Origin of the sequence: Streptomyces sp. CBMA156, from assembly GCF_014596515.1 — a bacterium.
Taxonomy (GTDB): domain Bacteria; phylum Actinomycetota; class Actinomycetes; order Streptomycetales; family Streptomycetaceae; genus Kitasatospora.
In genome coordinates this window covers 1-50534 of sequence record NZ_MSJQ01000317.1, presented here as the reverse complement: position 1 = coordinate 50534, position 50534 = coordinate 1, and the positions used below count along the sequence as shown (strand labels likewise).

Below are 50534 nucleotides of genomic sequence, written 5' to 3'. Positions count from 1 at the left end.
GGCGGGCTTGGCGACGGCGGCCGGGCTGCCCCCGGCGGCGGTCGCGGCCGGTTCCTCGGCGGTGGCGGTGGCGGTGGCCGGTACGGCACCGGCCTGGGAGGTACCAGGGTCGGCCGGCCCGCACGCGGCGGCGGCCCCGACGAGGACGAGGGTGAGGGTGAGGGCGGCGGGGCCGACGGCCCTGCCTATGGAACTCTTGAGCACGCGGCGTCATGTTACTGACGGGGAATAAGTTTGTCGAAGACAGGCCAAAGATCGGGCAGGGATGGTCCGACCGCAGGTCAGCCCCCAGGTCGGCCCAGGCGCGCCGCCGGCAACGGTGCTCCCTCCAGCACGCCGGCCCCGCCGCCGGACAGCTCCGCGAGGTACCGCGACCGCGCCATCGGCTCGGCGCCCAGGCTCCGTACGTGCGGACCGTCCCACTGGGCGTCGAGCAGCCGCCCGCCCGCCGCGGCGAACCGCGCCCCGAGGTCGGCGACGGCGACCCGGGCGGCATCCGGGCGGCGATGGAACATCGAGTCCAGGCTCAGCACCGGCCCGACCGCGACCCCGAACACCCCGCCGACCAGCTCCTCCCCCTCCCACACCTCCCCGCTGTGCGCCGCCCCCAGCTCGTGCAGCCGCAGCATCGCCGCCGCCAACTCCTCGGTGAGCCATACCGGTTGGCGCCCCTCAGCGCAGGCCTCCAGCACCTGCCCGAAGGCCCGGTCGGCGCTCGTCCACCACGAGGACCGGTTGCGCAGCCGCCGCGCCAGCCGGCTCCCGAGCCGTACGGCGCCGGGGGCGATCACCGGCCGCGGGTCGGGCGACCACCAGGCCAGCGCGTACGGGTCGGCCCCGCCCGGCAGCAGTGCCACCTCGCCCGCCTCGACGGCCTCGCCGTACACCACCTCGTTGTACGCGCTCGCGTAGACGTCCGCCGCCGGCAGTGGGAACAGCCCGTGCCGGTACGCCGCCAGCAGTTCCCCAGCATCGGGCGCCCCGCCCGAACCGCCGGAACCACCTGAACCGCCGGAACCGGGTGAACCGAGCGACCCGCCGAAGGCCACCGGCCCTTCCCCCGGCCCGCGTCGCAGGTCCAACGCGTCCAGGGCGGCGCCGAAGGAGCTCACGACGCCGCCCGCAGGAAGCCCTCGCGCTCCAGCCCGGCCAGGTAGTGGTCGATCAACCCCGCGTCCACCGGCGGAAGTTCGATCCCGCTCCCGGCCAGCGCCGCGTCCGCGTTCGTCCGCTCGAACAGCGGGAACGTCGGCCGGAAGTACATCTCGCTGATCGACAGTTCCGATCCCGGGGCGCGGTCCACGAACAGTGGGACGAACGGTGCGATCGGGTGCGTCGGGTTCCCCGCGGCGAACCGGATCATCCGCTGCACCCAGTCCCCGTACGGCAGTCGGGCGATCCGGTGCCCGCGTGCCCGCAGCCGCCCGGCGAGATCGGCGAGGACGCCGGGCCGCGGGGAGGTGAGATGGTAGGCCTCGCCGGCGGCGGGTGCGTGGGCGGCGATGTGGGCGATGGCCCGGGCGAAGCGGTCGGCCGGGACGAAGTCCAGCAGCAGCTGCACGTCCGGGCTGGTCCCGCTGTCGGCCAGGTAGGCGATCAGCGCGCACAGTTCGGTGCCGGTGTTCATCACCCCGTCCGCCAGGTCCCCGGTGACGTCGTTGGTGCGCAGCACGGTGACCGGCAGCCCGGCGGCCGCCGCGTTGTGCAGCAGCTGCTCGGCGACCCACTTGCTCTCGACGTAGCCGACGCCGAGCCGTTCGGGGTGGGCGAGCGGGGTCCGTTCGGTGACCTTCGGGACGCCGGCCGCGCCGAAGCCGGCCAGCACCGCGAGGGTGGAGAGGTAGTGCACGGGGATGCCCCGGCTGTGCCCGGCGAGCCGGACGACCTCCCGGGTGCCGCCGACGTTGGCCTCCCGCAACTGATGGTACGGGTAGAGGAAGTTGACCTGTCCGCCGAGGTGGTGGATGGCGTCCAGGTGTTCGGCCATCCAGTGGAACCGGCGGTCCGTCAGCCCCAGTCGCGGCCGGGTGAGGTCGCCGGCCAGCGGCACCACCCGCGGGTCGGCGAGGTCGTGCCGCAGGAAGCGCTGCTGCGCGGCCCGCAGCCGTTCCAGCGCGTGCTCCTCGTCGGGCGCGCGGACCAGGCAGTGGATGCGCGCCCCGGTGGTGGCGAGCAGTGTGTGCAACAGGTGGGCGCCGCAGAAGCCGGTGGCGCCGGTGAGCAGGATCTCGGCGGGGTCGGCGCGGGAGGGCGCCGGGCTCCAGGACTGCCGGATGCCCTCGGCGAGCCGGGCCTCCGCGAACCAGTCGACGGCGGCCTCGGGCCGTCCGAGGCCGGCGGGGGCCTGTGCCCGCGACTCCGTACCCGTCTCCGCACTCGACTCGGCACCCGCCTCCGCGCGCGCCTCCTGCAACGCCCCCGCGAAGGCCCGCAGTACGGGTGCGCGCAGCAGCGCCCGGGTGAGCGTCCGCACCTGCCCGACGTCGATGCCGAACATGATCCGGGCCCGGGCCAGCATCTCCATCGCGAGCAGCGAGGTACCGCCGAGCGCGAAGAAGTCGCCGTCCGGGCCGACGTGTTCGACCCCGAGCAGCTCCGCCCACAGCCGCCCGACGGCCTCCTCCACCGCCCCCGCTCCGGACGCCCCGGGTGTCGGGGAGGCCGGTGCCGAGGAAGCGGGCGCCGGGGAAGCGGGTGCCGCCGGACGCACCGGGGCGTGCGGCAGCCGCCGCCGGTCGATCTTCCCGGCGGCCGTGAGCGGCATCGCCTCCAGCGGCACGAACCGCGCCGGCACCAGGTACTCCGGCAGCCGCTCGGCCAGGAAGGCCCGGAGCCCCGCCGCACCGCCGGCCGCCCCGGCGGCGGGCGTGTAGTACGCGGTGAGCGTCCGGGTGCCGTCCGCCGCCTGCCCGTCGGCCGCGACCCTGGCCTGCCGGACGTCCGGGTGGGCGGCCAGGACGGCCTCGATCTCGGCCGGGTCCACCCGGTGCCCGCGCACCTTCACCTGGTCGTCGAAGCGTCCCAGGATCTCCAACTGCCCGTCCGCCCGCCAGCGTCCGGCGTCACCGGTGCGGTACATCCGCTCACCGGGCAGCGGCGCGTACGGGTCGGGCAGGAAGGACTCGGCGGTCAGCCCGGCCTGCCGCCAGTAGCCGCGGGCCAGGCCGGGACCGCCGAGGTGGATCTGCCCCTTCTCCCCGGGCCGGACGGGGCGCAGCCGCGAGTCCAGCACGTGCACCCGCACGCCGGGCAGCGGCCGTCCGATCGGCACCGGCGCGGCGGAGGCGCCGGGGCCCCCGCCCAGCAGCTCCGCCGTGACCACGCAGAGCGTCGAGGTGACGGCCGCCTCGGTGACCCCGTACGCGTTGAGCAGCCGTGCGCCGGGCAGCCGTTCCAGGCAGCGCAGGCAGTCGTCGGCGTGCACCGCGTCCCCGCCGACCACGACCAGCCGCAGGCCCTGCGGCCCGGGGCCGCCGGGCGGGAGCAGGTCGAGCAGGTGGTGCCAGTAGGCGGGGGTGAAGTCGGCGACGGCCAGGCCGAGCCCGGGCAGCCGGCCGGCCAGCTCGGTGGGCGCCCAGGTGCCGCCCGCGCTCCCGCCGCCGCCCAGGACGACCGTCGCGCCCGCGAGCAAGGCGCCGAGCACCTGCTCCAGCGCGGTGTCGGAGCCCAGCGCGGCCAGGTTCAGGACGTGTTCGCCGGGGCGCAGCCGGTAGGCGTGGACGATCCGGTCGAGGGTGAACAGCAGTGCGCGGTGGGTGACCGGCACGCCCTTGGGGCGGCCGGTCGTGCCGGAGGTGTAGATCAGGTAGGCGAGGTCGTCGGGGAGGGCGCCGTCCTGTCCGAGCACGTCCGCGCCGAGAGGCTCCGGCTCGTCCGCGCCGAGAAGCCCCGGCACGTTCGCACCGACAGGCCCCTGCGCGTCCGCGCCGGAGGACCCGGGCGCGGAGACCCGCACCACTCCCGGGAGTTCGTCACCGTCCGCGCCCCCGGTGGGACCCTCCGCGACCGACACCCGCGCCCCGCAGTCCTCGACCAGCCGGGCCAGCCGCCGCCGTGGGTGCGCCGGGTCCAGCGGCAGGAAGGCCCCGCCGGCCTTGAGCACGGCCAGCCAGGCGGTCACCAGCCCCGCCCCGCGCTCCAGGCAGACCGGCACCACCTGTTCGGGGCCGACCCCGTACGCCCGCAGCGCGGCGGCCAACCGGTCGCTGCGCAGGTCGAGTTCGCGGTAGCTCAGGGTGGCGTCCTCGGCGAGGACGGCGACCGCCTCCGGGTCGTGCGCCGCCCGCGCGCGGAACAGTCCGTGCACCGTGTCCGCGAATCCGGCCGCCTCCCGCCGGACGGGGGTGCCGCCGGCGAAGCCCAGCCCGGCCGGGCGCCACGCGCGTTCCACCCACTCCCGGCAGTCGGCCGGGCCGGCCGGCCCGTGGACCTGCTGCCAGCCGGCCGGAACGGTCAGGCCGCCGGGCCAGATCGCATACTGACCGTGGCCGTTGCGGACCACGGCGTGACGCCCGGAGTTCACATCCGTCCGTACGCCCTGTGCGCTGTCTGCTGCGTCGTCCACCGGCTTGACCTCGTGCTGTGACGGCAGAATGCTGGGGAGTGCGACATTTCCGACTATACGCACTCCTGCCTTGTCGAGGACGTCCGGTCGCACCCCCCACCGGACGCCTCGCTGCTGCGCGAAAGCGCCCATCCGCCCCACCGGGCCGGCTCCGTACCCCCCGGCCCGGCCCGCCCTCGCCCGAACTCCCCCGCCCGACCGGTGGGGTGATGTCGCGGAGGAGGTAGCTTCGTTGACTCGCCGGCGACACCGCCTGATGGTCCTTTACCTGCTCTGGATGGTGCTGTTCACCGGCATCTACTACGCGAATCCGGGCCAGCGGATCATCTGGTGGACGGGCATCGGCCTGGGCGGCGTCGTCGCCATCGTGGCCGGCGTCCGGCTCAACCGCCCCGCCCACGCGCGGTTCTGGTACGTGCTGGCGCTCGCCAACCTCAGCTTCACCGTGGGTGAGGTGGTACAGGCCGTCCAGCTGGACATCCTGCACCTGCCCAACCCCTTCCCCTCCGTCGCGGACGGCTTCTACCTCGCCGAGTACGTGCTGTACGCGGTCGGCGTGCTGGGCTTCATCCGCTGGCGCACGGCCCGTCAGGACCTCGCCGGGCTGCTCGACGCCCTCATCCCCACCATCGGGATCGCCCTGCTCGCCTGGATCTACCTGATCCTCCCGTACGCCAGGAACCCGGACCTCGACTGGTTCCAGAAGGCCGTCTCGATCGCCTACCCGCTGGGCGACGTGGTCGTGCTCGCCCTGCTGCTGCGCCTGCTGACCCCGCGCGGCGGCAACTCCCGCTCGCTGCAACTGCTCGCCGTCGGCTCACTCGGCATCCTGGTCTCCGACGTGCTGTACGGGCTGATCCAGCTGCACGGCACCTGGCACATCGGCACGCCGGTCGAACTCGGCTGGGCCGCCTTCTACACCGCCTGGGGCGCGGCCGCGCTGCACCCTTCGATGGTCGAGCTGACCCGGCCGGTGCCCACCCAGCAGCCGGACCTGGGCACCGCCCGGCTGGTGCTGCTCACCCTCGCCTCGCTCATCGCGCCCGCCATCCTGATCATCGAGGCACTGGCCGGCAACACCAGCAACGCGGGCGTGATCGGCGCCTTCTCCGCGCTGCTGTACCTGCTGGTGCTGGCCCGGCTGGCGGTGGTCGTCTCCGCCCGCAGGCAGGCCGTGGCGCGCGAACGGGCGCTGCGCGAGGCGGGCGCCCGGCTGACCGCGGCCGTCACGGTGGAGGAGGTCGCGAACGCCGTCCAGTCCGCCGCCTCCACCCTGATGCCGGCCGAGCCCGGGCACGTCGCCCTGCTCACGGTGGCCGGGGACGGCGTGCTGCACGTCCGGCACGCCGGGCGCGGCGCCGCGCCGCACGCTGCCGGGGACGCCGCGCGCTCCGACGAGGTGCTGGCCCTCGCCGCCGCCAGAAGGACGCTGCTGCTGCCCGTCGCGTCCCTCGGCCTGAGCCCCGGGCGCGACGCCCTGGACCCCGGGCGCGACCTGCCGAGCCCCGGCCGCGACCGCCCGGGCCCCGAGGGCGAGCGGCGCACCCGCCTCGGCGGCATGCCGTACGCCCTGGTCTGCCCGCTGACCCTCGCCGAGCGCCCCTCCGGCGACCCGCTGATCGGCGCGCTGATCGTCACCGGCACCGAGCAGGAGCTGATCAGCCTCTGGGGCTCGCTGGAGATCCTCGCCGCGCAGGCGGCCCTCGCCGTCGAGCGGGTGGTGCTGAGCCAGGAGGTCGCCCGCCGCAACAGCGAGCTGTACTTCCGCACCCTGGTGCAGAACTCCAGCGACGTCATCCTGATCCTCGACGCCGACGACGGCGTGCGCTACGCCTCCCCCTCCGCCGAGACGGTGCTCGGCCACCCCGGCCTGGCGGGCACCCTGCTGACCGACCTCGTCCCGCCCGAGGACAGCCGGGAGGTCGGCAAGGCGCTGGCCCGGATGCGCGGGGCCGCCGACCAGCCCAGGAGCGAGCAGCCCCGCGAGCACTGGCGGCTGCTGCGCCAGGACCACACCCCGATCGAGGCCGAGGTCCGCTTCAACGACCTGCGCGCGGACCCGACCGTCGGCGCCCTGGTGCTCACCCTGCGCGACGTGACCGAGCAGCGGCAGATGGAGCGCGAGCTGACCCACCGGGCCTTCCACGACTCGCTGACCGGCCTGGCCAACCGGGTGCTGTTCCAGGACCGGGTCGGGCACGCGCTCTCCCGGGGCGAGCGCAGCGGGGCCGTCACCGGGGTGCTCTTCATCGACCTGGACGACTTCAAGGTGGTCAACGACACCCAGGGCCACGCGGTCGGCGACGAACTGCTGGTCGCCGTCTCGCTGCGGATCTCCACCGCGCTGCGCGCCTCGGACACCGCCGCCAGGCTCGGCGGCGACGAGTTCGCCGTCCTGGTGGAGGACGCGCGGCGGCCCTCCGACGTGGACACCATCGCGGCCGGCGTGCTGGCGGTGTTCGCCGAACCGTTCCGGCTCAAGGCGGGCGCGGTGCGGGTGACCGCCAGCATCGGCGTGGCGACCACCGAGGACAGCGTGGACGCGGCCGAGCTGCTCACCCACGCCGACCTCGCGCTCTACTCCGCCAAGGCGGCCGGCCGCCGCCAGTGGTGCCACTACCGGCCGGCTCTCCAGACCGGGATGGTGGAGCGGCACGAGCTGAACGAGCACCTGGACTCGGCGATCGCGGAATCGGCCTTCCAGCTGTACTACCAGCCGATCGTCGACCTCCGCTCGGGCGACCTGGTCGCCTTCGAGGCGCTGGTCCGCTGGCCGCACGACCGGCGCGGCATGGTGCTGCCCGACGAGTTCATCGCCCTCGCCGAGGAGAGCGGCCAGATCGTCCCGCTCGGCGCCTGGGTGCTGGAGCGCGCCGCCCAGGAGGTCGCCGCCTGGCACGCCGCGAGCTCGGCGCTCCGCACCGCCGCCGGCCGGCCGCCGCTGCGGGTGAACGTCAACGTCTCGGCCCGCCAGTTCCGCGACGCGGGCTTCGTGGAGGTGGTCCGCCGGGCACTGGCCACCTCCGGCATCGACCCGCACACCCTCGTCCTGGAGCTCACCGAGTCCGTGCTGATGCGCCGCGACGACCGCATCCACGCCGACATGGCCACCCTGTCCGGCCTCGGCGTCGGCATCGCCATCGACGACTTCGGCACCGGCTACTCGTCGCTGTCCTACCTGCGCGAGTTCCCGATCTCACTGCTCAAGATCGACAAGTCCTTCATCGACGGCCTCGGCCACTCGCCCCAGCAGTACGCCCTGGTCGAGGGCATCACCCGGATCGCCGACACCCTCGGCGTCCAGGTCATCGCGGAGGGCATCGAGCACCCGGAGCAGCGGGACCTGCTCGCCGCGATGGGCTGCCCGCTCGGCCAGGGCTACCTCTTCGCCCACCCCATGGACTCGGCGCAGGCGCGCGCCCTGGTCCGCAAGACGGCCTACGAACCCGCCTGAGGGCGGGGCTACTCCTTGCGGAGGGCCCGTGACAGGACGGTGAGCAGCGGGAGCGTGGGCGTCGCGAGGCCCGCCTCGACGGCGCGCACGTCGGCCTCGGGGAGGCCCGAGCGGGCGGCGAGGTCGGGGAGGGCGAGGCCGAGGGCGGTGCGGCGGGCACGGACGGCACGTGCCAGAGCGGCGGCCGGATCGCCGTCGGGGTGGGCGGGGAAGTCCTCGATCAGGGGTCGCGCCAGATCCACCGGATCCTCCTCCTCGGCCTGCGGGGCGCACAGTCTGGCATGCCGCCGAGCGGGCGGCCCCCAAGCGGAGGTCAAGGTTCCTTGACCTCCGCTTGGGGCGCCCACCGGGGTTTCCGGACGCTCAGGAGTCCGTGCGGAGCAGGTCGAGCAGCCCAGGGAAGCGCCGGTCGAGCTCCTCGCGGCGCAGCGTGGCCGCGCGACTGTTGCCCCGGTCGACCTGGCGGATCAGTCCGGCCTCCCGCATCACCCGGAAGTGGTGGGTGAGCGTGGACTTGGAGACCGGGAGGTCGAAGGAGGCGCAGGTGCGCGCCGTTCCCTCGGCCTCCCGCAGCAGGGCGGAGATCACCCCGTAGCGCAGCGGATCGGCGAGCGCGTTGAGCACGGTCCGCAGGTCCATCTCCTCGGTCGAGGGGTGGCCTTCCGGGTCGGGCATCGGATCCTCCATCCTCAGGCGTCCTCAGGTATGGGTTGCATCGTACCTCGGTCGCATGCCACCGTGAGGTTCGATCAAATCCTTACCTGGCCGTCGGGACCGACGGCCGGTCCGAGCCTGGAGTCACGCCCCTTGCGTACGCAGAGCCTGCCCTCCGCCGTACCCGCGACCCGCCCCGCACCACAGCCACAGCCACAGCCACAGCCACAGCACGGGAGCACCCTGACGCTGGTGGCCGTCCTCCTCGCGGTGTTCGTCGTCCCGATGTCCATCTCCGGCACCGCGGTCGCCCTCCCCCGGATCGGCGCCGGCACCCACGCCGGCCTGGCCCCGCTCCAGTGGGTGGTCAACGCCTTCAACGTGGCCTTCGCCTGCTTCACCCTGGTCTGGGGCTCCGTCGCCGACGTCGTCGGCCGGGTCAGGGCCTTCGCGGCCGGCGTCGCCCTCTACGCCCTCGGCTCGCTGGCCGGCGCCGTGGCCCCCGGCGTGCTCTGGCTGGACGCCGCCCGCGCCCTCACCGGCATCGGCGGCGCCGCGATCTTCTCCTGCGGTGCCGCGATCCTCTCCACCGTCTTCGACGGGCCGGCCCGCGCCAGGGCCTTCGCGCTGTTCGGCACCGTCGCCGGCGTCGGCGTCGCCGTCGGCCCGACCCTGTCCGGTGTGCTGGTGCAGGGGCTCGGCTGGCGCTGGGTGTTCGCGGCGCACGCCGTCGCCGTCGCGCTCGTCCTGCCCGCGCTGCCCACGATCTCCCGCACCGTGCCGGCGCTGCCCGCCCCGCCCGCGGGGACGGCCAGGACCGGCCGCGGGCGGATCGACGTCCCCGGCAGCGCGCTGTTCGTGCTCGCCATGGTGCTGCTCACCACCGCCATCGTCCAGGGCTCCCAGTGGGGTTGGGGCAGCGCGGGAGTGCTCGGCCTGTTCCTCGGCGCGGCGCTCGTGCTGGCCGTCTTCGCCGTCGTCGAGCGCCGCACCGCCCACCCGATGCTGGACCTCGGCATGCTGCGCGACCGCCGCTTCGTCGGCCTCTGCCTGGTGCCGGTGGCCGCCTCCTTCGGCTTCGTCACCGTGCTCACCTACCTGCCGAGCTACCTGACCGCCGTCACCGGCCGCGGCACCGGCGCCGCCGGGCTGCTGATGCTGCTGCTCACCGCGCCGGTGCTGGCGCTCCCGATGCTCGCCGCCCGGCTGGTCACCCGCGGCGTGCCCGCGCTCACCCTGATCCGCCTCAGCCTGGTCTGCCTGGTGGCCGGCGATCTCGCCCTCACCCTGCTCTCCCCCTCCGCCACCGTCCTGCTGCTCGCCGCCCCGATGCTGGTCACCGGCGCCGGGATGGGCCTGTCGGCCGGCCTGGTCGACGGGCAGGCCCTGGCACTGGCCGACCCGGCCAAGGCGGGCATGGCGGCGGGCTTCCTCAACACCCTGCGCCTGGGCAGCGAGGCCGTCGCCGTGGCGGTGTACGGCTCCGCGCTGGCCACCGTGCTCGGCGGCCGGATCGCCGACGGCATCGGCGCGCACCCGGGCGCCGCCGGCGGGGCCGATCGGACCGCCGAGGTCACCGATGTCGCCGCGGTCACCGACCGGGCGGCCGGCGGGGACTTCGCGGGCGCCGCCGAACTGTCCGGCGCCACCGACCGGCACGCCTTCACGGACTTCCTCGCGCACGCCTACGACTCGGCCTTCCACTCCGTGCTGTGGGGCCTCGCGGTGGTCGGCGCGGTGCTGTCCGTCGCCATCGCATTCCTGCTGCGCGACGGCGGGCGGCCCCGGCAGACCGGGGCCTGAGCGGCCGGCGGACGGCCCGCCGCAGAGCCGCTGCGGCGGGCCGTCCTGCCTCCCGGGGATCAGCCGAGCGGCAGCTCCACGACAGCCTCACTGCCGGTCTGCGAGCTGACGGTGGTGGTGCTGATGACGGTGGTCGTGTTCGCGTGCGAGTACAGCGGGTCGCGGCTGTTGACGACCAGCGCCAGCCGGTGCCCGGCGGGCAGGTCGTAGGCGGTGGCCTGGAGCTGCCAGCTGACGGCGGTGTTGACGTTCGGGGTCAGGCCGGTGGCGGTGTAGGGCTCGTGGGTGATGATCCGCGCGGTGCCGTCCGGCGCGACGTCGTACAGGTACGCCACCAGCGTGGCGGCGTTGATGCTGTCGCGCACCGTGAGCCGTACGGTGGCGGCGCCCCGGATCCGCCGGGCGACGCCCTCGGAGCCGGTGAGCGGCTCGGTCGACCAGACCAGCAGCCGGGAGCGGTCGAACGCCTCCAGGTCGTAGACCTTGGGGTTGCCGAACCACTCCTTCTGTCCGGTCTTCATGATGGCGTCCACGGCGACGGCCTCGGTGACGGTGCCCGCGGTGAAGTCCCGCGACCACCCGGCGGCCGGCTTGTCGGACAGCGCGCCGTCACCGGAACCGTCGGCGCCCGTGAGGTACCAGGCCTCGCTGCCGGTGGTGACGTCGTCCCAGCTCGCGTGCGCCTCACGCCGCGCCGGGACGGTGATCAGGTTGCTGCCGCCGGGGATGGGGAGGGTCTTGTAGGTGAACATGGACTGGATGTTCACCTCCGGCCAGTCCGCCACCCCGTTGTCGGCGCCGAGCAGGTGGTGGTCCAGCCAGGCGTAGGCCTCCCGCATCGGCACCAGCAGTCCGGGGAACGGCAGGCTGGTCAGGATGCCGGTCAGCCCGGCGCCCTCGGGGGCGCCGTGGTCGCCGAGCCACAGGTTCAGCCGCTTCGGGACGGTCAGCTGCCTGAACGTGTCGACCACCGTGCCGACCGGGAACAGGGTCTCGTGCCAGCTGTTCGAGATGTAGGTCGGGATGCCGCGGGCGTTGGTGAGGTCCACGTACTCCTGCGGGGAACGCTCGGTGCCCCAGGCGACCACGGCGTCCAGGTTCCGGCCGGCGAGGAAGTCCTTGAGGATGCCCTGGGTGTCCTCGTCGAACTTCTCCTCCATCGGGCCGCCGGTGAAGTCGATCAGCAGTTGGACGGCCTCCAGGTGCCGGGTGCCGTTGTCGTAGAGGCTGGTGGCGAGGTTGCCCCAGGTGCTCGCCGCGGCGACGACGGAGACGCGGTCCTGCGGGTCGTGCGCGGCGACCAGCTGGCTGATCCCCGAGCCGTAGGACAGGCCGAGGAAGCCCACCTTGGACGGGGAGAACAACTCCTGTGCGTAGTCGATCACGGCGGAGCCGTCGGCCCAGTCCTTGTCCCCGGCGACGTCGACGAACCCCTCGGAGGTGGACAGCCACCCCGGGATGCCGATGCCGCGCGGGGAGTAGGCCAGCACGTGGTAGCCGCGGCGCGCCAGGGTGAGGTAGGCGAACAGGAACGGCAGCCACCCGTACGGGTTCCAGCCGGCGGGCACGATCACGACCGGGTGCGGGTTGCCGTCGTTCAGCTTGATGGTGAGCGCCGACAGGCGCTTGCCGTCGGGGCCGGCGATCCCGGTGACGTCGACCGAGGTGGCCTGCCGGACGTCGGCCACCAGCTTCGCGAGCTCCTCCGGGAGTTCGACGCCCGGCTCGCCCCGCAGGGCCGCCAGCAGGGCCCTGGCCACGTCGATGACGGCCTGGCTGACGACGGGGCCCGGGCCCCAGATGCCGTTGGCGGCGATGTCGGTGAGCGTCGCGTCGGTGATCGACGCGATCGGCGCTCCACTGTCAGTGGTCATGCGAAACCGCCCTTCCGTAACGGGATACTGACCGCATCCTGATCACCACGGGCAAAAGCAAACTGACCAGTCATCAGATTCACTGGTACGAGTGGCTCCCCCATTCAACTCCTGACACTTTCAGTAGAGTTGTAGTATCCGTGCCCTCACGGACCCGTACGCCCCGGACCGCTTCCCGCACGTCGACGACGGGCACCCCGGCGGCCGGGGCCGCCGCACACCGGATCCACCCCTTCGGGTGAACACCCGCCTCGCCGCCGAGGTGGACCGCCGGGGGATCAGCCTCCTCCCAGCGCCTCGACCGCCGAGCCGACCAGTGCCCGGGCCCGGTCGCCGTACACGGCCGTCGCGGACAACTTCTCGAAGGCGTCCAGGTAGTGGGCGATCTCGCGGGGCCTGGTCACGGTCAGGCTCGCCGTGAGGGTCTCCACCTCGACCCGGCCGCCGTCGTAGACGCTGAACGTCTCCAGCGGCCACACCTCCCGCTCCGCACCGGCCGGGATGACCCCCAGTGAGACGGCGGGCAGCGAGGTCGCGGCCAGCAGGTCCGCGAGCTGCCCGCGCATCGTCCCGGCGTCGCCGACCCGGTGGCGCAGCACCGACTCCTCCATCAGCAGCGCGAACCGCTGCCTGCCCTCCCTGACGATGCGCGACCGCGCGAGCCGGGCGTCGACCGCCTCGGCGACGTCGTCGGGCGTGCCGTGGAAGCGGGTGATGGCGGACAGCAGCGCCGTCGCGTACGCGCGGCTCTGGAGGAATCCGGGGACGAGCGTGGAGCTGTAGACCCGGAATACCTCGGTGCGCTCGAACAGCGGCACGTACGAGTTCTGCAACCGCGTGAGCCCGGTGCGCTGGAGGCGCCGCCACTCCACGTACATCGACTCGGCGGACCGCGTCGCGGCGATGAGGTCGGCGGACTGCTCCTCCGCGCCGCAGAGCCGGCACCAGGTGCGGATGTCCTCGTCGGACGGGGAGGTCAGCGCGTTGATGATCCTGGACGACTTGGAGGGGTGCCAGCCGGCCCGGAGGGCCAGCTCGCGCCCGTTGATTCCGGCGTCGCGGCACAACTCCCGGAGCCGGGAGGCGACTTCCTTCCGGGCCGCTTCCGCGCTGCTGGACGGCATGACTGAGGGCATGGTTCACCTGCCTGGGAGTGTCGGGGTGGACTGCCGGAGAGCCTAGCCACACCCCGGCCCCAGCACCGAGCCGATTGCACCTACGTGCAGAGGAGTTGGGCCCTGGATCGCTGCCGCGCGAGAAGTCGGCCGGTCCGACTCCTCGTGCGGGAGGGCCGGCCGCCGTTTCGTCCGCCCGGCGACGCCGGACGAGCCGCTCGCCACGGGCATGACCTCGGCGCGGGCACGGTGACGATCTCGTTGCGGAATCGGTCTGTCGGCTGCCATCCCCACCCGGCACAATCACCGGTATGACGACCACCACCGGCTCGCCGCCCACGCGCAACACGCCGGTCGCCCTCGCCCGCGGCTTCCTGACAGGCGGCGTGACCGGAGGATCGCTCGCCGCGATGGTCGTCGGCGTCGTCATCGAGAACGCGCCGCTGTTCATCGCCGGGCTGGCCCTTCCCTTCGCCTACGGCGGGCTGCTGTACCTCGCGAGCATGCCGCGAAGGGCCCGGGAGGCGGCCCTCGCGCCGCGGACGGCGCTCGCGATGATCGAGAGCCGGGACGTCCCCCAGAGCGAGATGACCGACCGGCCGGTGCGGTTCGACCTCACCGTCGCGCCGGACGACGGGCCGGCGTTCCGGGTGGAGTTCACCCAGGACATCAACGTCACCGACCTCCCCGACTACCGGCCGGGCGGCATCCTGGTCGTCCGCTACCCGCCGGACAGCCCGGCGAAGGTGCGGATCGTGAAGCGGCCGATTCCCGAGTGGGAGGAGCGGGCCGCCGGCGCGCGGCTCGACTCGGCACCCGAATCGACCAAGCTGAGCGAACCGCCCGACGGCTGTGCCGTCGGCTTCCTCGGGTTCGTCGGGCTGCTGCTCGCCGCGGCGGCCGTGGTCTTCCTGTTCCGCGTGGACCTGTTCGAGGACAAGGCCACCGAGCCGCCGTCCTCGTCGGCGCCGCCCTCGGTCTCCTCGACCTCGTCGACCAGAGTGGTGACGGGAGGGTCCGGCACCGTCGAACTCGGCCCCGGGCAGTCGTTCCTCACCGAGGGCGAACTGCGCTCGGACATCGACGCGGTGACCCGGCACGGTGAGCAGAACCTGGCGACCAACCTCGTCGTGCAGGACCGCCTGCTGCTGGTGACCTTCGCCTCGGACGACGCGAAGGCCCAGGCGTTCCCGGTGTCGGCGCTGCCCTACGAGCGCTTCCCGGCCCTGGTCGAGGAGGCGAGGAGCGGCCTCGGCGGCCAGAGCGCGCAGAACTGGAACATCGTCGTCTCCCGGCTCGGCGGGGCCGTCACCATCGTGGTCAGCGTGACCGGCCCCGAGGGCTCCGCCGTGCTGCAGGCGGACGACCAGGGCCGGGTGCTTCGGCGCACCGCGGCGCACTGACCCCACCGAACGAGGAACGGGCGGCTCATGAGCTGGAGTTGGCACGGAGTTCTGGTCCTGTGCTGCGGGGTGTCCGGCGCCTTGGCGGTGCTCGGGTACGGCCTGTCGCTGGCCGGCCTGACCAAGGCGCAGCGGGCGGTCCGGGTGCCGGGGCGGATCGAGCGGGTGGGCGAGCCCAGGAACGGGGGCTCGCAGAAGGACGGGATAGCGGTGGTCGTCCGCTTCCGGGACCCGTCCAGCGGTGAGGAGCACGTCGTCACCAACGACGGCCAGTGCGGCGACCGGATCACCGCGGCCTGGGTGGGCCGGGAGGTCGGGGTGCGGTACCCGCGGCGGCGCCCGCACGCCTTCCGGTTCGTGGACGACCTCCAGGCGGGCCGGCGCGGGCTCGGCTGGCCGGCCTTCTGGACGGTCCTGGTGTACTGCGGCCTGGTGGCCCTCGCGGCGGTCGACTGGTCCTGGCCGTGGGCGCTGGTCGGGGGCGGCGCGCCGGGGACGTTCCTCGCCGCGTTCTACCTGCCGGGGGACCGGCAGCAGGCGCAGGCCCGTCTCGACAGGCTGACCGCCATGGCGGCGGTGCCCGGTCGCGTCGTCGCCGTCCTCAGGACCGTGGAGACCGACGCGGACGGCGACGTCACGACCAGCCGGACGCCCGTCGTCACCTTCACCACCCACGAGGGGGTGGCCGTCACGGCCCACTACCCCGCGCGCCTGCCGGACGAAGCCGTCACGTACGGGCAGGACCTCGTGATCCACTACACCCCCGAGGATCCGAGCGACTTCACTCCGGACCTCGCGGCCGAGCACCGGGGCGGGAAGAGCGACCTCGGCTGCGCGATCGGGGCACTCGTCGTCATGGCGGGGACGGCCATCGCGGGCGGGGTGCTGCTCTGGCTGTGGCGCTGACGCGCCAACGGCCCGCCGCTGTCGGAGCGGTGGGCCGTTGAGGGGAGATCCGGCCGGTCAGACCTCGGTGGTGGCGGCGAACTTCACGAAGGCCTCCCAGGCGGCGGGCTCGAAGGCCAGCTGCGGGCCGCACTTGTCCTTGGAGTCACGCACGCGGACGGTGCCGGGGGTGTCGGCGACCTCGACACACTGACCGCCCTCGTTGCTGCTGTAGCTGCTCTTGATCCACGCCAGCTTGGTGTTCATCGTTCTCCCAGCATCTTCTCGATCACGGTCAGGGACTCCTCCGGCGTACGGGCCTGGGCCCTGAGAGCGCCGTAGCGTGCGTTCATGATACGGACTTCCTCCGGATCCGTAATCAGCCGACTGCTCTGCTGCGCCTCGATGTAGCCGGTCTGCGACCGCCCCTTGGGGGTGATCAGAGTGAACGGGCCTCCCAGCCCAGCGTGCTCACTCCTACTCAACGGCATGACCTGAATGGCCATCCCTCGCATCCGCCCCACCTTCAGGAGATGACGCAGTTGCTCCTGGTGAACTTCCCAACCACCCAGAGGCCGCAGAAGGACACTCTCGTCGATGACCCAGCTGAAGATCGCACGAGGCCATCCCGTCAGGATTTCCTGACGAGCAATTCTGGACGTTACCCGCTCCTCGATGACCTCTTCGGTCAACAACGGCTGCCTCATCCCGTACAAAGCTCGCGCGTGCGCCTCGGTTTGCAGCAATCCCGGGATGAGCAGAGTGCTGTGCTCATGGATCTCGACCGCCACGGGCTCCAGTTCGACATAGCCCCGGAACCAGGCGGGGTGGCGCACACGGGCCTTGTTCCGCGCCTTCATCACGTCGTCCCTCGCGACAGCCAGCAGTCCGCCCGCGTTGAGCTCCCGGTCCACCGCGACCAGGAGTTCGGGCTGCGGGGTCCGCAGCCCGCGCTCCACCGCGCTGACCAGCTGCTCGCCATAGCCGATGCGTTCGCCGAGTTCCTTCTGCGTCAACCCCTTCTGCTCTCGCAGGAGTTTGATCTGCTTTCCGATCGCACGGAAGAAGTCCGAGACTTCCGCCAGGTCCTCCGGCAGTTCCGTCCGCACGTCGTCGTTGCCCGACCCGTTGCCGCCCGCCGTACCCATCGTGGTCACCCTTCTGTGCTTGAGCCGCACGAAAGCCGTCCGCACTCATACAGGCACTCTCCGTGCTTGCCGAATGCATGGTCAGGGTACTTCCGCGCCGCCACGCTTATCTCCCATGACGACCGAAATCCCCCTCGACAACCCCCAGCCCCACACCACCCTCCTCAACGCCACCCCCAAGGGCGCGGCGATCTGCCGACGCCTGGCGAGGCGTCAACTCACCGACTGGAAGCTGGACTCCACCCACACCGAGCATTTCCACTGCGCCCTGCTGGTCATCGCCGAGCTGGCCGCCAACGCGACCACGCACGGACGCGTTCCGGGGCGCGGGTTCGAGTTTCACCTCTCCCTCACCACCACCGTGCGCCGGGGCACCACCCTCCGCATCGAGATCAGCGACCCCAGGGGCGACAGACTCCCCGTCCTCCCCCTCGTCCACACCCTCAACGCCCAGACCGGACGCGGCCTCACCCTCATCGACGCCCTCTGTCACCGCTGGGGCACCATCCCCCGCCACCCCAACGCCAAGACCGTATGGGCCGAGATCGACCTCCCCGACCCCGCCCCCACCACCGATCCGGCCACCACCCCCGACACCCCCTGAACCCCACCGAACCCACCAGGAGTGGGAAGTCGGCCCCACCGACTCCCCACTCCGTCACCGGTCTACCGGCTGTCGATCCCGAAGGTGCCGTCGAACAGCGCCACGGTCGCGGCCACGTCCGCGACGAACCGGGCGACCTCCTCCTGCGCCTGCCCGACCCGATCCTCCCGGCCCGCCGCCAGGGTGGCCGCCCGGCCGTCGAGTTCGGCCGTCCGCTGCTCCAGCCGCCTCCTGCCCCAGGAGGTGCGGGCCCGGTCGGCCCGGCCCCGCAGCTCGTCGGCCCGGCCGGGCAGTCCCGCCAGCTCGGAGGCCTCGGACAGCGCGGCGTCCACAGCGCCGACGGCAGCCAGTTGGGCCCGGTACAGCGCCGGCCGCACCGGCCCGACCGCCAGCAGGAACGCGTCGCTCCCGAGTCGGTGTCCCTGGGCCCTGGAGTCCCTGGCGATCCGTACGTCCTGCTCGAAGGAGGTGACGTGAGGATTGCGGTCGTCCTCGAACGTCAGCTTCGTCCGCAGGATCCGGCCTGCCAGCTCGACATCGGGCGGAGTGGCGGCGACCGCGTCGGCGACCAGCTGCCAGTTCCGCGATCCGGTCCGCAGGAGGTCGGCGAACGTCCGGACGCAGCTCTCGCCCGCCAGCGCCGCCGGATCGTAGCCCTCCCGCCGTATGCCGGCGATCGCCGATTCCATCATGTCCGCCACCGACATCAAGGCCCTCCAGCCACCGGGATGTGGGAAGCCGACCGAGCCGGCTCCCCCACTCCCCGCGTCCTCCCCCGCGCGAGCGTCAGGGATGCGCGGCGGCCCGGTCGGACTCGCTGCGCAGGACACAGAATTCGTTGCCCTCGGGGTCGGCGAGGATGGCCCAGCCCGCACCGTCGGGCTTCCGGTGATCGGCGACGAGCGTGGCACCGAGGCCGAACAGCCGCTCCACCTCCTCGTCGCGCGAGGTCTCCGGCCGCAGACACAGGTGCACCCGGTTCTTGACCGTCTTGGCCTCGGGCACCTCGTTGAAGTACAGCACCAGGCCGCCCGCCAGCAGCACCTGCGTCTCCCGGTCCCCCGGCCGGCAGTCGGCCTCCAGCGGACGGCCCATCACACCGCTCCAGAACCGCGCCAGCCCATAGGCATCCGCACAGTCGATCGCCACGTTCTGCAACACCGAAACCATGCGTGCGAGTCTTCCCCATCCGCACCTTGCGCACCAAGCCTTCGCCGGGCGGGAACGTGGTTGCCGACACCGGCTCCCCGGCCCGGTACGACGTCCACCTCCTGTTCGCCTGACCTGCGGCGATGCGGCCCGGGTGCAGGCCCTCGCGGACGTGCCTACGGTGGAAGCAGTAGCCCAGAGCATCCGGGAGGTCACGCCATGACTACCGAGAAGAAGGCAGTCCAGCTCAAGGCACGCACGGTAGGCGGCCACGTGGTCGCCAACGCACCGATCAGCGGCGACTTCGAGGCCACCCTGACCGACGCGGACGGCAAGCCGATCGTGGGGCGGCAGGTCACGTTCTACAGCACCGCGAGCGGCCAGCGGGTCGGCTCCGCGACCACCGACCAGAGCGGGATCGCCAAGCTGAACTCCGGCTCCAAGATCCTCGACCCGGTCATCGTCGCCAGCACCCTCACCACGGGCTGCGAAGCCCGGTTCGAGGGCGACGACGAGTACCAGGCCGCCTCCGCCCACGCCGGCACCGCGGTCGGCGTCTAGCCGAACCGTCCATCGGGCACCACCTGTTGGCACCCGGGGAGTGGGAGCCGGTCTGGCCGGCTTCCCACTCCCCGAACGCCCTGCCGGCTCGCGCCGGGGGTGGCCGCCGGGCGCCGGTTCAGGCGGCCGCCGACCGGAGTCCGTGCGGCATGTTCCAGCCCTCGGCGAGCCTCGACGGGTGGACGTTCTGCCCGCCACCGAAGAACTCACAGAACTTCATGATCAGCGGGTCCCAGCCGAGCGGGTCCACGTAGTGCGTCCCGGGGATGACCAACTCCTCCTCCACGTGGGCGCGGAGGACCTCGACCTGGAAGGCGGTGGCGTGCGGCTCGGGAACGCCGAAGGGGTGGGCCGAGACGACCCTGCACTCCAGCTGGACCGGGCACTCCGCCGCCCTGGGAGCCCGGACCAGATCCGACGCCTGCTCGGTCAGCCCGGCCGTCGGGAACTTGTCCGGCTCGTACCGGTAGCCCTGCGCCACCTTGTAGTCCGGTACGGCCGGCTTCCCGGTGGTGAGCGCGATCCGGTCGACGGCGTCGACCATCGCCGACGAGGGCAGGTTGAGCACGCACTCGCCCTCCCGCCGTAGGTTCGCGGTGGTCTGGGCCTTGTTGCCGAGGCCGAGCATGCAGGACTGGCCCAGCCACCACGCCGAGGAGATCGGCGCGAGGTTCGCCGTGCCGTCCTCGTTGAGGGTGCTGACCAGCACCACCGGGGTTCCGAAGTACAGGACCTTGAGCCCGGGGACGACGTGCATGCGCGGTGCCTTTCACGGAGTGCAGAGTGGACCGGCCCGCGATCAGGACCACGAGCCTGCACCGACCCTCGCCGAGCGGGGCCACCGGCACTGGCGGATACACGACGTCACGTTCCGGACAGGCGCGGCGGTCGCCGATGCACGCGTGTCGGGAGTGAGGCGTTCGCCTCACTCCCCTCCTCACGCTGCGGGCGTGACGCCGAGTTCCGCCAGCAGGCCGCGGACGCGCCGCTCGATCTCGTCGCGGATCGGACGCACGGCCTCGACGCCCTGGCCGGCCGGGTCCGTCAACTGCCAGTCCAGGTAGCGCTTTCCGGGGAAGTACGGGCAGGCGTCGCCGCAGCCCATGGTGATCACCACGTCCGAGGCCCGGACCGCCTCGGCGGTGAGGACCTTGGGCGTCTCGGCGGCGAGGTCGATCCCCACCTCTCCCATCGCCAGGACCACGGCCGGGTTGACGGTGCCGGCGGGCGCCGAACCGGCCGAGCGGACCTCGACCCGGTCGCCGCCGAGGTACGCGAGGAAGGCGGCACCCATCTGGGAGCGGCCCGCGTTGTGCACGCAGACGAACAGCACCGACGGCCTGGACGGCATGGACTGCGTGGGCTCGGGCTCAGGCACGGTGTCAGGCACGAACTCAGGCACGGGCGGAACCTCCGGCTTCGGAGGCGGGCTGGGGGAAGTAGCGGCGGGCGGCGAGCGCCACGTGGACGAGGCCGATGAGGACGGGCACCTCGATCAGCGGCCCGACGACTCCGGCGAGGGCCTGCCCGCTGGTCGCGCCGAAGGTGGCGACGGCGACGGCGATGGCCAGTTCGAAGTTGTTGCCCGCGGCGGTGAACGCGAGGGTGGTGGCGCGCGGGTACTCCAGACCCACCGCGCGGCCCAGCGCCAGGGAACCGGCCCACATGACGGCGAAGTAGACCAGCAGCGGCAGCGCGATCCGGGCGACGTCCAGGGGCCGCGCGGTGATCGCCCGGCCCTGGAGGGCGAACAGGACGACGATCGTGAACAGCAGTCCGTACAGCGCGAACGGGCCGATCCGCGGCAGCAGCGCGGTCTCGTACCAGGTGCGGCCGCGCGCCTTCTCGCCCAGGCGGCGGGTGAGGAAGCCGGCAGCGAGCGGGATGCCGAGGAAGATCAGCACGCTGCGGGCGATCTCCCAGACCGAGACGTCGAGCGCCGCCTGCTCCAGGCCCAGCCAGCCGGGCAGCACGGACAGGTAGAACCAGCCCAGCGCGCCGAACGCGACCACCTGGAACACCGAGTTCAGGGCGACGAGGACGGCGGCGGCCTCCCGGTCGCCGCAGGCCAGGTCGTTCCAGATGATCACCATGGCGATGCAGCGGGCGAGGCCGACGATGATCAGCCCGGTGCGGTACTCCGGCAGGTCGGGCAGCAGCAGCCAGGCGAGGGCGAACATCACGGCGGGCCCGACCAGCCAGTTCAGCACCAGCGAGGGGATCAGCAGACGGCGGTCGCGGGTGACGGTGTCGAGGCGGTCGTAACGGACCTTGGCGAGCACCGGGTACATCATCACCAGCAGGCCGAGCGCGATCGGCAGCGAGACGCCGGTGACGGTCACCTTCGCGAGCGCGTCGCCCAGGCCGGGGACGAGCCGGCCGAGGCCGATGCCGAGGGCCATCGCGGCGAGGATCCAGAGGGCCAGGTAGCGGTCGGTGAACGACAGCCGGCGGGCCGCGGGGGCCGGCGGCAGCCCGGCGGCGCTCACGATCCGGCCCCGGCGCGGGCGGGCTCGGCGGAGGTGGGCTCGGCGCAGACCGACTCGGCGGAGGCGGGACCGCCCGTCGGGCGGGTGAGGATGCCCGCGAGACGGTCGGTGGTCGCGGGGACCAGCCGGTAGTACACCCAGGTGCCCCGGCGCTCGGAGTCGATCAGCCCGGCCTGGCGCAGCAGCTTCAGGTGGTGGGAGATCGTCGGCTGGGACAGGTCGAAGGCCGGGGTCAGGTCGCAGACGCACACCTCGCCGCCCGCGCCGGAGGCGATCATCGACAGCAGCCGCAGCCGTACCGGATCGCCCAGCGCCTTGAACAGCGGCGCCAGTTCGGCGGCCTGTGCCTCGTCCAGCGGGGCGCTCAGCAGCCCGGGGCAGCAGCCGTCCCGTCCGACGTCCGCGCCGTCGTCCCGGCCACCGTCCCGGCGGCCGTCCTGACTGTCGCCCTGGCCGAGTACCCGAAGTTCCTGTTTCGACATGCCTCTATGTTGACGAACTTCGATCCAGGGCGCAAGGTTGCATCGAAAGGCATCGATTCAACCTGATGGAGGCCACCGTGCCCCGTGTCCAGCTCGCCCTGCGCGTCGCCGACCTCGAAGGCTCCGTCGCCTTCTACTCCAAGCTCTTCGGCACCGAACCCGCCAAGCGCCGCCCCGGCTACGCCAACTTCGCCATCGCCGAGCCCCCGCTGAAGCTGGTCCTCATCGAGGGCGAGCCGGGCGAGGACACCCGGCTGGACCACCTCGGCGTCGAGGTCGCCTCCACCGAGCAGGTCACCGCCGCCACCACCCGCCTCCGGGACGCCGGCCTCGCCACCTTCGAGGAGAACGACACCTCCTGCTGCTACGCCGTCCAGGACAAGGTCTGGGTGACCGCCCCCGGCAAGGAGCCCTGGGAGGTCTACGTCGTCAAGTCCGACGCCGACACCCTCGGCAAGAGCGCCGACAGCGCCCCCGCCGCCTGCTGCACCGGCGACGCGAGCTGAACCCAGCCGGCATGGGGAGCCGGCCCGCCCGACTTCCCACTCCCAGCCCTCCCGGCTGTTTTCGGCCGGATCCGGCGCCCCGGGAGCGGTGTTCCGGCCTCCCTTCGTGTCCGTCCCCGCACACACTTCCGTCACAACCGATGCTGGGCGCAGCTGACGACACCCGGAGGTGGACGGATGAGGACTAGGCCCAGGACCGCGGTGCGCGCGGTGGCCGCCGCGCTGCTGATCGCCGCGGCGACCGCCCAGGCCACGACCCAGGCACAGGCACAGGCCACCCGGCCCGGCATGCTCGCCGTCACCGACCTCCCCCCGGACTCCCTCACCTGGCAGGGCGGACCGTCGGACGAGCCCGGCTGGAACGCCGAACCCCACTGCCTCTCCGACTGGAACCGCAACGGCCTCCCCGAGGACGGTGTCTGGAGCGCGGAGTTCTTCACCTCCGAGACCGCCGCCGCCTTCGAGAAGGTCATCGTGCTGCCGACCGAGGCCGAGGCCGTCGCCGTCGCCGAGTCCGCCCGGCAGTACTACGCGGGCTGCACGGCCCGGACCCAGGCCTCCTACCCGGGCACCGTGGTGACCGGCCAGGACCACGGCACGGTCGACGTCGAGGAGGGCGCGACGGTCGGCGGCGTGCACCTCCGGAAGGTCCCGGCCTGGGAGGGCTACCGCAACTTCCTGTACGGCGTGGGCCGGGACGGCAACACCGTCGCCATCGTCGAGTGGGAGAGCAACTGGACCCAGCCCGACGTCCCCGCTTTCAAGGAGACCGTCCGCGCCGCCGTGAACAAGCTGTACTGATCCCCGGGGGCCGCGGTGGGGCACGAACGGACGGGCCGTCACCTCCGGTTACGGTGAGCGCCATGACGGACCCGCGCCCCACCTCGGCCTTCCACTCCGCCAACCGCGACCCGGCGGTCACCGCGCGGCTGGTCACCGCGCTGGACGTGCAGGCCGCCAACCCCGGGGTACGGCGGCTGCGCGCCTGGGCGCACGACCGGCTCGCCGCGCGCCCCGGGGAGCGGGCGCTGGACGTCGGCGCGGGCACCGGTTCGGAGACGCAGGTGCTCGCTGCGGCGGTCGCCCCGGAGGGCGACGCGATCGGCATCGAGCCCCACCCCGGCCTGCGGGCCGTCGCCGAGCAGCGCGCCGCCGAGGCCGGCAGCCGGGCCCGGTTCCTGGACGGCGACGCGCTCGCACTACCGCTGCCCGACGGCGAGTCGGACGTGGTCTGGTGCGAACGCGTCCTCCAGCACCTCACCGATCCGGCGAGGGCCGTCGCCGAGATGGCCCGGGTGCTGCGCCCCGGCGGCCGGATCGCCCTGCTGGACACCGACTGGTCCACCTTCGTGCTGCACCCGACGGCCCCGGAGATCCGCCCCGCGCTGGCCACCGTCGTCCAGGGCACCGCCGCCCAGCCCGACGCCGGACGCAGCCTCGCGGGCCGGCTGGTCGAGGCGGGGCTGACCGTCGACCACCTCGGCGGCGACGTCCTGCTGCACGACTCCCACGCGGTCGCCCGCCCGATCGTCCGCGGGCTCGGCGCGGCGGCCGTCGGCCGGGGCCTGATCACCGAGGAGCAGCGCGACCGGCTCTACGCCGGCCTCGACGCGGCCGCCGAGGCCGGGACGTTCCACCTGTCGGTGACGATGTTCGCCGCCGTCGCCCACCGGCCGCGCTGACCCGCCGGCCGCCGGCCCTGACCGCGCCCACGACACCGCCCGGAACGGAGCGGCACCGGACAACACGGGGCCGGTTCACAGGCGCCGCAGCGCCGCCTCGCAGAGCCGGCAGCGCTGCTGCTCCAGCTCGGGCGGGTACCACGGCTCGCCCGGACGGACGGGGCGGTAGTGGGAGTGCTCCATCGGAGCGGTGTCCAGCCCGCACAGGGTCCGCGCCTGCGGGTCCTCCGGGACGTCCGGGTCCTGTCCGGCGACGTGCACGGAGACCACGCCCGGCCCGACACCCTCGGGGCCGAGGGTCTGGTCCGGGGCCAGTTCGAAGAGGACGACGATCGAGGCCACGGTCCCACCGTGGCGGGCGGCGGCCGTCCACGCATTTCGATCTTCACCCGACCCGGGCCGGGCCTGGGCCGCTACGGACGGCAGCGGAGCCCCGGCCCGGCCCAGGATCTTCACGTCGCGAACCTGTCAAATAATGGCCCGCGTGCTCCACGATGGCAGCGCACGCCACCGACGACCGACCGGACCCGAGGAGCCGCACCATGGGCATCGCACGTCGTGATCTTCTCAAGTGGGGCGCGGGCACCGGCGCCGCCTTCGCCTCCGGCCTCACCCTGCCGACCGCCCTGCCGGGCACCGCCCGGGCCGCCGCCGGCGCCGCCACCCCGCGCGGACTGCCGACCGGCGACTGGATGAGCCGGCTGGACGGCGGCCTCTCCCTGCTCGACCTCACCATCCCCGGCACCCACGACTCCTGCTGCGAGAACCCGGCCTACGGCACCGAGTGGTCACACACCCAGAACTGGGGAGTCCCCCAGCAGTTGACCGAGGGCGTCCGCTTCCTCGACATCCGCTGCAACGGCCTCCAGGGCGCGCCCGACGAACTCGGGATCTACCACGCCGACAACTACCAGCACCTCCGGCTCCAGGACGTGCTCGACCAGTGCCGGTCCTTCCTCCGCGCACACCCCGGCGAGACCGTCCTGATGCGCCTGCGCAACGAGCGGGCGGGCGGCCAGGCGCTGGACGACGCCGAGTTCATGCGGCGGGTGAACCACTACCTCGACGGGCTCGGCTACCGCGGCCTGTTCCACTTCCACGGCTGGCCCGCCCTCGCCACCGCCCGGGGCAAGGTCGTCCTGCTCGCCGACTTCGCCAATCCGTGGGGCCTGATCGACTGGTCCAGCGGCGAGAACGCTCACTTCGACACCCAGGACGTCTGGCAGACCGGCGGAATCGACCCGCTGGGGACGAAGGGGCAGTACATCACGGCCCAGTTCGACAAGGCCTTCCGTAACCCCGGCTACCCGAAGATGTTCGTCAACTTCCTCTCCTACGCCGGTGGTTACTGGCCCAAGAGCAGCTCGCAGTCCCTGATGGACCGGACGGTGTACCCCTACCTCAGCGCCCGTACCGAGCAGCGCGCCCGGTTCGGCATCGTGCCGATGGACTTCCCGGACTTCCACGTCAACGTGCTGCGGATGCTGATCGACAAGAACGCCGTGTGAGCGGCGCCGGCCCCTCCCCTGCCCTCCCGCATCCCTCGCACATCAGCCCGGGGATGTACATCCGTGGGCCAATGCCAGGTGACGGAGGATCAACCGGCGGGCCGATGCCGCCGATCCGCCGCCCGTGACAGCGTTCCGCGCATGGACACCACGCCGATCGCACCCCACACCGGACCGACGCGCCGCCGCATGCTGGGCGCCGCCCTCGCGCTGGGCGCCGCCGCGCCGCTGGGCCTCGCCCTCCCCGCCTCGGCCGCTCCCACGCCCTCCGCCGCTCCGTCCTCGTCCACCGCCACGCCTGGACGGCTCACCCTGCCCACGCCCACCGGCCCCTTCCCGGTCGGCATGGTGCCGCTGCACCTGCGCGACGAGTCCCGGCCGGACCCGAACGCCAGGCCCGGACGGTACCGCGAGCTGATGGCCACCGTCTGGTACCCGGCCAGGACCGCCGACGCCGCGTCGTACCCGCTCGCCCCCTGGATGACCGAGGGCGCCCTGAAGGCCTTCCTCGACGACGTCGGATTCCCGCTCCCCCTCTCCCTCGCCCCGCTCACCTCGAGCCACCAGGGCGCCCCCGTCCACCGGTCCGGCCGGCCGCTGCCCGTCGTCCTCTACTCGCACGGCGCGGGCAGCCACCGGGCCGACCACACCATCGTGGTCCAGGAGTTGGCCAGCCACGGCTTCGCCGTCGTCACCGTCGACCACACCCACGACGGCATCACCGAGTTCCCGGACGGGACGGTCGTCACCCGGGACGCCGCCGCCCCGGGGCTGTACCCGCGGGACTACGCCGCCGACCTGCTCTTCCTGCTCGACCGCGTCGTCGACCTCGCCAACGGCCGCAACCCCGACGTCGACGGACGCACCCTCCCGGCCGGTCTGCCCGGCGGCCTGGACGCGCGGAACATCGGCGCCTTCGGCTGGTCCAAGGGCGGCACCGGCACCGCCCTCGCCCTGGTCGCCGACCGACGCATCCGCGCCGGGCTCGCCATCGACGGGCCGATGGCCTCCAACCCCGCCATCACCACCGACATCGACCGGCCCTTCATGATGATGACCGCCGACTTCGCCCGGGCCACCAACCCGTACGCCGAAACCTTCTGGGGCCACCTGCGCGGCTGGCGCCTCGACGTCCAGGCCACCGGCGCCATGCACTCCTCGTACGGCGACAACATGACGCTGATCCCCCAGGCGGGCCGGCTGCTCGGCATGACCGAGGAGCAGATCCGGTCCAAGGTCGGCACCCTCGACCCCCAGCGCGGGATCCGCGTCCAACAGGCCTACCCGCGCGCCTTCTTCGACCTCCACCTGCGGGGCCGGCACTGCGGCGACCTGCTCGACGGACCGTCGCCCGCCTTCCCCGAGGTCGTGTACCACCCGTAGACCCGGTACGGCGCGGGCGGCCGCCACGGGGGTGCGGCCGCCCGCCCCGCCTACCCGTGGCCGGCCAGCACCGTACCCGTCCGGTACAGCTCCACCAGCAACGGCCGCAGCGCCTCCCCGGACGGCGTCAGCCGGTACGAGGTCCGCACCGGGAAGCCCCGCAGCCGCTCCCGCACCACCAACTCCCGCTCCCCCAACGCCTGTAGCCGCTCGGCGAGCACCTTGGAGCTGATCTCCGGCAGCCGCTCGCGCAACTCCCCGTACGAGGCGGGCCCGTGCATCAACTCCCGCAGCACCAGCGTGGTCCACCGACCGGCCACCGCCGCGAGCGCCACCTCCACCGGGCAGTCCGCCTCCGGACGCACCGTACGGCCGCGCCCGTCCGGCACCAGCTCCTCGTCCCAGGCCCGGCCGCCCCGCCCGTCGCTTCCCGTTTGGTGACCCACGCCGGGCCGGTCTTCACTGCTCGCATGACTCACCCCGCCACCCTCCCCCCGACCACCGACCCGGCACAACACCCGGCCGCCTTCGCCGCCGCCTTCAACTCCGGCCGCCCCGAGCTGCTCGCCCGGGTCTACGAACCCGGCGCGCTCTTCGTCCCCACCCCCGGCAGCACCGCCACCGGCCCCGGACTCCACCGCGCCAACGCCGAGTTCCTCGCCCTCGGCCTGCCCATCACCGTCCGCCCCCGGCACACCTACGTGGCCGGCGACATCGCCCTGCTCATCGTCGACTGGGAGATCACCGGCACCACCCCGGCCGGCACCGACCTCCACCTCACCGGCACCGCCACCGACGTCGCCCGCCGCGACCCGGCCGGCCACTGGCACTACGTGATCGACAACCCCTTCGGCACGGCCCGCCCCTGATCCCCTCCCCCCGGCCTCCCCAAAACCGCGGCGGCCGGTCAGGACTTCGTCATCAAGAAGCCCGAACTCTTCAGGAGCCACAGGTCCTTCCCGTTCTCCTCGGCCGTCAGCCAGAACCTGCACGTGCCCCCGTCGTCCTTCTGCCTCGCCTCCACGAAGAACCCGGGACCGACATCATCGAAGAAGGACTTCGTCCGCTGCCCCTCGATCTCCGTCAGCCTCGCCTTGTCCTCCGCCACAACGCTGCACACGTACGCCGGCGCCCGCGCGAACCCCACCCGCCCCTCCGGCAGGAACTCCACGACGCCTTCAATGGGTGGACATCGAGGAGCGGCCCATCCGACGAACAGATGGGCCGCTCCCACCGCTCCCAGAGTGGCCTGCCGATCCTTCGTGGCTCTTCCGCGCCGAGGCCCGGCCCGTCCTCAGACGGGCCGGGCCTCGGCTGCGGATCACATTCGGGTCAACCAGCGAAGAACGACACAAGCGCGCCTATGACCGAACCGGACGAGAGGACGATGAACCCCCACCCCACGACCAGGTGAATGCCGACCGGTCCATCCCCGGAGGACCTCCCGGAGGGCTGCATGAACGACTTCGCAAAACCTCGATAATCCGTCACCATGGCTATCCCAAGAAATAGGGGGATCAAGAAGATCAGAGCAACGAGGGCCTTCACGAGAGCTCCAAATCAGCCACTAGGAAAGGAGTGATTACACGAACCCGACCTGGAGATCATATCAAGAAGGAGCTCCAACACCTACCCCTAGTCGTTCTCGTTCACATAGTCCCACCCATAGTCACTCTTGAATATGTTCGCATGAATTCCGATCAACGGGGGCCCTTGGATCGCCCCCGGCCCCGCCGCCCAACCGAACTGATGGAAGTACTGCCCATTGGGGTTTTTCTCGAGCGAATACGCCCCACCCATCAGTCCGTCTGCATAGGTGACACCCCCGACCGTCTTGGCACTATCCTTCGGCCCGGCCGTATTCCATCCCGCCGAGAAACCGGCGAAAGCGCCGCCACGAAATCGGAAAGGACTCGGCTTGTCCTTGATCGTCGGGACTGTCGCGCCACCAGTCACATACATGGAAACAGTCCCCGCCTGAACAGAGAAGTTCATGCACCCCATTAGGCACATACTGAAACTGACGTACACGTGGTTCCAGGCACTCTTCACGAGCTCGATCGGGTTGGCTTCACCGTGATAGCCCGTGTGCCGATCCTTGTTCTTGTAGTTATCCCGGCTCGCCAACGACTTCTGAAGCCGCTGCATCCCGGGAGAATCGTCGCTGTCGTACCCGAGCGTTCGGCAGAGCTCGTGGCACTTCGCATCCCGCTCCGCCTGCTTGGCACGCGCGTTCCGCTCCGACAGCTGGCGAGCCGCTTCCTTGTTCTGCCGGGCTGCTGCCTCAAGAATGATGTTGGAGTCTTCGCACTGCTGGCGCTGGAACTGCGGACCGCAGTCATCGGGTCTGAGGCCGCTCGCGCAGTTCCCCGTACGAGGGGCCGGGCCATGCATCAACTCCCGCAGCACCAGCGTGGCCCACCGGCCGGCCACCGCCGCGAGCGCCACCTCCACCGGGCACTCCGCCTCCGGACGCACCGTACGGCCGCGCCCGTCCGGCACCAGCTCCTCGTCCCAGACCCGGCCGCCCCGAGCTGTTCGCCCGGGCCTACGAGCCCGGTGCGGTCTTCGTCCCCTTTCCCGGCAACACCACCACCGGCACCGGACTCCACCGCGCCAACACCGAGTTCCTCGCCCGCGGCCCGCCCCTGATCCCCTCCCCCCGGCCTCCCCGGGACCGCGGCGGCCGGTCAGTCGCTCCGCACCTCCGGGTTCACCGTGCAGAAGTAGACCCGGCTGCTCCGCGGGTCGAAGTAGAAGCTCCCCGAGTACCGGGTCAGGGTCACCGACCTGTCGAACGCCTGACTGTTGAGCCATCCGGTCGTGCCGCCCACCTCGGCCGCGAGCTCCTTCGGGACACCGCACTCGATGGCGCTCTCCGCCCACACTCCGCTCGCCGTGATTCCCGCCAGTGTCCCCGGCTCGACGTGTGCCACCCCGTCCAGGCTCACGTCGGTCGGCCCGGGAACCTCCGGCACGGAGTTCAGCGTCAACATCCGGCTGACCCACTTGCTCTCGGACAACGGACCCAGCTTCGGGAATCGGCGCTTCAACGGCTCAAGGTCCGTCCGCACCGCTGCCGGACTCGGAGCGGCAGCGGCCTGCTGACGGTTCTCCGCACGCCCATCCGCTCCGGCCTCCGGGCCGGACGCACAGCCAGAGACGAGCAGCACCGCGGCGGAAGCCATCAGCAGCGCCTGGGGCACAGGTCTCTGATTCACCACCATGTGTTTCATGGGTTCATCATCCTGCATTGTCCTGAACAACAGCCCGGCGAGGAACGGAGCGGCCACCACGGGGGTGCGGCCGCCCTGCGGCCCAGCCCAGCCCGCCCACGACCACCATTCCGTCGGCCAGGCTCCACACCACGATTCGCAGGTCCTTCACCAACACCCCTCTGTCCGATGAATCCCAGAAGAACCGGCGACGGAACGCCGTCTCAGCACGGCACGACGAGGCTCTTCTCCAGGCCGAGGTCGAGAGGCTCCTCGGCCGGCACACCGTCGCGCCGCACCGTCGCGCGGTACTCGCCCTGGAGGTACCTGGGTATGGCCACCGTGTAGACGGTGTGGCGCACGCCCTCGACCTGGATCGAGTAGCCCTTCCGCACCGGGAAGTCCCGGCCCTGGCACGAGAGGTAGTCGACCGTCTCGCCGTTGGACATCAGGACCACCGACCATGCGCCCTTGAACATGCTTGCGCCGACGAAGGTGCCGACGCCGGGCGTCCGCCGCGCGGCGATGTCCGCGAGCGGCACGCAACTGCGGGCCACGACACGGTCCGAGGCCATGCAGATGTCGCCGGTCTGCTCCGCCTGCCAGATCAGCTCCGGCCCGTAGCCGTTGTCGAACCGGACCGGCGTGAACTCGTCACCCGCCGGTGCCGTCCCCTTCTCCTGGGCGGTCCGCAGGATCATCTGCCTGGCGCTCTCCGGGAGCGTCGGCTCGGACAGCACCGTGCCGGCCCCGGCGGCCGCCCCGTCGTCCGCGGAGCCGTTCCCGCCGGGCGGCCCGGTACACGCGCAGGCGCCGAGGAGCAGGCCGGCGAGCACGACCCGAAGCCTCGTGGTGAAGCCGTTCATGATTCCCCCTTGCCTGGACTACTGACGAACGAACGGCTCCTGACCGGCGTCCACTCCGGTCATCCCGAGCTGCTCGCCGTTATTGCCCTTGCCATACTGAAAGTACCTCTCGCACCTCAGGTACCCATCTAGGGAGGCTAGTTGGACTATCGCACCAGTACCGGCGTCCTGCAGCTTCCCGTACTTCCACGTACCAGTGAACTTCACGGCCGTCGGCGAGTTGTCGCCACGGCACATGGCGGGCAACAGGAGAACTTCACCGAGCTTGCCGCCTTCCAGCAGCTGGATCGAGGAGGCGCCCGCCTTCCAGGACCCGATGACGGGCGGGTCTGGCGCCTTCCCCACCGTGCACGAGGCGGCCAGCGGCAGCACGCACACCAGCAGCGCCGGCCCATACCGCCTCGAAAGCCCCGGAGAGCCGATCACCTGTTACCCCCTTTGCCCCGGAGGCCCCGTGGGCCTCATGGGCCCCTGCCGCCGTCCCGGCATTCTGGCAGGCGCGCTCGGCGGCGACCGCACCGCGGCCCCCACCGGACGCATGGGCGTCCGGTGGGGGCCTGGAGGGGCTCAGACGCGCTTGGCCTCGGAGGCGGTAGCGGTCGGGACGGCGGTCGGGACGGTGGTGGGGACGGTGGTCGGGAGGGCCGTGGGGGCGGTGGTGCTGCCGGCGTGGGTGCCCAGGGTGCGTTCGACCTTGGCGACGGCGGTGCGGTACTGCATCGAGGCGGTCTGTTCGTTGCTGCCCTGGCGTTCGAAGTAGCCGAAGAGCATGGCGACCGTGCCGAAGCGTTCGATGCCGACGTAGCCGTTGAGCTGGACGCCGGCCAGGGTGCCGTCGAGGTGGACGGCGGGGGCGTCCTTGCGGTCGCCGAGGGTGACCGGGCTGACGGTGAAGGTCACGGAGTCCTGGGTGCCCGCCTCGAAGGTGATGCTGTGGCAGCTCTTCAGGGCGTCGGTGGCGTTCTTGAAGTCGGCGGTGAGCCGGTCGGAGGACTCGGCGGCGAGGGACTGGGTGACCATCGGGTTGCCGTCCGGGCCGTCGAGTTCGACCGCGGCGTGGGTGACCTGCGGTCCGGTCTGGGTGGCGTGCATGTTGATCAGGGCGCTGAGTGCGGCACAGCCGGTCACCGGGGTCTGGTTCCCGCCCGGACTGGGGCTCTGTGTCACCGAGATCGCGGTGTAGCCGGGGCCGAGGTCGGCCGGGGTCAGCAGGGCCGGCTTCAGCTGGTCGGCGGTGGGCAGGGTCTCGGCGGGTGCGGCCGAGGCCGGCCGGACCGCCGGGCCCAGGGCGACCGCCACGACGGCGGTGGCGGCGGCGAGGACGTGGATGGGCCTGGGAAAGGGCATACGGGGCCCCCGGTCGAGGGTTCGGGCAGGGACGAGGCAACCAGTGTCCCACCGGGGGCCCTGCGCGGCGCGCGGGCGGGGATCTCCGCAGGTCAGATGGATGCGGCCAGTTCGGTGCCCTGCTGGATGGCCCGCTTGGCGTCCAGCTCGGCGGCCACGTCGGCGCCACCGATCAGGTGCACCGGCAGGCCGCGCTCGCGCAGCGCCTCGTACAGGTCGCGGCGCGGCTCCTGGCCGGTGCAGAGCACGACGGTGTCCACGGGGAGCAGTTGGCGCTCGCCGTCGACGGTGAAGTGCAGGCCGGCGTCGTCGATCAGGTCGTAGCTGACGCCGGGGACCATCACCACGCCGCGGTGCTTGAGTTCGGTGCGGTGGATCCAGCCGGTGGTCTTGCCGAGGCCGGCGCCCACCTTGCCGGTCCTGCGCTGGAGCAGGTGGACGCTGCGCGGGGGCTCGGGCCGCTCGGGGGCGCGCAGGCCGCCGCGCTCGCGGTACTCCGGGTCGATGCCCCACTTGGCCTGGAACACCGGCGGGTTGAGGCTGGCCGCGTCGCCCTGGTCGGTGAGGAACCCGGCCACGTCGAAGCCGATGCCGCCCGCGCCGAGGATGGCGACCCGCTTGCCGACCGGCGCGCCGTCGCGCAGCACGTCGAGGTAGCCGAGCACGCTGGGGTGGTCGATTCCGGGGATGTCGGCGGGAGTTCGGGGGGTGACGCCGGTGGCGAGGACGATCTCGTCGTGGCCCTGCCCGGCCAGCTGCTCGGCGGTGACGGTGGCACCGAGTCGCTGGGTGACGGCCAACTCGGCCAGCCGGGTGCGGAAGTAGCGCAGCGTCTCGTCGAACTCCTCCTTGCCGGGGATGCGCCGGGCGATGTCCAGCTGCCCGCCGATCTCCTCGGCGGCGTCGTACAGGGTGACCTGGTGGCCGCGCTCGGCGGCGGAGACGGCGAACGCGAGGCCGGCCGGGCCCGCGCCGACGACGCCGATGTGCTTGCGCGACATCACCGGGCCGAGGACGAGTTCGGTCTCGTGGCAGGCGCGCGGGTTGACCAGGCAGGAGGTGATCCGGAGGCTGAAGGTGTGGTCGAGGCAGGCCTGGTTGCAGCCGATGCAGGTGTTGATGGCCTCGGCGCGGTCGTCGCGGGCCTTGGCCACGAAGTCGGCGTCGGCGAGCAGCGGGCGGGCCATCGAGACCAGGTCGGCGCTGCCCTCGGCGAGCAGGCTCTCGGCGATCTCGGGCGTGTTGATGCGGTTGGTGGCGACCAGCGGGATGCCGACCTTGCCCATCACCTTCCTGGTCACCCAGCCGAAGGCGCCGCGCGGCACCGAGGTGGCGATGGTGGGGATGCGGGCCTCGTGCCAGCCGATGCCGCTGTTGATGACGGTCGCCCCGGCGGCCTCGACGGCCTGGGCGAGCCGTACGACCTCGTCCAGGGTGGAGCCGCCGGGTACCAGGTCGAGCATGGAGAGGCGGTAGACGATGATGAAGTCCTCGCCGACCCGCTCGCGGACCCGGCGGACGATCTCCACCGGGAAGCGCATCCGCCGCTCGTACGGGCCGCCCCACTCGTCCTCGCGGTGGTTGGTCGCGGCGACGATGAACTCGTTGATCAGGTAGCCCTCGGAGCCCATGATCTCGACGCCGTCGTACCCGGCGCGGCGGGCCAGCCCGGCGCAGCGGGCGAAGTCCTCGATGGTCTGCTCGACCTGCCCGGCGGTGAGCTCGTTGGGCACGAAGGGGCTGATCGGGGCCTGGAGCGCGCTGGGGGCGACGAGGTCCCGGTGGTAGGCGTAGCGGCCGAAGTGCAGGATCTGGAGGGCGATCTTCCCGCCGGCGGCGTGCACCGCGTCGGTGACCACCCGGTGCTTGTCCGCCTCCTCCTCGGTGGTCAGCATCGCGCCGCCCTCCCAGGGGCGCCCGGCCTCGTTGGGGGCGATGCCGCCGGTGACGATCAGGCCGACGCCGCCTCGGGCCCGTTCGGCGTAGAAGGCGGCCATCCGCTCGTAGCCGCCGGGGGCCTCCTCCAGGCCGACGTGCATGGAACCCATGATCACGCGGTTGGGCAGGGTGGTGAAGCCGAGGTCGAGCGGGCTGAGCAGGTGCGGGTAGCGGCTGCTGCCGGGGTGGGCGCTCATCGACGTCTCCTGGGGCGCGGGCGGGGGCGGACCGGGGGCTTTGTTACCGCAGAGTAGGTGACGGGCGCCGCGGTATGCAACTAGTTGCATAAGGATCGTCGCGTGAGGCCGGGGGGTCGAGGGGACCTTCGGAACGGCCCCCGGAACGGCCCCCGCGCCGACCCTCGGAACGGCCCCCGCGCCGGCCCTCGGAACGGCCTGCCGGTGCACCTCCGAACAATCCTCCGGACAGCCCTCCGGATGGCTCGAACACGACGCCGGGGCCCGCCCGTCGGCGTATCGTCGTGTCCCGGACAGCGCGGGGGGACGGCGCTGGGACATCGCGAGTTCGGGAGAGGAGCGACCGTGCGAGGTGGCTCGGTGGCCGTGGTCGGGGGCAGCATCGCCGGGAGCGCCTTCGCCGGCGCCGCCGCCCGGCTCGGCGCGGAACGGGTGGTGGTGCTGGAGCGCAGCCCCGGCCGGCTGGAGGACCGGGGTGTGGGGCTCTGCACCCACGACGACCGCTTCGACGAACTGGTCCGGACCGGACACCTCGCCGCGGACACCCGCCGCCACCGCCTCACCGTGCGCCGCTGGGTCACCCGGGGCGCGGCCGGCGAGGGCGACGGACCGGACGGCTGCGGGCGGCTGCTCTGGGCCCAGCCCTTCTCGTTCCACTCGCACCACTGGGGCGTGCTCTGGCAGGCACTGCGCGAACGGACGCCCGGGCAGGTCGAGTTCCGGCTGGGCACCACGGTGACGGCGGTCGGCAACGGGCCCGGCGGCGAACGCGGCAATGCCTGGACCGAGAACGCCGACGGCGGCCGCGAGACGTACGACCTGGTGATCGGCGCCGACGGCTACCGCTCGGTGGTCCGCGCGGCCGTCTGCCCGCAGGCCGAGCCCGAGTACGCCGGGTACGTGTGCTGGCGCGGCAGCTACGACTCCGCCCTGCTGGCCGGGCTGCCCGGCGGAGCGGCCCCCTGGCCGGAGGAGCACTGCGTCACCGTCTGCTACCCCGGCGGCCAGGTGGTGATCTACCGCATCCCCGGGCTCGAACCCGGCAGCACCCAGGTGAACTGGGTCTTCTACGCCCCCACCCCCGCCTGGCTGCGGCTGGACGGCCCGACCAGCATCCCGGCGGGCAGCCTCACCGACGCGCGGCTGGACGAGCTGCGGCAGCTCTCGGAGCGGAACCTGCCGCCGTACTGGGCCGGGGTGGTCGCGCTGACCCCGCGCGAACGGACCTTCCTCCAGCCGATCTACGACCTGGCCGCCCCGCACCGCACGGCCGGCCGGCTGCTGATCGGCGGGGACGCGGCCACCGTGGTGCGCCCGCACAACACCAGCGGTGCGGTGAAGGCGATGCAGGACGCCCACGCCTTCGAGCTGGCCGGGCGGGAGGCCGGCTCCTGGCCGGACCTACTGGCCGCCTACGACCGCGAACGGACGGCGGCCGGACGGGAGTTGGTGGAGCTGGGCCGCGCCCTCGGCCGGGCCCAGGTCACCGCTTCACCGGACTGGTCGGGGATGGACGAACCGGCCATGGCCGCCTGGTGGCAGCACCAGCTCACCGGCACCGGGGGTTTCGGCGGCCACGCGCTCGGCCGCAAGGGCTGAGCGCGCGCCGCGGCCGTCGAAACCCCGTCGATCCGGACCGGGACGGTCAGACGTTGACGCCGTAGTCGGTCGCGATGCCGCGCAGCCCGGAGGCGTACCCCTGGCCGATGGCACGGAACTTCCACTCGGTGCCGTTGCGGTACAGCTCGCCGAAGACCATCGCGGTCTCGGTCGAGGCATCCTCGGTCAGGTCGTAGCGCGCGATCTCCTGGCCGTTGGCCTGGTTGAGGACCCGGATGAACGCGTTGCGCACCTGGCCGAAGCTCTGCAGCCGGGCGTCGGCGTCGTAGATCGACACCGGGAAGACCACCTTGGCCACGTCCGCCGGGACGCGGTCCAGGTCGACCTTGATCTGCTCGTCGTCCCCGTCTCCGCCGCCGGTCAGGTTGTCGCCACTGTGCTCGACCGAACCATCGGGGCTGCGGAGGTTGTTGAAGAAGACGAAGTGCTGGTCCGAGACCACCTTGCCCAGCGCGTTGCACAGCAGCGCGCTGGCGTCCAGGTCGTAGTCGGCTCCCGTGGTGGTGCGCACGTCCCAGCCGAGGCCGACGATCACGGCGCTCAGACCGGGCGCCTCCTTGCTCAACGAGACGTTGCCGCCCTTGGCCAGCGAAACTCCCACAATGCCCTCCTCGATCTCTCCCTGCGAACGAATCTACAACACTGTAGAGATCAGGAGAATCCATCGGGAGGCGGGCCCTGCCCCGGGAATTTCTCAGGGCGGCGAACGGGAACTCCGGCCGCGGCGCTCCGCATGCCGAGCACCCTGGCAGGGGCCCGCCCTACACTGACAGTGGATTTCCCCTCGTCGCAGGCCCTGTCGCCGGAGGTCCCGATGCGCCAGCGGTACAGCTTCCACCTCGACCAGGACGGGCACTCGGTGACCGTCAACGTCCGGTCCGGCTGGATCACCGAGACCGAGCTCCTGGTCGACGGCAAGGAGTGCGCCTTCCACCGTGTCCACGGGCACGGCGTCTACCCGCTGAGCCTCGCCGCCCAGGTCGCCGAGGAACCGCCGGAGCCGCTCGCGGTGCGGCTGGACCGCACCGGCCGGACCGAGCACCCGCTCTCCTGCGTCCTGGAGATGGCCGGCGCCGAGCACCCGATGCCCGAGCGCACGGCGCGCTGATTCCGCCCGTTCACGCCGACGTCGCGACGGACTTCGACGCGTTCGCCGCCCGGCACCCCGAGCTGCTCGACAAGGAATTGCTCACCCGCCACTACCGGCCCGGAACGCTCGCGGACGACCAGGCCAGGACGACCTGGGTCGAACCGGATCTCCTCCCCTTCCCCCGCTCCGCGTCCTGACGCGTCAGCCCGCCAGACCCTCCCCGAGGCGCTCCGCCACGATCTCCTCGACGGCCTTCCGGGCCCGCTCGGCGTCCTCCGCGACCAGCCCGATCCTGGTCCGGCGGTCCAGCACGTCGGCGGCATCCAGCGCGCCCTCGTGGGTGACGGCGTGGGCGATCTCGGCGCGGGTCACGTCCAGGCCCTCCGCGACCGGTGTCGACTCCCCTGCCACGAGCACCTCGTGGGCCGCGCCGCCGTGGCGGGCCGACAGCGAGGGCGGCACCTCCGCCGCGGAGAGCGGGCGGCTGTCCCGGTGCCCGGGGGCGCCGATCAGCGGCAGCCTGGCCGTCCAGCAGGCACGGGCGGGCAGGCCGCGCAGCCGGACGGCGGTGTCCACCGCGTCCTCGGCCATCCGGCGGTAGGTGGTGAGCTTGCCGCCGACCACGGTGATCACCCCGGACGGGCCCTCCAGCACCGCGTGCTCGCGCGAGATGTCGGCGGTGCTGCCGTCCCCGGTGTCGATCAGCGGGCGCAGCCCGGCGTGCGCGCCGCGCACGTCCGACCTGGTCAGCGCGGTGGCGAGGGCGGCGTTGACGGTGTCGAGGAGGAAGGTGAGCTCGGCCTCGGTGGGCTGGGGCTCGTCCGGGACCGGGCCCGGGGCGTCCTCGTCGGTCAGTCCGATCGCCACCCGGCCGAGCTGCTGCGGCAGCGCGAAGACGAACCGGCTGGTGGAGCCGGGCACCGGCACGGTGAGGGCGGCGGTCGGGTTGCCGAGCGCCGCCGCGTCCACCAGCAGGTGGGTGCCCCGGCTGGGCCGGAGCCTGATCGACGGCTCCACCTCGCCGGCCCAGACGCCGGTGGCGTTGACCACCGCGCCGGCCCGGACGGCCAGTTCCTGCCCGGTCAGGGTGTCGACCAGCCGGGCCGAGGTACCGGTGACCTGTTCCGCGCGCACCCTGGTCAGCACGCTCGCGCCGTACTGCGCGGCGGTCCTGGCCAGCGCGACCACCAGCCGGGCGTCGTCGACGAGTTGACCGTCGTGGGCGACCAGCGCACCGCGCAGCCCGTCCGTCCGCACGCCCGGGACCAGCGTGCGGGTCCGGGCGGCGTCGATCCGGCGCACCCGGGGCAGCAGCGCGCCCGGGGTGCCGGCCGTCAGGCGCAGCGCGTCCCCGGCGTGGAAGCCGGTGCGGATCAGCGCCGCCTGGCCGGGGCGCAGCAGGTCCGGGAGCAGCGGTACGAGTTGGGGCAGCGCCCGGATCAGGTGCGGGGCGGTGCGGGTCATCAGCACGCCGCGCTCGACCGCGCTCTCCCTGGCCACCTTGATCCGCCCGGAGGCGAGGTAGCGCAGGCCGCCGTGCACCAGCTTGGAGCTCCAGCGGCTCGTCCCGAAGGCGAGGTCACGAGCCTCGACCAGCACCGTGCGCAGGCCGCGCGAGGCGGCGTCCAGGGCCACCCCGGCGCCGGTGACGCCGCCGCCGATCACCAGGAGGTCGATCCGGGCGTCGTCGCCGAGTGCTTCGAGCTCCAGCGTGCGGCGGGCGGCGTCGAGTCGGGAGGTTCCGGCGTACGGGCCGGCGTGCGGACCTGCGGTGGGGGTCACGGCGCGAGGTATCCGTTCAGTGCTCTGGCCAGTTCGCGCCGCCAGGCCGCCTCGGGCAGCAGGGAGGCGACCATGCGGTGCGACTGGACGGTGGACTGGGCGATCAGCAGGACCATGGCGGCCAGTTCGAGCGGCTCGCCGGCCCGGATCGAGCCGTGCTCCTGGCCCCGTTCGATGCCGGAGCGCAGCGCCTCCAGCAGGCCGCGCTGGCTGGCGCCGAGCCGCTCGACGACGTACTGGAGCAGCAGGTCGGAGTCGTCGGAGCGGAGCAGCGCGCCGAGCACCGGGTGGTCGCGCAGCCGGACGGCGATCTCCACCACCCGCTGGACGAAGGCCTCCCGGTCGCGGGCGTCCGGTTCGGTGCCCTCCAGGGCGGCCAGGATCTCCCGGGTGAGCAGGGCGCCGATCACCGCCCGGACGTCCGGCCAGCGGCGGTAGACGGTCGGGCGGCTGACCCCGGCGCGGCGGGCGATCTCGGACAGCTGGGTGCGGCGCACGCCGAGGTGCACGATCAGGTCGGCGGCGGCGTCCAGGATCGCGTCGTCGGTGCTGCGGGCCCCGGGGGGCCGGCCCGGTGTCGGGGTCCGGCTCGGCGCTTGGGTCTGGCCTGGCGTCGGGGTCTGGCCTGGCGTCTGAGGCTCGGCGTTACTACTTGACATGATGTGTGAAACTGTAACGCATGGCACCTGAGACGCAAGCGGGACCGGCCGGCGCCGCACTTCCGCTCCCCCCGATGAAGTGGGACGCCTGGGGCGACCCGGCGCTCGCCAAGGAGCTGTCCGCCGACATCAAGGGGCTGCTCGCCGCCGCCCTCGGCGTCACCGGGGACGCCGCCCCCGGGCCGAGCGCCGAGGAGGTCGTGCTGCGCCCGTCCCGGATCTCCGCCGAGGACCTCAAGGCGCTGGCCGACGCGGTCGGCGAGGCGCACGTCAGCGCCGCCGACGCCGACCGGCTGCCCCGCGCCGGTGGCAAGTCCACCCCCGACCTGCTGCGCCGCCGCAGCCGCGAACCGCAGGACGCGCCCGACGCCGTCGTGCTGCCCGGCACCGAGCAGGAGATCGCCGCCGTCCTCGCGGTGTGCGCCGAACGCCGCGTCGCCGTCGTCCCGTTCGGCGGCGGCACCAGCGTGGTCGGCGGCCTCGACCCGGAGCGCGGCCCGTTCGAGGCCGTCGTCTCGCTCGACCTGCGCCGCTTCGACCGACTGCTCGACCTGGACGAGACCTCCGGCGAGGCCGTCCTCGGCGCCGGCCTCACCGGCCCGGCGGCGGAGGCGCTGCTCGCCGAACGCGGCTGGGAACTCGGCCACTACCCGCAGAGCTTCCGCTACGCCACCATCGGCGGCTTCGCGGCCACCCGCTCCTCCGGCCAGGACTCCGCCGGGTACGGGCGCTTCGACGAGATGGTGCGCGGGCTGCGCGTCGTCACCCCCGCCGGAGTGCTCGACCTCGGCCGCGCCCCCGCCTCCGCCGCCGGCCCCGACCTGCGCCAGCTGTTCCTCGGCTCCGAGGGCACCCTCGGCGTGATCACCGCCGTCCGGCTGCGCGTCCACCCGCTGCCCGCCGTCAAGGCGTACGAGGCGTGGAGCTTCCCCGACTTCGCCACCGGCACGGCCGCGCTGCGCACCGTCGAGCAGCAGGGCGCGGGCCCCACCGTGATCCGGCTCTCCGACGAGGCCGAGACCATGATCAACCTGGCCATGACCGAGCAGATCGGCGGCGCCCCCGCGGTCACCGACTGCCTGGCCGTCACCGTCTTCGAGGGCAGCGCCGCCCAGGTCGCCGCCCGGCAGCAGCTCACCCGGGACACCCTGCTCGCCGCCGGCGGCACCTCGCTCGGCGAGGCCCCCGCCCGGGCCTGGGAGCACGGCCGGTTCAACGCCCCCTACCTGCGCGACTCGCTGCTCAGCGCGGGCGCCCTGTGCGAGACCCTGGAGACCGCGGCCGGCTGGAGCCGGCTGCCCGCCCTGCGGGCCGCCGTCACCGAGGCGCTGACCGGGGCCCTGCCAGGCTCCCTCGTGCTCTGCCACATCTCGCACGTCTACCCGACCGGCGCCTCGCTCTACTTCACCGTCGTCGCCGCGCTCGGCGAGGACCCGCTCACCCGCTGGGGCGCCGCCAAGCGCGCCGCCGGGGACGCCATCCTCGGCGCGGGCGGCACCATCAGCCACCACCACGCCGTCGGCGCGGACCACCGGCCCTGGATGACCGAGGAGGTCGGCGAGCTGGGCGTGCGCATCCTGCGCGCCGTCAAGGCCGAACTCGACCCGGCGGGCATCCTCAACCCCGGCAAGCTGATCCCATGACCGGCGTGAGAACCGTCCGCAGGGTCGCCGTTCTCACCAACCCGGCGGCGGGCATCGGCCACGCCGAACCCGCCGCCCGCCGGGCCACCGCCCGGCTGCGGGCCCTCGGCGTCCAGGTCGAACCGCAGGCCGGACGCTCCCCCGAGGACGCCGTCCGCCTCGCCCGCGAGGCGGCGGCGGACGGCATGGACGCGGTGGCCGTGGTCGGCGGCGACGGCATGGTCAACCTCGCCCTCCAGGCACTGGCCGGCACCCCCGTCCCGCTCGGCGTGATACCGGCCGGCACCGGCAACGACCACGCCCGCGAGTACGGCTTGCCGCTCGGCTCCCCCGAGGACGCCGCCGACGTCGTCGCCGCGGGCCGCACCCGCAGCGTCGACCTCGGCCGGATCACCGGCCCGGACGGGGCCGTCCGCTGGTACGGCTCCGTCCTCGCCACCGGCTTCGACTCCCTGGTCAGCGACCGCGCCAACCGGCTCCGCTGGCCACGCGGCCGGATGCGGTACAACCTGGCCATCGTGGCCGAGTTCGCCAACCTGCGCCCGCTGCCCTTCCGCATCACCCTCGCCGACGGCACCGTCATCGAACGCGACCTCACCCTGGCCGCCGTCGGCAACACCCGCAGCTACGGCGGCGGCATGCTGATGTGCCCCGCCGCCCTCCCCGACGACGGGCTGCTCGACCTCACCCTCGTCGACGCCATGCCCCGGCTGCGCATCGCCCGGTTCTTCCCCACCCTCTTCAAGGGCACCCACGTGGGGTACCCCGAAGTCACCACGCTGCGCACCGAGTCGCTGCGGATCGAGTCCCCCGGCATCACCGCCTACGCCGACGGGGAGTTCATCAGCTCGCTCCCGGTCGAGGTCGCCGTGGAGAAGGACGCCCTGCGGGTGCTCGTGCCGTGAGAAGGTGGCGCCGTGGTCCGGCCCGACCGGGCGGGCCACGGCGACGGGGGCGGACCACCTCGGCTGCGCCCTGACGGCCGCCGGCCCCGGCCTCACCAACTACTGGCGCTGGACGCGCCGGACCTGACCGCCCGTCCGCCGGAGGCCTCCCTCACCCGCCGAGGCGGCGGCGCCAGAGCAACGGGCGTATCTCGATCGCCTGGGACGGGGCGCCGTTCCAGACCGTCGGCAGGCCAAACCCCGCCAGGGCGGCGACCACCTCCTTCCCAACGGCGACGGTGGTCTCCGCGGAGCCGTCGAAGCCGCCGTACAGCAGGGACAGGCCTTGGCCGAGGGCGGCGGACTCGGTGGCCTGGGAGTGGAAGTAGACGAAGCCGCGGGCGTCGGGGGATCCGGCGGCGCCGATCTCGGCCTCGCCGCAGGAGCGGCAGCAGGAGAAGTCCTCCCGGGCCGTGATGCCGTCGGCATCCAGCGCGGCGAAGGCCCGGGTGAGGCGCTCCGGATCGGTCTCGCCGACCCAGCCGGTCTGCTCGCCGACGCGCTCCAGCCAGAGCCGGTCGGCGAGTTGCTCGGCCTGGGGGCGCGAGAGCGGGCGGCGGTCGCCGGAGACCAGGTACTCCTCGGCCTGCTCGGCGAGTTGGGCGCGGTCGGTGTAGCCGCAGGCCAGGCTCAGCCGCAGCCGCTCCTCCACGCCCTGCCGCTCGCCCGCGTCCAGTTCGAGCGGCGGCACCGGCTCCGGTGCCGGGCCCAGGTCGAGCGGCTGCCAGTCGAGACCGTCGTCCCAGCCCGGCGCTCCGCGCGCCCAGCCCGTCATGGCCTCGGCCACCCGCTCGGGATCGTCCAGGCTCACCTCGAAGTGCCGCTCGCCCGAGCCGTCGCGGAGTTCCAGCGTGTAGTCCTCGCCGTCGGCGTGCCACACCTGGACGTACACGTCCGGCAGGTCCGGTATCCGCTCCACGACCAGGAAGCGGTCGTCCGGCGCGCCGATGCGCCGGACCATCCCCGCCAGTTCCTCCGCGCTCACCCTCAGGTGCCGCGTCTCGTTCGTCTGCACCGCGATCGCCAGCATGGGGCCACCCTTGCACACGCCACTGACAATCCCGGCGGCCGATCGCGCAGTTCAGGCCTGGTGCACCCGGTGACGAACGGCCGGAACGGCAGAAGGTCCGCGCGCTCCGGAGAGCGCGCGGACCTCCCGGCCGCGGGGACGGCGCTGCTGCCTAGTAGCTCAGGTCCTGCCGATACTGGGCCTCGGTCAGGCCGCCAGCGAGGTACAGGTTCCCCTCCGAGTCCAGGATCGCGATGATCTTCTTCATGGTGCCGTAGCGGGTCGTGAAGTAGAACTTGTTCTTCACGTGGTCCACTTCGAGGTTGGTGTTGATCGACAGCTCAACGCTCTGCGGGCCGCTGATCAGCACGTCCCGCTTGGGCGAGGTGCCGTAGACCCGGTTCTGGGTCAGCTTGACACGGCCGTTCATGTCGCCTTCTCGCCAGTCCGTCGCGACGCCGAGGTCGATGTCAGGCATGGAGGTCCTCCCCTACGATCCGCGGGGCCCCTGAGGACACGCCCGCACTCCACTGGAAACAACGTCATTGCCGGGTGAGGCACTTCATCACCCGGTGAAGGTGCACGCGCTCCGCCGAGCGCGCGAAGGAGCGGCCGGGCCGCGTCCTAGTAGGTCAGGTTCTTCTGCTCCGTGAGCAACCGGCCGGCGAGGCTCAGGTTGCCCATGGAGTCCAGCACCGCGAGGAGCTTCTTGGTGCTGCCGTGGTGGGTCGTGAAGTAGACCTTGTCCGCTTCCTGACTGGTGGACTCGTTCGTGTTCACCGCCAGCTCGATGCTCTCCGGGCCGCTGATGACCACGTCCTTCCACGCCGGGTTCGCGTTGACCCGGTTCTGCACCAGCTTGATGCGGGCGTTGCTGTCGCCGCTCTTCACGTCCGACGCCACGCCGAGGTCGATGTCAGGCATGGAGACCCTCCCCTATGATCCGCGGGGTCCTGAGGACACGCCCGCTCTCCGATGGAAACACTGTGATGGCCTGGTGAGCGACGTCATCACCCGGTGAAGGTGCGCGCGCCCCGACGCCGCACCCTGATCCGGCACAATGAGCCGGACACCCCCTAGTAGGTCAGGTTCCCCTGATTGGTGAACACCTTGCCGGCGATGGAGAAGTTGCCGTTCGAGTCCAGCACGGCGATGACCTTCTTCGTGGTGCCGTGGTGGGTCGTGAAGTAGATCTTGTCCGCTTCCTGGCTGGAAGAGTAGTTCGTGTTCACCGACAGCTCGATGCTCACCGGCGAGCCGACGACCACGTCCTTCTTCGCCGGGTTCGAGCCAGCCGGGCTCTGCTGCAGCTTGACGCGGCCGTGGTAGTCGCCGTCCGTCCAGTCCGACGCCACGCCGAGGTCGATGTCAGGCATGGAGACCCTCCCCTTTGGTCCCGCGGGGCCCCTGCGGACACACCCGCTCTCCAGTGAAAACAACTTCGGTGCCAGGTGGAGCACTTGGCCACCCGAACCGATCGGAAATCTACACAGTCCCGCCGTGGAATCTGGGCCTCCGTTTGAAAATTTCCGATACGAGTCAAAAATGAACAAGCATTGACCGATTTTGTTCGCTTGAAAGTCCCAGGAGCCCTACAAGTCACACCAGTCCCAAGGGAGTCGACAAACGGAAGAGGCCCGCGCACTCCGGCGAGTGCGCGGGCCTCGGGGCCGCTCCGGGACCGACCGCAGGCGCTAGGCGGGCCGCACCCTGCCGGAGCTCTCCGTGAGGGCCGGCTCCCCGCTGTCGGGGTCGACGGTGTAGACGCGGTAGCCCGCGTCGGTGGTGATCCGGATGTGGTCGGCGTCGGACCACCGCGCCGATACGAACTCCCCCTCTCCGGGGAACTTCTGCTGGACCGTCAGGACCGACCAGCGGCGCGCCGAGAGGCCGCTCCCGGTCTCCAGACCGACCTGGAAGGTGTTGCTCTCCTGCTCCGACTGACCGCGGTTGACCACGGTCAGGACGCGGTCCGCCCGGCCCGGGGAGCTCGTCCGGGTCTCCCAGCGGACCGGCTCGCCCAGGTCCAGCATCCGGACGGCGCCGCCTCCCAGCGCGAACACCAGCCCGACGGCCCCGACCGCCGTCGCCAGCCCGCCGATCGCGTCCCGACGGCCGCGGACCCAGCGCGCGGCCAGCAGCAGGACGGCGGCGGCGCCGACCAGCGGCACCGGATGGTCCAGGGCGTCGGCCACCGCCGCCCGCCCACCGCTGCGGGACTCCAGCCGCCCCGCGGCGGCCACGACCAGCGGCAGCAGCGCGGTGGCGGCCAGGATCCCGCCGATTCTCATACGATTCATCGAACCCCCTTGCGGGGCACCCTAGACGGCCCGGTCCCCGGACGGATCCGGAGGGCCTCACCCCGGCGCGGCGGGCTCCGAGGCCGTCGGGAAAACCGGGTGCTCCGACGCCGGACGGTCGGGTAGCCTGCCGGGCATGTCGAGCCCTGAGGCATCCAGGGTGGGGGCTTTCGGTCACGCGCCGTCAGCCCCCTGAAACCCGGAGACCCCGAACCACCGAGGTCCGAGCGAGCGCCGCGCCTGCGCCGCCCGGGGGCTGAGCGTGCGGTGACGAGACGTCCTGTCCTCGTTCCCACCGCCTCCTCGGAGCCTCTCGATGCCCCTTCCGCTCTATCTGCTCGCCCTGGCCGTGTTCGCCATGGGCACCTCGGAGTTCATGCTCGCCGGGCTGCTGCCCGGCCTCGCCGCCGACCTCGGCGTCACCGTCGGCACGGCAGGCGGGCTGACCTCGGCCTTCGCGGTCGGGATGGCCGTCGGCGCGCCGCTGACGGCCGTGCTCGCCCGCAGCCGGCCCGGACGCGGCAGCCTGCTCGGGTTCGTCCTGGTCTTCGCGGCGGCGCACGCCGTCGGGGCCCTCACCGCGGACTTCCCGGTGCTGCTCGCCAGCAGGGTGGTCGCCGCGCTCGCCGACGCCGGTTTCCTGGCGGTGGCGCTGACCACCGCCGCCGCCCTCGTCCCCGCGGACCGCAAGGGGCGGGCACTCGCCGTGCTGCTGTCCGGGACGACGGTGGCGACGGTCGCCGGTGTCCCCGGCGGGGCGGTGCTGGGCGCGCTGTTCGGGTGGCGCGCCGCGTTCTGGGCCGTCGCGCTGCTCTGCCTGCCCGCCGCCGTGGGCATCGCCAAGGGCCTTCCGGCCGCCGCCACTTCGGCCGACGGGTGCCCCGCCCCGGCGCTGCGCGCGGAGGTCGCCGAGCTGCGCCGTCCCGGGCTGCTCCGCGCGATGGTCCTGGCCGCGCTGGTGAACGCGGCGACCTTCGGCGGCTTCACCTTCCTCGCCCCCGTGGTGACCGGCCCCGCCGGGCTCGGTGAGCTGTGGGTGCCGGTGGCGCTGGTGCTGTTCGGGGCCGGGTCGTTCGCCGGAGTCACCGTCGCCGGGCGGCTCGCGGACCGCCGCCCTGGCCTGGTCCTCGCCGTCGGCGGCCCGCTGCTGCTGGTGGGCTGGCCCGCCCTGGCCGTCCTCGCGGACGCGCCGGGCGCGCTGCTGCCGCTGGTGTTCCTGCTGGGTGCGGTGTCCTTCGCGGTCGGCGGCACGCTGATCACCCGGGTGCTGTACGAGGCGACGGGCGCCCCCACCCTGGCGGGCGCCTACGCGACCGCCGCGCTCAACCTCGGCGCCACCGCGGGGCCGTTGCTCGCCGCCGCCACCCTCGGCACGGCGGCCGGCGACCTCGGGCCGTTCTACGCCGGCGGACTGCTGGTCGCGGCGGCGCTGCTGGTGGCGACGGTGCGGCCGCGGGTCGGCTGAGTCACGGGTCGCGGTACGGGAAGAAGCGGGGGTACGGGGCCGGGCGCGGTGGGGCCCGGCTCACACCCCCCGCGTCGCCGCCACCCGCCCGTCCGCGACCGCCGCCACCAACTGGCCGTGGTCGGCCGCCGTCCGGTCCGCGTAGCGCAGCGCGAAGTCGGCCACGGCCTCGGCGAAGGTGTCCGCGCCGCCGAGGTAGCCGGCGATGGCCAGGCGGTCGCCGGTGCGGGCGTGGGCGCGGGCGAGGGTGCGGCCGCAGAGGTCGGCGTAGGCCCGCAGCCCGGAGGGCCGGAAGTCGGAGATGTCCGTCGAACCCTTCATGTCACGCAGCTGGCGGCCGTAGAAGTGGCGTCCGGCGGGGCCCGTGGTCCAGCCGAGGAAGATGTCGCTGGCGGCCTGCATCAGGTGCTGTCCGGTGACCACCCGGCGGCCGCCGTGGTGGACGGCGATCTCGGCGTCCGGCCGCAGCGGCGGCAGGTGTTCCTCCAGCACCGACCGGCCGGCCTCCTTGAGCTGGAGGAACAGCGGGTCGTGGCCGCCCTGGCCCTCCAGCAGCACGATGTAGCAGCGGGTGCCGACGCTGCCCACGCCGACCACCTTGGTCGCCGCGTCCACGAAGCGGTAGCGGTCCAGCAGGACCCTGCGGTCCTCCGCGAGGGTCGACCGGTAGTCACTGAACACCTTGCCCACGCCGCGCAGTTCGGTCCGCTTCAGCGGCTCGATCAGCGGCGGCTCGCTGACGATCCGGCGCCGCCCGTCCCGTTCCTCGGTGAGCTTGCCGAAGGCCTGGAGGCTGGTGCGGCGCCGGGCGTGCGCGAGGTCGGCCTCGGCCCGCTCGCGCTGCCTCGGCCTGCGCAGCAGCGCCGGCAGGTCGGCGGTGTCCACCCGGGCGTACCAGACGTCGAGTTCGCCCCTGCCGGCCAGCTTCCGCATCGCGCCCGCGTACCCCTGGACGGCGGCGAGCGCGGCCCTGCGCGCCTGCCGCTCGTCCTGGCCGTTGTCCCTGGCGGCGACGGCGACGCTGGCGGCGAGCCGCTTGACGTCCCACTCGAAGGGGCCGGGGAAGGTCTCGTCGAAGTCGTTGACGTCGAAGAGCAGCGCGCGCTCCGGGGAGGCGTACACGCCGAAGTTCAACAGGTGGGCGTCGCCGCAGAGTTGGACGGTGAGACCGGTGTCCGGCAGGGCGCCGAGGTCGGCCGCCAGGACGGCGGCGGCGCCGCGCAGGTAGGCGAACGGGCTGTCCGCCATCCGCCCGCGGCGGATCGGCAGCAGCCCGGCGACCCGGTCCTCGCCCTGCCGCTCCAGTACGCCGAGCGGGTCGGGCCGGTCGGCGGCGGGGATCCACCGGCCGTGGGCGGAGCGGGAGACCCGCTCCCGGGCGGCCCGGCCGTGCCGGCGGCGTTCGGCGGGGGTGGTCATGCGGCGGCTCCGGGCGTCGGCGGGTCGCGGGTCCTCTTCCGGCGACGCTAGGACAGGAGTGCGGGAGGGCGCACCGCACGCCCTCCTGCACTCCGCCGTCCGGGTGAACCGGGCGGCCCGCGGGAGAGGCGGATCACCGCACGGTGAAGTCCGCCATCATCGCCATGTCCTCGTGCTCCAGGTTGTGGCAGTGCAGCATGTACACCCCCGCGTAGTCGGTGAAGCGCACCAGCACCTCCACCGCCTCGGCCGGGCGCAGGTCCACGGTGTCCTTCCAGCCCGCGTCGTACGGGCCGGGGTCGGCGCCGTTGCGGCCGATCACCTGGAAGTGGTCCAGGTGGACGTGCACCGGGTGGTGCAGGTCGGTGGAGAAGCGCCAGCGCTCGACGGTGCCGAGGGCGGGCGTGGCGATGCTCTCGCCCGGTTCGTACGGGCGGCCGTTGATCGTCCAGCCGCTGCCGCGGCTGCGGCGGAAGGTGAAGTCGCGGGTGGCGACGGCGGCGGAGGCGTCCAGGGCCTCGATCGTGGACAGCCTGTCGGGCACCTTCGTGTCGTCGCCGACCTGCTGGGAGGTGACGTCGAAGCGCATCACCTCGGCCGTCCGGCCGTCGCCGAAGCGGTTGACCAGCCGGACCCGGGTGCCGGGTTCGTAGCGGGCGAAGTCGACCACGACGTCGAAGCGTTCGGCGGGCGCGATCTCGATCCCGTCGTGCCGGACGGGCGCGGCGAGCAGGCCGCCGTCCGAGCCGATCTGGACCAGGGCGCCGCCGCCCGCGGGCTGCGGGTCCAGTTCGAGCCGGTAGAGCCGGGCGTTGGAGGCGTTGAGCAGCCGCAGCCGGTAGTGCGCCCGGTCGACGTCCAGCCGGGGCCAGGGCGCGCCGTTGACCAGGATGACGTCGCCGAGCACGCCGTTGGCGTAGTCGTCGGTGACGCCCGGTTCGGCGAGCCCGGGGTCGGCCGCGGGGTAGCGGAAGGAGCCGTCGGCGGCGAAGGAGCGGTCGGTGATCATCAGCGGCAGGTCGCGATCGCCGCGCGGCAGCGGCAGCGCGTCCTCCTCGTCGTCGTGGACGAGGTGGAAGCCGGCCAGTCCGCGCCAGACGCCGGGGCCGGTGAAGCCCATCCGGTGGTCGTGGTACCAGAGCGTGGCGGCGCGCTGCCTGCCCGGATAGGTGTACCTGCGCTCGCCGGTGGCGTTCCTGCCCGCCGCGTGGTGCATCCCGGGCATGCCCGGCATCCCCGCCGTGCTCCGGCCGGAGTCGGTCGAGCCCACCGGCAGCAGCAGGTCCACCGGGTAGCCGTCGCTGTCCGCCGGGGTGTGCCCGCCGTGCAGGTGGGTCACCGAGGGCACCGGCAGCTCGTTGCGGTGGCTGACCACCGCCGTCCGCCCGGAGCGGGTGACCACGGTCGGCCCCGGGAAGGTGCCGCCGTACGTCCACATCCCGGTCTTCACCCCGGGCAGGATCTCCAGCTCGGCGACCTTCTGGGTGATCTCGTAGTGGTCGCTCGTGCCGTCGGTACGCACCGGTTGCAGCACGGCCGGCACCGGCAGCGCGGCCCGGAAGGCCTCCGGCAGGGCGAGTTCGCTGCTCAGCAGCCGCCCCGGACGGCCTTCGGCGAGCAGCCGGGCGGCGGAGGGGACGGCGACGGCGGCCAGGGCGCCCGCGCCGAGGACGGAGGCGCCGACGCCCAGGAACCGGCGCCGGTTCACTTGGACACCTCCAGGGGGCCGCCGGGGCGCGGCAGGCGGCCGGCGCCGTCCGGGCCGGTGCCGTCCGG

Annotated in this window: 51 protein-coding genes and 1 pseudogene; 18 read left to right on the top strand and 34 right to left on the bottom strand. The window is 73.0% G+C overall.

Annotation, left to right across the window (positions count from 1 at the left end; translation table 11 throughout):
• From BU198_RS27620 to BU198_RS27610, 3 genes and pseudogenes are all read right to left on the bottom strand, one after another.
• Nucleotides 1-204: pseudogene (locus BU198_RS27620) on the bottom strand (hypothetical protein); the annotation flags it as partial.
• A gap of 77 nt (nucleotides 205-281) precedes the next feature.
• A complete protein-coding gene (locus tag BU198_RS27615; protein ID WP_188299594.1) occupies nucleotides 282-1112 on the bottom strand; it encodes a leucyl/phenylalanyl-tRNA--protein transferase in 831 nt (276 codons plus the stop codon).
• Complete coding sequence (locus BU198_RS27610; protein WP_188299593.1) at nucleotides 1109-4564, bottom strand: amino acid adenylation domain-containing protein; 3456 nt, start codon at nucleotides 4562-4564, stop codon at nucleotides 1109-1111. Before BU198_RS27610 ends, BU198_RS27615 begins: the two co-directional genes overlap by 4 nt.
• A gap of 232 nt (nucleotides 4565-4796) precedes the next feature.
• Here BU198_RS27610 and BU198_RS27605 point away from each other — a divergent pair, with 232 nt between their 5' ends.
• The gene (locus BU198_RS27605; protein ID WP_188299592.1) at nucleotides 4797-8018 is read left to right on the top strand and encodes a putative bifunctional diguanylate cyclase/phosphodiesterase; all 3222 of its coding nucleotides are present in this window, start codon (nucleotides 4797-4799) and stop codon (nucleotides 8016-8018) included.
• Between the two features lie 8 nt (nucleotides 8019-8026).
• Here the strand turns inward: BU198_RS27605 and BU198_RS27600 are convergent, their stop codons facing one another.
• Both BU198_RS27600 and BU198_RS27595 read right to left on the bottom strand, forming a co-directional pair.
• Nucleotides 8027-8260 carry a hypothetical protein gene (locus BU198_RS27600; RefSeq protein ID WP_188299591.1) on the bottom strand — a complete coding sequence of 78 codons (234 nt, stop codon included), beginning with the start codon at nucleotides 8258-8260 and terminating at the stop codon, nucleotides 8027-8029.
• Between the two features lie 121 nt (nucleotides 8261-8381).
• Nucleotides 8382-8693 carry an ArsR/SmtB family transcription factor gene (locus BU198_RS27595; protein WP_188299590.1) on the bottom strand — a complete coding sequence of 104 codons (312 nt, stop codon included), beginning with the start codon at nucleotides 8691-8693 and terminating at the stop codon, nucleotides 8382-8384.
• 231 nt (nucleotides 8694-8924) lie between these two features.
• On the opposite strand from BU198_RS27595, the gene BU198_RS27590 reads away from it, so the two are divergent.
• Entirely contained in the window at nucleotides 8925-10475 is a 1551-nt protein-coding gene (locus BU198_RS27590) for an MFS transporter (protein WP_317620347.1), read from the top strand.
• Nucleotides 10476-10534: 59 nt separating this feature from the next.
• Here the strand turns inward: BU198_RS27590 and BU198_RS27585 are convergent, their stop codons facing one another.
• Nucleotides 10535-12349, bottom strand: a complete 1815-nt coding sequence (locus tag BU198_RS27585) for a CocE/NonD family hydrolase C-terminal non-catalytic domain-containing protein (RefSeq protein ID WP_188299588.1) — start codon at nucleotides 12347-12349, stop codon at nucleotides 10535-10537.
• A gap of 278 nt (nucleotides 12350-12627) precedes the next feature.
• A complete protein-coding gene (locus tag BU198_RS27580) occupies nucleotides 12628-13473 on the bottom strand; it encodes a helix-turn-helix domain-containing protein (protein WP_411293240.1) in 846 nt (281 codons plus the stop codon).
• Nucleotides 13474-13775: 302 nt separating this feature from the next.
• Between BU198_RS27580 and BU198_RS27575 the strand changes: the two genes are divergently transcribed.
• Both BU198_RS27575 and BU198_RS27570 read left to right on the top strand, forming a co-directional pair.
• Nucleotides 13776-14867: a DUF3592 domain-containing protein gene (locus BU198_RS27575; protein WP_188299586.1), complete on the top strand. Its 1092-nt coding sequence runs from the start codon at nucleotides 13776-13778 to the stop codon at nucleotides 14865-14867.
• A 27-nt stretch (nucleotides 14868-14894) separates the two neighbouring features.
• Nucleotides 14895-15773 carry a DUF3592 domain-containing protein gene (locus tag BU198_RS27570; RefSeq protein ID WP_188299585.1) on the top strand — a complete coding sequence of 293 codons (879 nt, stop codon included), beginning with the start codon at nucleotides 14895-14897 and terminating at the stop codon, nucleotides 15771-15773.
• 57 nt (nucleotides 15774-15830) lie between these two features.
• Here the strand turns inward: BU198_RS27570 and BU198_RS27565 are convergent, their stop codons facing one another.
• Together BU198_RS27565 and BU198_RS27560 are read right to left on the bottom strand one after the other, a co-directional pair.
• On the bottom strand, nucleotides 15831-16019 hold the full coding sequence (locus BU198_RS27565) for a DUF397 domain-containing protein (RefSeq protein WP_188299584.1): 189 nt from the start codon (nucleotides 16017-16019) through the stop codon (nucleotides 15831-15833).
• A complete protein-coding gene (locus tag BU198_RS27560) occupies nucleotides 16016-16900 on the bottom strand; it encodes a helix-turn-helix transcriptional regulator (protein ID WP_188299598.1) in 885 nt (294 codons plus the stop codon). Before BU198_RS27560 ends, BU198_RS27565 begins: the two co-directional genes overlap by 4 nt.
• A gap of 115 nt (nucleotides 16901-17015) precedes the next feature.
• Between BU198_RS27560 and BU198_RS27555 the strand changes: the two genes are divergently transcribed.
• Complete coding sequence (locus BU198_RS27555) at nucleotides 17016-17504, top strand: ATP-binding protein (RefSeq protein ID WP_188299583.1); 489 nt, start codon at nucleotides 17016-17018, stop codon at nucleotides 17502-17504.
• A 62-nt stretch (nucleotides 17505-17566) separates the two neighbouring features.
• Here BU198_RS27555 and BU198_RS27550 read toward each other — a convergent pair whose 3' ends face one another.
• On the bottom strand, nucleotides 17567-18211 hold the full coding sequence (locus BU198_RS27550) for a hypothetical protein (protein WP_188299582.1): 645 nt from the start codon (nucleotides 18209-18211) through the stop codon (nucleotides 17567-17569).
• Nucleotides 18212-18290: 79 nt separating this feature from the next.
• Nucleotides 18291-18674, bottom strand: coding sequence for a VOC family protein (locus tag BU198_RS27545; RefSeq protein ID WP_188299581.1), 384 nt, complete (start codon nucleotides 18672-18674; stop codon nucleotides 18291-18293).
• A 198-nt stretch (nucleotides 18675-18872) separates the two neighbouring features.
• Between BU198_RS27545 and BU198_RS27540 the strand changes: the two genes are divergently transcribed.
• On the top strand, nucleotides 18873-19214 hold the full coding sequence (locus BU198_RS27540) for an Ig-like domain-containing protein (RefSeq protein WP_188299580.1): 342 nt from the start codon (nucleotides 18873-18875) through the stop codon (nucleotides 19212-19214).
• 118 nt (nucleotides 19215-19332) lie between these two features.
• Here the strand turns inward: BU198_RS27540 and BU198_RS27535 are convergent, their stop codons facing one another.
• From BU198_RS27535 to BU198_RS27520, 4 genes are all read right to left on the bottom strand, one after another.
• Nucleotides 19333-19971: a flavin reductase family protein gene (locus BU198_RS27535; protein WP_188299579.1), complete on the bottom strand. Its 639-nt coding sequence runs from the start codon at nucleotides 19969-19971 to the stop codon at nucleotides 19333-19335.
• A gap of 180 nt (nucleotides 19972-20151) precedes the next feature.
• The gene (locus BU198_RS27530) at nucleotides 20152-20565 is read right to left on the bottom strand and encodes an arsenate reductase ArsC (protein ID WP_188299597.1); all 414 of its coding nucleotides are present in this window, start codon (nucleotides 20563-20565) and stop codon (nucleotides 20152-20154) included.
• Between the two features lie 43 nt (nucleotides 20566-20608).
• The gene (gene arsB / locus BU198_RS27525) at nucleotides 20609-21703 is read right to left on the bottom strand and encodes an ACR3 family arsenite efflux transporter (protein ID WP_188299578.1); all 1095 of its coding nucleotides are present in this window, start codon (nucleotides 21701-21703) and stop codon (nucleotides 20609-20611) included.
• Entirely contained in the window at nucleotides 21700-22185 is a 486-nt protein-coding gene (locus BU198_RS27520; protein ID WP_223245008.1) for an ArsR/SmtB family transcription factor, read from the bottom strand. The genes arsB and BU198_RS27520 overlap by 4 nt, the downstream gene beginning before the upstream one ends.
• A 77-nt stretch (nucleotides 22186-22262) precedes the next feature.
• On the opposite strand from BU198_RS27520, the gene BU198_RS27515 reads away from it, so the two are divergent.
• The 3 genes from BU198_RS27515 to BU198_RS27505 all read left to right on the top strand — a co-directional run bounded on the left by BU198_RS27515 (nucleotide 22263) and on the right by BU198_RS27505 (nucleotide 24373).
• The gene (locus BU198_RS27515; protein WP_188299577.1) at nucleotides 22263-22691 is read left to right on the top strand and encodes an ArsI/CadI family heavy metal resistance metalloenzyme; all 429 of its coding nucleotides are present in this window, start codon (nucleotides 22263-22265) and stop codon (nucleotides 22689-22691) included.
• A gap of 177 nt (nucleotides 22692-22868) precedes the next feature.
• A complete protein-coding gene (locus BU198_RS27510) occupies nucleotides 22869-23492 on the top strand; it encodes a hypothetical protein (RefSeq protein WP_188299576.1) in 624 nt (207 codons plus the stop codon).
• 62 nt (nucleotides 23493-23554) lie between these two features.
• Complete coding sequence (locus BU198_RS27505) at nucleotides 23555-24373, top strand: methyltransferase domain-containing protein (protein WP_188299575.1); 819 nt, start codon at nucleotides 23555-23557, stop codon at nucleotides 24371-24373.
• 75 nt (nucleotides 24374-24448) lie between these two features.
• On the opposite strand, the gene BU198_RS27500 is transcribed toward BU198_RS27505, so the two are convergent.
• Nucleotides 24449-24715 (bottom strand): hypothetical protein, encoded by a 267-nt coding sequence (locus BU198_RS27500; RefSeq protein ID WP_188299574.1) that lies wholly within the window; start codon nucleotides 24713-24715, stop codon nucleotides 24449-24451.
• A 200-nt stretch (nucleotides 24716-24915) separates the two neighbouring features.
• On the opposite strand from BU198_RS27500, the gene BU198_RS27495 reads away from it, so the two are divergent.
• Entirely contained in the window at nucleotides 24916-25881 is a 966-nt protein-coding gene (locus BU198_RS27495) for a phosphatidylinositol-specific phospholipase C (protein WP_188299573.1), read from the top strand.
• Between the two features lie 141 nt (nucleotides 25882-26022).
• A complete protein-coding gene (locus BU198_RS27490; protein ID WP_188299572.1) occupies nucleotides 26023-27264 on the top strand; it encodes an alpha/beta hydrolase family protein in 1242 nt (413 codons plus the stop codon).
• 50 nt (nucleotides 27265-27314) lie between these two features.
• Here BU198_RS27490 and BU198_RS27485 read toward each other — a convergent pair whose 3' ends face one another.
• A complete protein-coding gene (locus BU198_RS27485) occupies nucleotides 27315-27710 on the bottom strand; it encodes a helix-turn-helix domain-containing protein (RefSeq protein WP_317620346.1) in 396 nt (131 codons plus the stop codon).
• 24 nt (nucleotides 27711-27734) lie between these two features.
• Here BU198_RS27485 and BU198_RS27480 point away from each other — a divergent pair, with 24 nt between their 5' ends.
• Entirely contained in the window at nucleotides 27735-28133 is a 399-nt protein-coding gene (locus BU198_RS27480) for a YybH family protein (protein ID WP_188299571.1), read from the top strand.
• 38 nt (nucleotides 28134-28171) lie between these two features.
• On the opposite strand, the gene BU198_RS27475 is transcribed toward BU198_RS27480, so the two are convergent.
• The 7 genes from BU198_RS27475 to BU198_RS27445 all read right to left on the bottom strand — a co-directional run bounded on the left by BU198_RS27475 (nucleotide 28172) and on the right by BU198_RS27445 (nucleotide 34827).
• Nucleotides 28172-28435, bottom strand: a complete 264-nt coding sequence (locus tag BU198_RS27475) for a hypothetical protein (RefSeq protein WP_188299570.1) — start codon at nucleotides 28433-28435, stop codon at nucleotides 28172-28174.
• A gap of 464 nt (nucleotides 28436-28899) precedes the next feature.
• Nucleotides 28900-29718, bottom strand: a complete 819-nt coding sequence (locus tag BU198_RS42640) for a hypothetical protein (protein WP_223245007.1) — start codon at nucleotides 29716-29718, stop codon at nucleotides 28900-28902.
• Nucleotides 29719-29954: 236 nt separating this feature from the next.
• Nucleotides 29955-30500, bottom strand: coding sequence for a hypothetical protein (locus tag BU198_RS27465; RefSeq protein WP_188299569.1), 546 nt, complete (start codon nucleotides 30498-30500; stop codon nucleotides 29955-29957).
• A 203-nt stretch (nucleotides 30501-30703) separates the two neighbouring features.
• Nucleotides 30704-31345: a hypothetical protein gene (locus BU198_RS27460; RefSeq protein WP_188299568.1), complete on the bottom strand. Its 642-nt coding sequence runs from the start codon at nucleotides 31343-31345 to the stop codon at nucleotides 30704-30706.
• A gap of 18 nt (nucleotides 31346-31363) precedes the next feature.
• A complete protein-coding gene (locus tag BU198_RS27455; protein ID WP_188299567.1) occupies nucleotides 31364-31771 on the bottom strand; it encodes a hypothetical protein in 408 nt (135 codons plus the stop codon).
• A gap of 141 nt (nucleotides 31772-31912) precedes the next feature.
• Complete coding sequence (locus BU198_RS27450) at nucleotides 31913-32692, bottom strand: hypothetical protein (RefSeq protein WP_188299566.1); 780 nt, start codon at nucleotides 32690-32692, stop codon at nucleotides 31913-31915.
• A 92-nt stretch (nucleotides 32693-32784) separates the two neighbouring features.
• The gene (locus BU198_RS27445; RefSeq protein ID WP_188299565.1) at nucleotides 32785-34827 is read right to left on the bottom strand and encodes an NADPH-dependent 2,4-dienoyl-CoA reductase; all 2043 of its coding nucleotides are present in this window, start codon (nucleotides 34825-34827) and stop codon (nucleotides 32785-32787) included.
• A 345-nt stretch (nucleotides 34828-35172) separates the two neighbouring features.
• Between BU198_RS27445 and BU198_RS27440 the strand changes: the two genes are divergently transcribed.
• Nucleotides 35173-36426, top strand: coding sequence for an FAD-dependent monooxygenase (locus tag BU198_RS27440; protein WP_188299564.1), 1254 nt, complete (start codon nucleotides 35173-35175; stop codon nucleotides 36424-36426).
• Between the two features lie 46 nt (nucleotides 36427-36472).
• On the opposite strand, the gene BU198_RS27435 is transcribed toward BU198_RS27440, so the two are convergent.
• Nucleotides 36473-37048, bottom strand: a complete 576-nt coding sequence (locus tag BU198_RS27435) for a TerD family protein (protein WP_188299563.1) — start codon at nucleotides 37046-37048, stop codon at nucleotides 36473-36475.
• Nucleotides 37049-37261: 213 nt separating this feature from the next.
• Between BU198_RS27435 and BU198_RS27430 the strand changes: the two genes are divergently transcribed.
• Entirely contained in the window at nucleotides 37262-37555 is a 294-nt protein-coding gene (locus BU198_RS27430; protein ID WP_188299562.1) for a hypothetical protein, read from the top strand.
• Between the two features lie 183 nt (nucleotides 37556-37738).
• On the opposite strand, the gene BU198_RS27425 is transcribed toward BU198_RS27430, so the two are convergent.
• Nucleotides 37739-39319 carry a glycerol-3-phosphate dehydrogenase/oxidase gene (locus BU198_RS27425; RefSeq protein WP_188299561.1) on the bottom strand — a complete coding sequence of 527 codons (1581 nt, stop codon included), beginning with the start codon at nucleotides 39317-39319 and terminating at the stop codon, nucleotides 37739-37741.
• Nucleotides 39316-39978 carry a TetR/AcrR family transcriptional regulator gene (locus BU198_RS27420; protein ID WP_188299560.1) on the bottom strand — a complete coding sequence of 221 codons (663 nt, stop codon included), beginning with the start codon at nucleotides 39976-39978 and terminating at the stop codon, nucleotides 39316-39318. Before BU198_RS27420 ends, BU198_RS27425 begins: the two co-directional genes overlap by 4 nt.
• Before the next feature lie 20 nt (nucleotides 39979-39998).
• On the opposite strand from BU198_RS27420, the gene BU198_RS27415 reads away from it, so the two are divergent.
• The 3 genes from BU198_RS27415 to BU198_RS43475 are packed head-to-tail and all read left to right on the top strand — an operon-like array spanning nucleotide 39999 to nucleotide 42653.
• Entirely contained in the window at nucleotides 39999-41621 is a 1623-nt protein-coding gene (locus tag BU198_RS27415) for an FAD-binding oxidoreductase (RefSeq protein ID WP_411293239.1), read from the top strand.
• The gene (locus BU198_RS27410) at nucleotides 41618-42526 is read left to right on the top strand and encodes a diacylglycerol kinase (protein WP_188299559.1); all 909 of its coding nucleotides are present in this window, start codon (nucleotides 41618-41620) and stop codon (nucleotides 42524-42526) included. Before BU198_RS27415 ends, BU198_RS27410 begins: the two co-directional genes overlap by 4 nt.
• Nucleotides 42527-42530: 4 nt before the next feature.
• Nucleotides 42531-42653 (top strand): hypothetical protein, encoded by a 123-nt coding sequence (locus BU198_RS43475; protein ID WP_262987071.1) that lies wholly within the window; start codon nucleotides 42531-42533, stop codon nucleotides 42651-42653.
• A gap of 24 nt (nucleotides 42654-42677) precedes the next feature.
• Here BU198_RS43475 and BU198_RS27405 read toward each other — a convergent pair whose 3' ends face one another.
• The 5 genes from BU198_RS27405 to BU198_RS27385 all read right to left on the bottom strand — a co-directional run bounded on the left by BU198_RS27405 (nucleotide 42678) and on the right by BU198_RS27385 (nucleotide 45874).
• A complete protein-coding gene (locus BU198_RS27405; protein ID WP_188299558.1) occupies nucleotides 42678-43595 on the bottom strand; it encodes a DUF6891 domain-containing protein in 918 nt (305 codons plus the stop codon).
• Between the two features lie 151 nt (nucleotides 43596-43746).
• Nucleotides 43747-44052, bottom strand: coding sequence for a DUF6342 family protein (locus BU198_RS27400; protein WP_188299557.1), 306 nt, complete (start codon nucleotides 44050-44052; stop codon nucleotides 43747-43749).
• A gap of 146 nt (nucleotides 44053-44198) precedes the next feature.
• Nucleotides 44199-44498 carry a DUF6342 family protein gene (locus BU198_RS27395; protein ID WP_188299556.1) on the bottom strand — a complete coding sequence of 100 codons (300 nt, stop codon included), beginning with the start codon at nucleotides 44496-44498 and terminating at the stop codon, nucleotides 44199-44201.
• Nucleotides 44499-44650: 152 nt separating this feature from the next.
• Nucleotides 44651-44950 carry a DUF6342 family protein gene (locus BU198_RS27390; RefSeq protein WP_188299555.1) on the bottom strand — a complete coding sequence of 100 codons (300 nt, stop codon included), beginning with the start codon at nucleotides 44948-44950 and terminating at the stop codon, nucleotides 44651-44653.
• 318 nt (nucleotides 44951-45268) lie between these two features.
• Nucleotides 45269-45874: a hypothetical protein gene (locus BU198_RS27385; RefSeq protein WP_188299554.1), complete on the bottom strand. Its 606-nt coding sequence runs from the start codon at nucleotides 45872-45874 to the stop codon at nucleotides 45269-45271.
• Nucleotides 45875-46190: 316 nt separating this feature from the next.
• Between BU198_RS27385 and BU198_RS27380 the strand changes: the two genes are divergently transcribed.
• A complete protein-coding gene (locus BU198_RS27380) occupies nucleotides 46191-47339 on the top strand; it encodes a Cmx/CmrA family chloramphenicol efflux MFS transporter (RefSeq protein WP_188299553.1) in 1149 nt (382 codons plus the stop codon).
• 60 nt (nucleotides 47340-47399) lie between these two features.
• Here the strand turns inward: BU198_RS27380 and BU198_RS27375 are convergent, their stop codons facing one another.
• Both BU198_RS27375 and BU198_RS27370 read right to left on the bottom strand, forming a co-directional pair.
• Nucleotides 47400-48758, bottom strand: a complete 1359-nt coding sequence (locus BU198_RS27375) for a DUF2252 domain-containing protein (protein WP_188299552.1) — start codon at nucleotides 48756-48758, stop codon at nucleotides 47400-47402.
• A 133-nt stretch (nucleotides 48759-48891) separates the two neighbouring features.
• Nucleotides 48892-50466, bottom strand: a complete 1575-nt coding sequence (locus BU198_RS27370) for a multicopper oxidase family protein (RefSeq protein ID WP_188299551.1) — start codon at nucleotides 50464-50466, stop codon at nucleotides 48892-48894.
• Between the last annotated feature and the right edge of the window lie 68 nt (nucleotides 50467-50534).

Excerpts from the sequence above, each read along its gene's own strand:
- BU198_RS27595 (WP_188299590.1), bottom strand. The coding sequence starts at position 8,693 with ATGCCCGACCCGGAAGGCCACCCCTCGACCGAGGAGATGGACCTGCGG.
- BU198_RS27585 (WP_188299588.1), bottom strand. The coding sequence starts at position 12,349 with ATGACCACTGACAGTGGAGCGCCGATCGCGTCGATCACCGACGCGACG.
- BU198_RS27580 (WP_411293240.1), bottom strand. The coding sequence starts at position 13,473 with ATGCCGTCCAGCAGCGCGGAAGCGGCCCGGAAGGAAGTCGCCTCCCGG.
- BU198_RS27575 (WP_188299586.1), top strand. The coding sequence starts at position 13,776 with ATGACGACCACCACCGGCTCGCCGCCCACGCGCAACACGCCGGTCGCC.
- BU198_RS27570 (WP_188299585.1), top strand. The coding sequence starts at position 14,895 with ATGAGCTGGAGTTGGCACGGAGTTCTGGTCCTGTGCTGCGGGGTGTCC.
- BU198_RS27565 (WP_188299584.1), bottom strand. The coding sequence starts at position 16,019 with ATGAACACCAAGCTGGCGTGGATCAAGAGCAGCTACAGCAGCAACGAG.
- BU198_RS27560 (WP_188299598.1), bottom strand. The coding sequence starts at position 16,900 with ATGGGTACGGCGGGCGGCAACGGGTCGGGCAACGACGACGTGCGGACG.
- BU198_RS27555 (WP_188299583.1), top strand. The coding sequence starts at position 17,016 with ATGACGACCGAAATCCCCCTCGACAACCCCCAGCCCCACACCACCCTC.
- BU198_RS27550 (WP_188299582.1), bottom strand. The coding sequence starts at position 18,211 with ATGTCGGTGGCGGACATGATGGAATCGGCGATCGCCGGCATACGGCGG.
- BU198_RS27545 (WP_188299581.1), bottom strand. The coding sequence starts at position 18,674 with ATGGTTTCGGTGTTGCAGAACGTGGCGATCGACTGTGCGGATGCCTAT.
- BU198_RS27540 (WP_188299580.1), top strand. The coding sequence starts at position 18,873 with ATGACTACCGAGAAGAAGGCAGTCCAGCTCAAGGCACGCACGGTAGGC.
- BU198_RS27535 (WP_188299579.1), bottom strand. The coding sequence starts at position 19,971 with ATGCACGTCGTCCCCGGGCTCAAGGTCCTGTACTTCGGAACCCCGGTG.
- BU198_RS27530 (WP_188299597.1), bottom strand. The coding sequence starts at position 20,565 with ATGCCGTCCAGGCCGTCGGTGCTGTTCGTCTGCGTGCACAACGCGGGC.
- BU198_RS27520 (WP_223245008.1), bottom strand. The coding sequence starts at position 22,185 with ATGTCGAAACAGGAACTTCGGGTACTCGGCCAGGGCGACAGTCAGGAC.
- BU198_RS27510 (WP_188299576.1), top strand. The coding sequence starts at position 22,869 with ATGAGGACTAGGCCCAGGACCGCGGTGCGCGCGGTGGCCGCCGCGCTG.
- BU198_RS27505 (WP_188299575.1), top strand. The coding sequence starts at position 23,555 with ATGACGGACCCGCGCCCCACCTCGGCCTTCCACTCCGCCAACCGCGAC.
- BU198_RS27495 (WP_188299573.1), top strand. The coding sequence starts at position 24,916 with ATGGGCATCGCACGTCGTGATCTTCTCAAGTGGGGCGCGGGCACCGGC.
- BU198_RS27490 (WP_188299572.1), top strand. The coding sequence starts at position 26,023 with ATGGACACCACGCCGATCGCACCCCACACCGGACCGACGCGCCGCCGC.
- BU198_RS27480 (WP_188299571.1), top strand. The coding sequence starts at position 27,735 with ATGACTCACCCCGCCACCCTCCCCCCGACCACCGACCCGGCACAACAC.
- BU198_RS27465 (WP_188299569.1), bottom strand. The coding sequence starts at position 30,500 with ATGAAACACATGGTGGTGAATCAGAGACCTGTGCCCCAGGCGCTGCTG.
- BU198_RS27460 (WP_188299568.1), bottom strand. The coding sequence starts at position 31,345 with ATGAACGGCTTCACCACGAGGCTTCGGGTCGTGCTCGCCGGCCTGCTC.
- BU198_RS27450 (WP_188299566.1), bottom strand. The coding sequence starts at position 32,692 with ATGCCCTTTCCCAGGCCCATCCACGTCCTCGCCGCCGCCACCGCCGTC.
- BU198_RS27445 (WP_188299565.1), bottom strand. The coding sequence starts at position 34,827 with ATGAGCGCCCACCCCGGCAGCAGCCGCTACCCGCACCTGCTCAGCCCG.
- BU198_RS27430 (WP_188299562.1), top strand. The coding sequence starts at position 37,262 with ATGCGCCAGCGGTACAGCTTCCACCTCGACCAGGACGGGCACTCGGTG.
- BU198_RS27420 (WP_188299560.1), bottom strand. The coding sequence starts at position 39,978 with ATGTCAAGTAGTAACGCCGAGCCTCAGACGCCAGGCCAGACCCCGACG.
- BU198_RS27415 (WP_411293239.1), top strand. The coding sequence starts at position 39,999 with ATGGCACCTGAGACGCAAGCGGGACCGGCCGGCGCCGCACTTCCGCTC.
- BU198_RS27410 (WP_188299559.1), top strand. The coding sequence starts at position 41,618 with ATGACCGGCGTGAGAACCGTCCGCAGGGTCGCCGTTCTCACCAACCCG.
- BU198_RS27405 (WP_188299558.1), bottom strand. The coding sequence starts at position 43,595 with ATGCTGGCGATCGCGGTGCAGACGAACGAGACGCGGCACCTGAGGGTG.
- BU198_RS27400 (WP_188299557.1), bottom strand. The coding sequence starts at position 44,052 with ATGCCTGACATCGACCTCGGCGTCGCGACGGACTGGCGAGAAGGCGAC.
- BU198_RS27395 (WP_188299556.1), bottom strand. The coding sequence starts at position 44,498 with ATGCCTGACATCGACCTCGGCGTGGCGTCGGACGTGAAGAGCGGCGAC.
- BU198_RS27390 (WP_188299555.1), bottom strand. The coding sequence starts at position 44,950 with ATGCCTGACATCGACCTCGGCGTGGCGTCGGACTGGACGGACGGCGAC.
- BU198_RS27385 (WP_188299554.1), bottom strand. The coding sequence starts at position 45,874 with ATGAATCGTATGAGAATCGGCGGGATCCTGGCCGCCACCGCGCTGCTG.
- BU198_RS27380 (WP_188299553.1), top strand. The coding sequence starts at position 46,191 with ATGCCCCTTCCGCTCTATCTGCTCGCCCTGGCCGTGTTCGCCATGGGC.
- BU198_RS27375 (WP_188299552.1), bottom strand. The coding sequence starts at position 48,758 with ATGACCACCCCCGCCGAACGCCGCCGGCACGGCCGGGCCGCCCGGGAG.